Genomic DNA, 57671 nt, shown 5'->3' on the forward strand with positions numbered 1-57671 from the left:
TCATCGCCTCCCACCCTGTACCAGAGCCATGACCACCATTCGCGATGTGGCCCAACGCGCCGGTGTCTCCCAGAGCACCGTCTCCCACGTCATCAACAACACCCGCTACGTCCGACCAGAAGTGGCTCGACGAGTGCGTCAGGCCATGGCCGAGCTCCACTATACCCCCAACCGTCTGGCCCGCAGCCTGCGCCGCAAGGTCAGCCACACCATCGGCCTGATTACCCCGGACAACGCCAATCCCTTCTTCGCCCAGGTAGCCCAGGCCGTGGAGGAGGTCTGCTTCCAACAGGAATACACGGTACTGCTGGGCAACGCCGCCGGCGACCCCGACCGGGAACTCCGCTACATCCAGGTCATGCTGGAAAAACAGGTGGACGGCCTCATTGTGGCTGCCTCGGGCCTGCGCAGCGAGCACCTCCAGCCCGCCCGGCTGGGGCACACCCCGGTGGTCCTGGTGGACCGGGAGCTGCCCGACCTGGAGGCAGACCGGGTCCTGGCCGACCACCGGCAAGGGGGGCGCCTGGCCACCGAATACCTGCTGGGCCTGGGCCACCGCCGCATTGCCTGTATCGCTGGCCCTCCGGATCTTTCCACCGGCAGCGAACGGCTGGCCGGTTATCGGGATGCCCTGGCGGCAGCCCAGATTCCGCCAGATGACACTCTGGTGATACAGGGGGCGTTTAACCTGGACAGCGGTTACCAGGCCATGCGCCAACTGCTGGCCCTGGACAATCCGCCTACCGCCGTCTTTGCGGCCAACGACCAAATGGCCATTGGCGCCCTGCGGGCCCTATGGGAGGCGGAGATTCCGGTACCCGAGGGGTGCTCGGTGGTCGGCTACGACGACATCCCGCTGGCGGCCTACACCCGGCCGCCTCTAACCACCGTACATCAACCGGTCACAGAGCTGGGACGCCTGGCCGCGCAGATCCTGCTGGCTCGCCTGACGGACCCGGAACAGCCCGCCCGGCGCCACCTGCTCCCGGTCACCCTGGTGGAACGGGCCTCGTGCGCGCCCCTGTCCCGCTCCGTCTCTTCCCTGCCAGGAGAACGCCTATGAAGAAAATGGGAATCCTGAACGCCGAAATAGCGGCTGTGGTGGCCCGCATGGGCCACACCGACACCCTCTGCATCGCGGACGCGGGCCTGCCCATCCCCCCGGGCCCCCAGCGCATCGACCTGGCCGTACGTCCGGGCCTGCCTGGCTTTTTAGACGTACTGGCCGCGGTGTTGGAGGAGTTGACCGTGGAGCGGGTTATAGTGGCCAGCGAGATGGTATCGACCAGCCCCGAGCTCTATCGACAATTGGTGGCACAGTTGGGGGACGTGCCCGTGGAGACGGTCCTCCACACCGAGTTCAAACAGCGCACGGCCAGCTGCAAGGCAGTGGTGCGTACCGGCGAGTTTACCCCCTACGCCAACGTGATCCTGGTTTCTGGCGTCACATTTTGAACGGATTTGAGAGCAGGAGAGGTTCGAGTCATGACCGAAGCAACCGCCACCACCCCAACCGGCACCTGGCACCTGCGCGGCTATCTCCAGCGCTTTGGCATTCTCATCTCCTTCCTGCTGCTCTGCCTGGCCTTGAGCCTGCTCTCCGACCGCTTCCTCACCGTCTCGAACCTCACCAACGTGCTGCGCCAGATCACGGTCAACGGCATCATTGCCGTCGGCATGACCTACGTCATCCTGATTGGCGACATCGACCTCTCCGTGGGTTCGGTGCTGGCCCTCACCAGCGTGGTCACCGCGGACCTGTTGCAGATGGGCGTGCCGGTTCCCATGGCGATCCTGCTGGGCATCGGGTTGGGTATGCTCCTGGGCACGGTCAACGGCCTGATCACCGTGGGTTTTCAGGTGCCCTCCTTCATCACCACCCTGGGCATGCTCACCGCGGCCCGGGGCATGGCCCTGACGTACACCCAGGGCCGCCCCATCACCGGCCTGCCCGACAGCTTCCGCTTCCTGGGACGGGGTGAGCCCTTCGGGATGCCCATGCCCATCATCCTGGCCGTCCTGGTCTTCGCCCTGGCATGGGTGATCCTTCGGCGGACGCGTTACGGTGAACAGCTCTATGCCATTGGCAACAATCCAGTGGCAGCCCGACTGGTGGGTATCCCGGTCAACCGGTTCCGCACCCTGGTTTTCACGGTCAGCGGCGGCCTGAGTGCCCTGGCCGGCATGATCCTCATCGCCCGGCTCGATTCAGCCCAGCCCACGGCGGGGGTGGCCTTTGAGCTGGACGCCATCGCGGCGGTGGTGCTGGGTGGCACCCGCTTCACCGGTGGCGTCGGCGGCATGGGCGGGACCCTGCTGGGCGCGCTGATCATCGGCGTGTTGGATAATGGCCTCAACTTGCTCAACATTTCCTCCCTGTACGAACAGTTGGTGAAAGGAGCTGTGATCGCCCTGGCCCTGTTGATTCATCGGCAGAAGGAGTAGTTGGTAGTCAGTAGTCGGGAGTCAGTAGTCGGGAGTGAAGTGATTCTGTTGTCTGCCCATTCTTTCATCAGGAGGTTGACCATGAACCGTTACGTATGGATTGTCACAGCCCTGGTACTGGCATTGATGCTCGCCGGCTGCCAGCCGGTGGCCACAACGCCCACCGCAGGGGAGCCGGCCCCCACCGGGGAAGCGGGTACCGCCGAAGCCATCACCCTGGGCCTGGCCCTCTCTACCCTCAACAACCCCTTCTTTGTGGACTTGCGGGATGGCGCCCAGGCAGCTGCCGACGAGCTGGGCGTGGAGCTGATCGTGGTGGACGCCCAGGATGACCCTGCTAACCAAGCAGCATCCGTGGAAGACCTCATTCAGCGGGGTGTCAGCGCCCTCCTCATCAACCCCACCGACGCGGACGCCATTGTGCCCAGCGTAGAGGCAGCCAACGCCGCCGGCATCCCGGTCTTCACTGTAGACCGCAGCGCAGCAGGCGGGGAGATCGTCAGCCACATTGCCTCGGACAACGTGGCCGGTGGCCGCATGGCTGCGGAGTTCCTCTGCAACGCGCTGGGCGGCGAGGGGAAAGTCGTGGAGCTGGAGGGCATCCCCGGCACCTCTGCGGCCCGGGATCGGGGCCAGGGCTTCAACGAGTACATGAGCGAAAGTTGTCCCGGCGTGGAGATTGTGGCCCGCCAGACGGCCAACTTCAACCGGGCCGAGGGCCTGACCGTGTTCGAGAACATCCTCCAGGCCCAGCCGGAGATCGACGGCGTCTTCGCCCACAACGATGAGATGGTCCTGGGCGCCATCCAGGCGGCGGAGGCTGCCGGCCGCGCCGGAGATATCGTCTTCGTGGGCTTCGACGCCATCGACGATGCCATCCAGGCCGTGAAGGACGGCACCCTGGCCGCCACCGTGGCCCAACAGCCCAGGGAGATGGGGCGCCTGGCCGTGGAATCCGCGGTGAAGTACCTCCACGGCGAGGAAGTGCCGGCGTTCATTCCTGTGGATCTGGCCCTGGTCACGGCCGAAACAGTGCAGTAGCCCAGTCAAACCGGGATCCGGGTGAGCATCTGCCTGGCAGGCTGCCACCCGGATCCCGCCCGGTGAGTCTACAGGCCTGCTATCCAAAACTGGACGAATCCTGATGTCCGATTCCACGCAACCTTCCCGCCCTCTCCTGCGCATGGTGGAGATTACCAAGACCTTTCCCGGTGTACGCGCGCTGGACCGGGTGACCTTCGAAGTCTATCCGGGCGAGGTCCACGGTTTGGTAGGCGAAAATGGCGCGGGCAAATCCACCCTGATGAAGATCCTGAGTGGTGCCCTCCAGCCAGACTCGGGGACCATCGAACTGCAGGGCCGACCAGTCAGCGTCCCCACCCCCCGGGCTGCCCAGCTCCTGGGCATCGGCCTCATCCACCAGGAACTGGCCGTCCTGCCGGAGCTGAGCGTAGCCGAGAATGTCTTCCTGGGGCGGGAACCCACAGGCCGGCTGGGACTCATCGACTGGCCCCGCCTCTACCGGCAGACCCGGGAGCTGCTGGAGCGCATGGGCGTCGACCTGGATCCCCGTACCCGGGTGGGCGACCTGCCCATCGCCCAGCAGCAGATGGTGGAGATCGCTAAGGCCCTTTCCCTGGACGCAGAGATCCTGGTGATGGATGAGCCCACTTCCGCCCTCACGGAGCGGGAGACGGAGATCCTCTTTCGGCTGATCCAGGGGCTGCGCAGCCAGGGCGTGACCATCATCTACATCTCCCACCGAATGGAGGAGATCTTCGCCATCTGCGACCGGGTCACGGTCTTGCGGGACGGCCAGCACATTGCCAGCCGTGCCATCCAGGAACTGACCCCGGAAGAGATCGTGCGGCTGATGGTGGGTCGATCCATCACCGAGATGTATCCGCCGCCGGGCCAGGGGAGTGGCCCCGTCCGCCTGGAGGTGCGGGAGGTACGCAGGGCCCCCAGGCTCCGGGGCGTAACGCTCACCCTGCGCAGCGGGGAGATCGTGGGGTTGGCCGGCCTGGTGGGCTCTGGCCGCTCGGACCTGGCCCGGGCCATCTTCGGCGCGGATCCCATCGACGGGGGTGAGATCCGGGTGAATGGTACAGCCGTCGCCCTCCGCGGGCCGGCTGAAGCCATGGCCCTGGGCATGGGCTTCATCCCGGAGGACCGCAAGACCCAGGGGCTGTTCCTGAACATGGACGTGCGCCAGAACACGGTCATCGCCCGGCTGAAGGAGCTGAGCCGTCTGCTGGGCTTCATCGACTTCCGGCGGGCCCGGGCCGAGGCCCAGCACTTCGTGGAAGAGCTCAACATCCGCACCCCCAACCTGGAGCAGCAGGTGCGCAATCTGAGCGGTGGCAACCAGCAGAAGGTGATCATTGCCCGTTGGATGGCCCGCAGGCCGGCAATCCTGATCCTGGACGAGCCGACCCGGGGCATCGACGTGGGCGCCAAGGCCGAGATCCACAACCTGATGCGCCGCCTGGCCGATCAGGGGATGGCCATCCTGATGATCTCGTCGGAGCTGCCCGAAGTGCTGGGGGTGAGCGACCGCATTTTGGTGATGCGAGAAGGGCGCATCGTGGCCGAGTTCAGCCGGGAGGAAGCCACCCAGGACCGGGTGATGCTCTACGCCACCGGTTCTCTGGAAAGCATGTCCCAAGAAGGGGCCGTCCAGCAATGAACGATTTGCGACCTTTCCTGCGCCGTAATAGTGTCCTCCTCATTTTCTTAGGCCTGGTACTCTTCTTCGGCCTGACGGTGGAGAACTTTCTCACCGTGCCCAATTTACTCAACGTAGTCCGTCAGACCTCCATCGTGGCGATCGTGAGCGTGGGCATGACCTTTGCCATTCTCACAGCGGGCATTGACCTGTCGGTGGGGTCCCTGGTCGCACTGACCGGGGCGATGGCTGCGCTGGCTTCCGCCCGATGGGGATTGCCCCTGCCGGCTGTTTTTCTGGTTGCCCTGGCCAGCGGCGGGCTGGCCGGCGCCCTCAACGGATTGCTGGTCGCCTATGGCGGGCTGCCGCCCTTTGTGGCTACCCTGGCCATGTTGGCTGCCGGACGGGGTGCCACCCTGGTCATCACCGATGCGCGCCCCATTGCGGGCCTCTCCGGCCCATTTCGGACGGTCGGGACAGGTAGCATGTTGGGAGTGCCCAACCCGGTGTGGATCCTGGCAGCGGTTGCCTTTCTGGCCTGGCTGGTGCTGGGCCATACCCGTTTTGGCCGGCATGTCTACGCGCTGGGCGGCCATGAAGAGACCACTCGCCTGGCCGGCATCGAGGTCAACAGGTTGAAAGTGGCCGTGTACAGCATCAGCGGCGCGCTGGCCGGGCTGGCGGGGCTGATCCTCACGGCCCGGCTGAACTCGGCCCAGCCCACGGCGGGCGTGGCCCTGGAGCTGGAGGCCATCGCCGCGGTGGTGCTGGGGGGCACCAGCCTGGCCGGTGGATCAGGGAGCGTGCTTGGTTCTATCGTGGGGGCACTCATCATGGGCGTGCTCAGCAATGGACTGAACCTGGCCGGCGTACCCAGCTATTACCAGCAGGTCATCCAGGGCAGCGTCATCGTCGCCGCAGTGGTGCTGGACAGCCTCACCCGGCGCCGGGAGCGGGCTGTTTCTACGGAAATACTCCGTCCCTGATGGGGTGATTGAACATGGAGATTTTACGCGCGTTGTGGCTCTTCACCCTGGCCGGGCTGGCGGAGATCGGCGGCGGCTGGCTGGTCTGGCAGTGGCTGCGGGAGGGCCGTAGCCTGCCCTGGGGCCTGGCCGGCGGCCTGATCCTCTTCCTGTATGGCGTCATCCCCACCTGGCAACAAGAACCCGCCTTCGGCCGGGTCTACGCGGCCTACGGCGGGGTCTTTATCATCCTTTCCCTGCTCTGGGGACGGGTGGTGGACGGCTGGCGGCCGGATCGCTACGACGTGGCCGGGGCACTGCTGGCCCTGGTCGGCGTGGCCTTCATCATGTGGGGGCGACGCTGGTTCGGCTGAACTCGCCCCAGGACCGACGTAACCTGGTGTCCATATCCCGCGCCGTCCATTCCCGCCGGAGCAGGGATCAGCAAATCTCTGCCGGGATGAACTATCGTATCAGTTCCCTGGGCGGCGGGCAGGCTTCGGCCGCAGCCTGGGTCATGGCCGCAGGCGCAGGCTGGAGGGCGCCGCCAAAATAGCGCCGCTGGAAGGCCAGGGCCACGTTCACCAGCCCGATCATCACCGGCACCTCGATCAGGGGGCCGATGACCGCAGCAAAGGCCGCGCCCGAGTGGATGCCGAAGACAGCCACGGCCACGGCAATGGCCAGCTCAAAGTTGTTGCTGGCCGCGGTGAAAGCCAGGGTCGTGGTCTTGCTGTAATCCGCACCCAGACGTTGGCCCATCCAGAAGCTGACCAGGAACATGAGCACAAAGTACAGGGTGAGCGGAATGGCGATACGCACCACGTCCAGGGGGATCTGCACGATCAGGTTGCCCTTGAGGCTGAACATGACTACGATGGTAAAGAGCAGGGCGATCAGGGTCAACGGGCTGACCCGGGGCACAAATCGGGTCTCGTACCATTCCCGCCCTTTGGCCCGCAACAGGAAGTAGCGGGTGGCGAAGCCGGCGATCATGGGGATGCCCAGGTAAATGAAGACGCTGCGGGCGATCTCGCCGATGGTGATGTGCACCACCGCGCCCTGGAGGCCCATCCACTGGGGCAGCACGGTGATGAAGATCCAGGCGTAGAGGCTGTAGAAGAGCACCTGGAAGACGCTGTTGAACGCCACCAGCCCGGCCGCGTATTCGGTATCGCCCTGGGCCAGCTCGTTCCAGACGATGACCATGGCGATGCAACGGGCCAGGCCGATCAGGATCAGGCCCACCATGTACTCAGGATAACCCCGGAGGAAGATCACGGCCAGCAAGAACATGAGCACCGGCCCCACCAGCCAGTTTTGGACCAGGGAAAGCCCCAGCACTTTGCGGTTGCGGAAGACCTGCCCCAGCTCCTCATACTTGACTTTGGCGAAGGGCGGGTACATCATCAGGATCAGACCGATGGCGATGGGGATGTTGGTGGTGCCCACGGACACCTGCTCGTTCAGCCGGGCGACCGCCTCAGGAAAGAGATAGCCCAGGCCCACCCCCAGGGCCATGGCCAGAAAAATCCAGAGGGTCAGAAAACGGTCCAGGGTCGAAAGTCGTTTCAAAGTCCCTTCCCTGGGTGCAGAGGGCGCAGACACGGTACGGGCAAGGGTTTGGTCCATGATTCACATCTCCCAAAACGCAAAGAAGATCGACTCAAAAAGATTCACGCTGTCGTTCTCCAGAAACTTCATCGGCAAATCGGTTCAACAGCGCAGGCACCTGCTCAGCGATGGCGTCCCGCACCTGGCGGAAGACCGCCAGCACCTCCTCCTCGTTGCCCGTGGCCCGGGCCGGATCGGGAAAGCCCAGGTGAACTCGCTTCCCCGGTCCCAGCCAGACGGGACACGCCTCGGCGGCGGCGTCGCAGACGGTCACCACCAGGTCGAAATCCACGTGGCGAAACTCGTCGACCGATTGGGGAGTCCCCTGGTGCTCGATACCCAGCTCCCGCAGCACAGCCAGGGCCTTGGGATGAACCTGCTCCGCCGGTTGGGTGCCGGCCGAGGCGGCCTGCCAGCGCTCGCCCAGACGGGCATTGACGATGGCCTCGGCCATCTGGGAACGGCAAGAGTTGCCGGTGCACAAAAAGAGGACCTGTCGTTTCATGGCGGCTCCCATGCTTTGCTAACGGCCTTCTGCTGCCCAAACGCCCTCCAGGAAGGCAGGTTCGGCCAGCCCGGCCCAGATTAGTTCAACACACATTGAATTATAGGCGGCCCATGCCGAACTGTCAAACCAATTGGGTCCGCCCCCACAAGATCCGCCGAAAACAGCCATCCAACGGAGCATGCACCATGTACCCCGTCCTGGAAAACATCCTGCGCGCCCAGCAGCGGGGCGAAGCCCTGGGCATCCCGTCCATCTGCTCCGCGCACCCTTTTGTGCTGGAGGCGACTTTCCGCCACGCCCTGACCACCGGCCGGACCGTGCTCATTGAATCTACCTGCAACCAGGTGAACCAGCACGGCGGATACACGGGCATGACGCCCGGTGACTTTGTGGCCTACGTGGCCGCCCTGGCCGATCGGCTCCACTTTCCCCGGGAACGCATCCTGTTGGGTGGCGATCACCTGGGGCCCAACCCCTGGCGGGCCCGCCCGGCGGACCAGGCCCTGAACCAGGCCCGGATCCTGGTCCAGGAATATGTACAGGCCGGCTACGGCAAGATCCACCTGGACGCGAGCATGGCCTGTAGCGGGGATCCAGCCGACGCCCCCCTGGACAAAGCCGTGGCGGCCGAGCGGGCCGCAGCCCTGGCCGAGGCAGCGGAAGCCGCGTTTCAACGGATGGGGAGTGGAACGCCCCCCTGCTACGTCATCGGCACGGAGGTGCCACCCCCGGGCGGCGCCCAGGGAGACGACACGCCCCTGGCCATCACCACGCCCCGGGAAGTGGCCGAGACCATCGAGCTGACCCAGGCAGCCTTCCGCCGGTGCAGGCTGGAAGCAGCCTGGGAACGGGTCATTGCGGTGGTGGTGCAGCCAGGCGTGGAGTTCGGCGACGAGCAGGTGCATCCATATGACCGGGCTGCGGCGGCCGGCCTGGCCCGGGCCATCGAGCCCTACGGGCGGCTGGTGTACGAGGCCCACTCCACCGACTACCAGACCCGCCAGGCCCTGCGGGATCTGGTGGCGGATCACTTTGCCATCCTGAAGGTGGGGCCGGCCCTCACTTTTGCCTTTCGGGAGGCGGTCTTTGCCCTGGCTGCGGTGGAGGAGGAATGGCTGGCCGGCCAGGCGGGGGTGGTCCTGTCCCGGCTGCGGGAGGAGCTGGAGGCAGCCATGATCCAGGATCCCACCCACTGGCGGGGCTATTATCGAGGGGATGAGCGGCATCAGCGGTTGGCTCGCCGCTACAGCTACAGCGACCGGGTCCGCTACTATTGGCCACGGCCGTCCGTCCAGGCGGCGCTGGAACGGCTGCTACACAACCTGGAGGCCGCCCCGCCGCCCCTGACCCTGCTCAGCCAATACCTGCCTGTGCAGTACTGGCGCGTCCGCGAAGGGCTCCTGGAGCCGACGCCCCGGTCCCTGATCGTGGACAAAATCATCCAGGTGTTGAATGACTACACCTGGGCCTGTGGGGGATGAGAGGGGATGATGTCGGGGTGGTATCGTCCGATTTGGGGGTGTCCTCACGGGAGCCCCGGAAGGGATAGGTGTTTCAGCTAATCTCCGGTCACCTGTTCGCTAAAGACGACCAGCCGCTCTTGATAGGTGCGCTGCTTTCGATCCCAGCGGCCGCGACAGGTAATCAGATTCAGACGACTGCGCAAGCTGAAACCAAAGATCTCTGCCAGGGGTGCTTTATCGTATGGATAGGTGGCCACCTGGACAACCTGGAAGCGATACTCAGCGCCGCCTGCATCGGTCACCAGGATCTCGTCCCCTGGGCGCAATTTCCCCAACGCCCAAAAGACAGCCGGCTTCCCATCTGCCCGGTCCAGGTGCCCGGCCATCACCGCGTTGCCGATTTCACCGGGAGCCACGCCGGGCTCATACCAGGCCACATTTTCGACCTGCGTGGGGGTGCCCATCCGGCCAGCGTCATCTTCCCCCACCGCCTCCACCGCTGTATCCACACCAATGGCCGGAATCCGGAGGCGAGCCGGTCGTAACACCGGAGCCGGGCGGTCAATTTCTTCGCCTTCCTGGGGGACGACCGCCACCGGTCGGGAAATGGCCAGGGCCCCCGGTTCCAGTGCAGCCAGGGCCGGCCCAGGTTCCAGCAGGGCTATCCCCACAAGAAGGATGAACAGACGTATGAAGGCAAAAATCGACATCATCTTTTTGTCCAGGATCATGGCATCAAGGTAACTTCACCGGGAGGGCAGGAGGTAGACCTGCACAACAGTCTTCCTCCCGCCCTCTATCCGAAAATGGCGCTGGCCTAACGCCACTGGGGCAAGCCTGGCTGGGAAAGACGGCCAGCGGAACGGACGCCGCCAAGGCCTGTGGTGGGCATGGCGGGCATTTTCATGTTGAGGATGGGTGTGATGGCTGCCACCACTTCGTCCATACTTTTGCCCTGGGCAAAGGCAGGGGACGGTTCCTTCCCCACCAGATCGGCCAGGACAGCGGCGTGTTGTCCTTCCACGTTGTGGATGGAGACAGCAGCCGTCAGCAAATCCGGATCCGCGATGGCCGTGGCCTGGCCCAGGTAGGCCGCGGCGCCCAATTCCTCCAGCATGTAAAAGTAATCCAGCACTTCCTGCTCATTCTGGAAAGCAGGCCAGTTGTAACGCTCCTGCGCGCGGACTGGGGTGCCGCCGAGTTTGTTGATGGTGCCGGTCAGCGCCACCACATGGGCAGCCTCCTGATCGCCGAAGTCGATGAAATACTCCCGGGCCCGTCCACTGAGGAGGCCGATGCTGTTCACATCCTTGTATGCCCGGCTTTCCAGGTGCTCCAGGGTCAACGCGTAGTTGAGAATATCCACGTCGGTCAGGCCCTCGTGGGCCGCCCGGGCTGTCCCGGCTGCCCGTTGGGTGTTGGCCAAAGCGCCAGCCACCACTGCGGCAGCGCTTAAACGCAGGAAGGAACGACGATCGAGGGTGTTGTTGGAACGGTGATTCCTAGGATTCATGGGTATGTCTCCTTGATGGTCTCAGGTATGAGATAGATCGAGATAGTCGAGTCGATGGGCGAAAGTTCGGACGTCGGCAAGTAAACGCAGCTCGAGAGGTTATCCATCCGCCCGAACCACGATCTGGCCACGCATGTGGGGATGGCGGGCGCAGAAATAGTCGTACGTCCCTGGTGTATCCAGGGTGATGGCGTAGGTTTGATCCCGACCAAAGGTGCCCGAATCGAAAAGGCCGGTGGGATTGCCGGGTATTCCCGCGGTGACGGTATGGGTGGTGCCATCCAGGTTACGCCAGACCACCGTGGTGCCCACCGGGACTTCCAGGCGGGCGGGAGAAAAGGCGAAGGTCTGGATATCCACGGTGACCGTCATGGATTCTGTGGGTGAGACCGTCTCCATCGATGTTTCTGCACCATCTTGGGCCATGGGTGCCATGCCATGGTTTTGGCCGGTTGACGCTGTGCCCGAATCGCCGAAGATCTCGGGGAACTGGGCAACGATGGCATCCGCCAGCGGATTGGCGATGGCCGGCATGTGGGCATAGGCAGCCCGGAGTGCCGGATAAAACGCGGATGGATCCGATGCGGCATCAATGACCTCCAGGGTGGTGGAGACATGGGCTCGGAGCAACTCTTCCACAGCCTCAAGTGGGAGATTCGGGTTGGCCGAGTTGAGGAATGCAGCGAACTCTGCCGTGTAACCGTTCAAGCTATCCCGGGCCTGTTGTTGTGCCTGGACATCGCCGGCGGAAAGGGCCAGGGCGTAATCCAGGAAGAAGCCGATGTGCTTGCGCCACAGGGCCAGGAATGCGTCGCCGGCTTCCTGGCCGTAGAGAGAGCCGATGGCAGCGGCCAGGGCCTGGGAGTTTTCATCCAGCGCGCCAGCGGATGCTTCGAAGCCGATGGTATCGGCGGCCAGGGAAGCGGCCGCGCTCTTGCCCACCAGGAAGGTGTGTTCGCCCAGGAGGGCCGTTAGCACAGCCCTCAAATCCGCCTCGGGCGAAGCAGCATCGCCTGGGAAGGCCTCCAGGAATTGGGCGGCAATGGCGCCGGCCAGGTAAGCTGCCGTCGTATCCATATGAGCGTAGGCCTCGCGTAGTTGCATATAGGCGTTCTGTTGGTCGCCGGTGGCCTGGGGTGTCACCGCGCCCTGGGCATCGATGACCGCGGTGAGGGTAGCCACGTGCATGCGGAGATTCTCCGCCACCACCCCGGGGTCAATCTCGGGGTTGGCCGAAGCGAGGAAGGCGGCAAAATCGTCGGCATAGCCATCCAGCGCCGCCAGGGCCTGGTCCCGCCTGGCCGAGTCCTGGGTGGCCACGCCGGTGGTGTAGTCCACGAAGAAGCCAATGTGGGTCCGCCACAGGGAGAGAAACGCGTCACCAGCCTCCTCGCCATAGACGGCCTCGATGGTGCCGGCGATGTCCACACTGTTGCCGTCCAGGGCCTGGGCGGCGGCTTCGAACTCGGCGGTCCGCCCCTGGAGGGCGGCGTTGGTGGCGCTGGCAGCCAGCAGGACGTGTTCACCCAGCAGGTTCCTCAGGGTGGCCCGTAGTTGAGGGGCTGTCATGATGGCCGTCGAGGCTTCCGTTGTTTCACCGGACATGGCATGGGCCACAGCCTCGAAGCGTTCTGGAAACTGGGCCACGATTGCATCGGTCAGGGCATCGGCGATGTGACGCATGTGGGCGTAAGCCTCGCGCAGATGGGCATAGGCCTGGGTGGCGTCGCCGGCAGCCTGGGCATCGATGACTGCGGTCAAGGTCTGCACATGGGGCCCCAGAAGTTGGGCCACTGCATCTACGGGCAGGTTAGGGTTGGCGGCATTCAAGAAGGCACCGAACTCGGTGGCGTAGTCGGTCAGAGCGGCCAGGGCCTGTTCCTTCTTGGCCATGTCCTGGCCGGCAACGGCGGTGGTGTAGTCCACGAAGAAGCCGATGTGCTTGCGCCACAGGGCCAGAAAAGCCTCCCCGGCTCCTTCGCCATACACCGAGGCGATGGCGGCTGCCAAGTCCTGGGAGTTGTTGTCCAGGGACTGGGCGGCGGCCTCAAATTCCGCCGTGCGCCCGCCGAGGGCGGCGTTGGTAGCCTGGGCTGCCACAAAGACATGTTCGGCCAGTAACCTGTTCAGGGCCGCTCGGAGATCGGCTTCCGCTGTGTCCGCCTTTCCTTCGAACAGCTCGGGGAACTGGGCTGCGATGGAGGCAGCCAGGTACTTGGCAGTGGACTCCATGTGGGCATAGGCTTCACGCTGATGGGCAAAGGCCATGGGATAGTCGGCCTCGGCTTGGGCATCGATGACCGCGGTGAGGGTGGCCACGTGCATGCGGAGATTCTCCGCCACCACCCCGGGGTCAATCTCAGGGTTGGCCGAAGCGAGGAAGGCGGCAAAATCGTCGGCATAGCCATCCAGCGCCGCCAGGGCCTGGTCCCGCTTGGCCGAGTCCTGGGTGGCCACGCCGGTGGTGTAGTCCACGAAGAAGCCAATGTGGGTCCGCCACAGGGAGAGAAACGCGTCACCAGCCTCCTCGCCATAGACGGCCTCGATGGTGCCGGCGATGTCCACACTGTTGCCGTCCAGGGCCTGGGCGGCGGCTTCGAACTCAGCGGTCCGCCCCTGGAGGGCGGCGTTGGTGGCGCTGGCAGCCAGCAGGACGTGTTCACCCAGCAGGTTCCTCAGGGTGGCCCGTAGTTGGCTGACAGCCTGTTTTTCCGGCAAAACCGGCGTGGGAGCCGCTTCCGGCTGGGCTTCTGGCGTCTGGGCGGTTGGTGCAGCCATTGGGGTGGCGGTGGCATCCATCTCGGCCGCCGGCATGGCCATCTGGCAGCCCGCCAACAGAAGAGGCAAGACAAGTAAAAGGATCAGTGACCGGAGACCTTGTCTTGAGAACAAAATTGATCTCACGGGCAAAATCGGGAGTAGGGTAGTTTTCATGGGACTCATGCTCCTTACCACGTTCATCGTGGTGGGTCCAAGCTTGGTTGGGTCAAGACAAAACGGGGAAAATGCCCTGGCTTCCTGAGGTTCCGTTCAGGAAAGGATTGGGCCGACAATCTGGTTCACCTGGTCGATGGTCAGGCTCGGGGTCGTGGGGGCAGGGACCGGCCGCTGCCCCAGGAGCAGGCGCACAATGGCTGCGTGGCGGGCCTCCACCTGGACGATACTCCCCGCGGCGGCCAGATAGTCTTTGTTCTGGATCGCTGCTGCGGCGCCCTGATACGCGCCGACGCCCGTTTCTTCGGCGACCCGGGCAAAATCCAGAATTGCTTCTCGGCTGTTGAACTGGGGGAAGTTGTAGGCAGGTAGGGCTTGCACAGGGGAAACCCCCAGGCCGTTGAGGACATTTCGCAGGGCGTCCACGTGGGCTGCCTCATGGCTGCCAAAACTTTGGAAATAGCGCTGCTCCTTACCGGTCAGGATGTTGGTAGCCAGCATATCTTGATACATGCGGGCTTCCAGATGTTCTAAGGTCAGGGCAAATTGCAGGATATCGACGTCGGATAGGCCCTGGGCGAAGGCCCGCCCCAAGGCCGCGGGTGTGGCCAGCGCGACGGCAGCCGCCATGCTTCCCCGCACCAATGTGCGACGGCTCCAGGCAAAATCCACCAGCTCCAGGACAGCTTCGTGCATGGACATGGACATTCCTCCTTCATCCGGTTGAATGTTGAATTTAGAGACGGTGAGCATCTTTCAGGAGAAGTCGATGCCTTCCCCTTCTACCCGGTCTGACGCACAATCCTCGGAGCTGGATCTAAGGAATTTCGCTTTTGGCCCGTTTTTCCCGAACGCCCTCCCCTTTGAAGGGTGGTCCCATCTTGGCAGATTCGATCCACAGCTTTTACAGATGCCCCAGATTTTTCGCCCCGATTGACCCCAGGCGGATGCAGGGGCAGTCCGTTCCCGTAGGGGTGGGCCTCCGTGTCCGCCCGCTGTCGCCGCTCGCGAAAGGGCACCGGTTCCTGTAGGGGCGGCTCCCAGCCGCCCGATGCCGCCACACCCCAGGCGGGTGAAGGGAGGGCGACGAAGGTGCCGGAACCCCCGCAGATCCGGCCACCCACGGCGGGCCAGAGACCCGCCCTACGTCCCCGTCGTTCCCAACCACGCGGGCGACGACCCTTGCCGTAGCTGCGGTCTCCGGCCGCCCGCTGTCGCCGCTCGCGAAAGGGCACAGGTTCCTGTAGGGGCGGCTCCCAGCCGCCCGATGCCGCCACACCCCGGCGGGTGAAGGGAGGGCGACGGTAGGCGCAGCCGGAAGTGGGCCTGACGGACGGGGTTTCCCCAAAAAAAGGGGAGCCTCGTTCAGACGAGGCTCCCCGGATACAGGCGGATCGGGTTGGGTCTAGCTGATTAAGGCCAAAGGAGGTTAGCCCACTTCGCCAAATAGCACGATGGGGCCGGTCGGTGTGGGGCTGCCGCCTGCCGGTTCGATGCTGAGGCCGACGGCGGTCAGGTCTGGCGGGAAATTTTCTAAAGGAATCACCACCGTCTGCACCCCTTCTTCTTCCATCGGGATCAGGCCGGCCGGCACCGGATCGCCTTGGGCAGGGATAAGCCAAAACTCATACGTTTGCTGGGGCGAAAGAGGTGGTAGGCGGTGCAGAACGAGCAGACCAGAGGTATCGCTGATGTAAAACGCGCCCTTTGCCTCCGGCGCCTCTGGCGTACCCGTCAGGGTTACCAGGCGGTCTGCCCCGGCAAAGAGGGCAATTTGTCGGCGACTTTCTCCTAATTCTTGCTCTAGACGCTGATTGACCAGGGTTAGCTGGTTGACCTGTTCCTGGAGTTGAGCGATCTCCTGTCGGGCCTGCTCCAGATCCTGGACGAGACGTCTGGTCCAATTCCAGGAAAGGGCCGCGTAGACCACCGCAACCAACAGCGCCAGGACCGTGGTAGCAGCCAGGGTCGGCCAGAAGAGGCCGGAAAGTCGACCCTGCCAGCGCTCCAGCCAGGTGGCTTTCTGGCGGATGGGCTTCTCGCCTGGGGAGGTTTGGCGAAGTGGATTGGCTTGAGCCCGTGGCAGAACGGCAGCCGCCCCGGATTTCGACGCTGGACTGCCCTCTTGCCTGCTGGCCTGAGCCCCTTTGACATCGGCCATCACCCGGGCCATCAATGCCTCTTTGGCCCTGGCGGGTGGCTCGACCTCCTCGGGAGCCAGGGCCAGCAGATCCACGGTGGCTTCCAGTTCAGCCAGCCGGGCCTCCAGTTCTGGATGGTCTTCCAGATACCGTTGGACGGCCAGCATCTCATCTGGCTCCAGCACGGCCAACACATAGGCAGGCAACAGCTCCAGGACCATCTCATGGGTCAGGGACGAGCTGGGATGATTCGGTTCCATGGCCGAAGGGATTTCGTTCACGAAAAATCGGTCTCCCGGTAACCCGCCGCGCGCAGATGGCGCTCCAACTTTTCCAGACCGATACGAATCCGCGTTTTGACTGTTCCCAGGGGAACCCCCATGACTTCGGCAATCTCCCTTTGGCTCTTGCCATCAAAATAAGCCATTTCCAAACATTGGCGCTGTTCTTCAGGAATGGCCGATAACGCTTTCTGGACGGATTCCCGATCCCACATCTGTCTGACCTGGATCTCCACCCGTTGATCGGTTGGCGCGGCCATCTGTTCCAGGCGGTCCCCTTCAGGCCCGGCCTTTTGAGGCCGCACCTTGACCCGTCGCAGGTGATCCAGGGCCTTGTTGCGGCCAATCCGACATATCCACGCGCCAGCTGGGCCGTCGCCTTGAAACTGCTCCGCCTTCCGCCACACCTGCCAGAAGGTTTCTTGCAGCAACTCTTCTGCCACAGCCGCGTCCTGCACAATGCGCAAGATCAGGCTGTAAACCGTCCGGGCATGCCGATCATATAAAATTTCAAACGCCCGGGCATCCCTGACCACGATCCGGGCTAACAGCGCTTCGTCCGATGGATTTGTCGAATCCTGGACAGATGGGTGCACCATGACGTCTGACAATGTCTTGTATAAGGTGTTTGACGCAGGAACGGCTAAAACCGATCTCACCAATTGCAGGCGTTTGTTCTTCCTGCGTCAAACCATTCAGAGTTCCGCCGGCTTCTCCGGATGCCTGCCGCCCCACTGCATCCCTATGTTTGGCGACCTGGCACAGAGGGGGAAGGGCTTTCCCATGGCAGTCGCATGGGGTCAGTGTAGCAAAATCCGTACCGATTTGTCGAACTGATTCTTTGACTACTCCCGGGCCCAGAATTCCCGCAGGACATGGGCGGCCAATTTGGGCTGGCGGCTGCGGGTGAAGATCCCCTTGTGGTTGACGCCATCCACCCGCATGATGCTCTGCACCGCGGCAAAGTCGGCAAAGTTCCAGACCTGCATGCCGGCCACGAAGTCCCGCTCCGCGGCCACCTCCAGGTACATGCGGATCAGTTCGGCCTGGTACTCTTCGGTCCACATGAGGGGCGGATGGCCATGGTGGCCGGCCAGGGTATCGGCGCCGAACTCGGTGAGAATGATGGGCCGCCGCCACTGGGTCCAAACTTCGTCCAACTCCTGGGCCAGGCTGTCCCGGGCCTTGTCCAACTCGCCGCCGTACCTGTACCACCCCCAGTAGCGGTTCATGGCAATCACGTCGCACTGCTCCATCCAGGAGCGGGGGCCGCCCATGATGGTGGCGATGGTCACCGGCCGGGTGGGGTCCAGCGCCCGGGCCCGGGCCAACAAGGTCTCCAGGAACTCCTTGCCCGCCCCTTCAGCCGGATCGGGCGTGTTCTGCTCCAGGGCGGCCAGGCCAAAGCGGGCGGGCATGGGCTCGTTGGCCACACACCACATCACCACCGACGGGTGGTTCTTGTCCCGGGCAATCAGCTCCTGGAGCTGTTGCAGGCAGACCTGCAGCCGCACGGGGATGTTCTCGGCATCGCCAAACTGGAGGCTGACGGCCGGCGTTTCGTCGATGATCAGGAAGCCTTCCCGGTCGGCCAGCTGCATCTCCTCCTCGCTGTAGGGATAGTGGGAGGTACGATAGCTGTTGGCGCCCACCCAGCGCATCAGGTGGTAGTCCTTCACCAGCAGCGGCAGGTTCAACCCTTTGCCGCTGGCGTAGAAATCCTCATGGCGGCCGAAACCGTTGAGCGTCACCGGCTGACCGTTCAACAGGATCTGCCCGTCCTGCACCGCGATGGTGCGGATGCCCACGGGCAGGGAATAACGATCCGCCACGCGCCCATCCGCCCCCTCCGCGGCCACGTCCACCGTCAACTGGTACAGGTAAGGATCCCGGTCGGACCAGAAGCGGGCCTGGGGAACCTCCAGCGTCGCCTGGGCCACGCCTTCCACAAAGGACAGGCTCGCCTGGATCTCCCTTTCTGCGCCCCCGGCTTCTCCCCGAAGGCGCAGAGTCCCCTGGGCCGGGTCGGGCCGATTCAGCTGGACCGTCACCTGGACCTGGCCGTCCGTGCCCTGGATGTGGGTCGTCACGGTAATATCCTGGATGTGGATGGAAGGCACCGTGTAGAGCCACACCGGGCGATGGAGGCCGGCAAAGGGATAGAAGTCGAAGGTGGTCCGGGGAGTCCCGGCAAAGAGGCCCATCATGGACGGCATGTTGCCCGAGGGCACCCGGGTTGGCATCAGGCGGTTCTCCACCGCGATGGCCACCACCGCCTCTTCGCCCCAGCGCAGGTGGTCGGTGATGTCGAAGGCGAAGGGCAGATGGCCCCCTTCGTGGGTACCCACCTGGACGCCGTTGACGTAGACGGTGGCGTGATAGCAGGCGGAGCCCACCCGCAGGAAGACCCGCTGGCCCTGCCAGGCCGGCGGCACGTGGACCCGCCGCACATACCAGGCCAGATCCAGGTAGCCGAAAAGGTCGCTGTACTGTTCGTTCCAACTGCCCGGCACTGCGATGGGCCGGGATTGGGGCAGTCCCAGGGGCCACCCTTGGGCCTCGCCCACCTCCTCAGGATCGGTCTGGAAATCCCAGATGCCGGAGAGATCCATCTTGTTGCGGATTTGATTTTGGATGGGATACAACATGGACAGACTCCTGTCTATCATTTCTCTGATGAAAAATCCGCATGAGCCGTAGGTCACGCATCCCTGCGTGGCATGGGTTCCCATCACGTTGGGTGCGGATGCCCGGCCAGGAGACCGGACCTACCAATCCGTGTCCATCCGTGTTCCCTTTTTTTCAGGGCAGGATGCTCCCTCCGCCAATGGCCAGCCATTGCGATGCGGAGTCGGCATCTGAGAATGTCGACCCAGACTGGCTCGGTTCTCTGAGCCCCAGGCCCATTCTACCACAGCCGATGGTCGAAAGGCATCGACCGATCACCCACTGGCCTTTTGGCTGTCAACGGGTGGAAACGGAGAAAAAAAACGGTACGAGGCCCTTCAAAAAGGGCCTCGTACCGCCCGTCCTATGGGACTACCCCAGCCGGCCGTTATTGGGCCTGGACGTCCATGCTCTGGGCCTGGAGATAGAGCAAAATGGCCTCGATCTCTGAATCCGAGAGGTGGAAGTTGGGCATGGCCGTGTTGGGGCGGACGGCCTTGGGGTTGCGCAGCCAGAGGCGCAGGGTCACCAGGGCCGGGTCGTCCTCCCGGTGGTGAAGCACCACCGGATCCAGGGCAGGCGCCTTCAGCGCGCCCACCCCGCCGATGCGGTGGCAATCCCGGCAGCCGTATTCCTCCACCAGCCGGGCGCCCACCTCCGGCGTCATCGCCACCTGTTTGGTGAAGTTGAGCCAGAAGCGTGGCGGATGGAGGGCCAACCAGACGATCAGGGCGAGGACCACCAGCCCTGCGGGAACCACATAGGAGCGCATGGGATTTCCTCCCAGAGGGCGGGATGCGTAACCCAGGCCCGGTGCAGGCGGGTTACGCATCCCACCGAGACGTCTCACACCTTCTGCACCCGCACCCGGGTGTCGTAGAAGCTGGCACTGCCGCCAATGGGATCGGTGAGACACACATCGTTCAGCACCGGATCCACGCGCATGGAGGGATTCGGTACCGTGCCGCTGGCCCGTCGCGGGTCACCCGGAATCACCTCTCCGTCTATCTCCACATCATTGGAGCCATAGGCCCAATGGCCATAACTCCAGGAGATGGCTATCGTGCCCGGCCGCATCCCTTCCACTGTCCGGACCTTTGCTTTGACCTCGTAGGTGCGGCCGTCACCCAGGTCAAAACGGGCGTCCGGCAAGCTGGCCGAGACAATACGGACCATATCGCCGTCTTTCAGGCCTCGGGCCTCGGCATCCCGCCGGTTCATGTAGACGTAATTTTCGGGCAGGACGGCGTACTGAATCCAGTACGCGCCGTGGGTACGGCTCTGTCCGCCTACGATTTCCTTGTAAGTAATCAGAGTCAGGTCGTAGTCGGGACCATCATCCACCACGTTGCCGGCCGCATCCTTGACGGGTTCCACCACAGGCAGTCCACTGAAGCGTTCGCCGGTCATCGAATGGTATCCCTTGGCCACCTTCTCCACGTACAGGTTCCATTGGCCCTTCCACTGGTGGGCCAGCTTATTCCCCTGGTACGCCTTGGTCGCGGGTTCGTAGCGTCCTCCCCGATTCAGCAGGTAGACCACGCTGGGCCACAGCTCTTCCGGGATAGCCTGCTTCCACTTTTCCTCGTCGAAAACAGACTTAGGCAAGTGTCGCCGGGCCTCTCGGAAGATGCGCATCTCTTCCTCGTCTGCGGCCGGCAACTTTTCGGAGCCATCCTCCTGGTCGCCGAAGGCCAGGTTGGCGCACATGGCCAGGTAGTAGTCCTCCAGTCGGTTAAAGTCATAACCCGGCCCCAGGGCATCTTTACCGAAGCCGGCCAGGCCCAGCTTCTTGCCCACGGCGATGAGAAAAGCCTCCATGCTGATAGGCATCTCCTCCCCATCCACCACCACTGTCTCCGTCAGAGGTGCGATGAGGGGTTGGCGCACCTTGCTTACCTTGGTGACGATGGCAGGGGTGATGTGCGGGGTACCCCAACGTTCCAGGTAGGTGAGATCCGGCAGGATGTAGTCGGCATACATGCTAGTCTCACCGATGACCACATCACAGGAGATGACCAACGGAATCTTTGTCGGATCCCGCAACATCTCGATCTGGGCATGGCCGGCAGGAGAGGCCAGGATCGGCGTTCCCTTGATGATAAAGAGGGCCTTGATTGGATACGGATAACCGGCTGCAGCGCTGGGAATGATGTTCTGGTACAGCTCATAGGTGAAGGGGTACCAGGGCCGTTTGGCCGGATATCCCTCAAACAGAGTAGTTTGTTCGTAGGCAGTTCCCTCCCGGTTTACATGGATTCCAAATTTGGTCAGTCCCCCAGGTGCGTTCACAATCACCGCCTTGGGAAAGGGTGCCCCTGGCTTGGAGCCGTCCTCGTGCCAGTGGCCACCGCCGGTGGTCAGCCCCCCCTTCCAGTCGGCGTTGCCGATGAGCACATTGAGGGTGATGATGGCCTGGCCGTTGTAGTAACCGTTGGTGTGCTGGACTGGACCTCGATAGAATTCGGCTGCGGCCCGCTTGCCATGACTGGTGAACTCCTGGGCCAGCTCCACAATATTTTTAAGCGGTACGCCACTCCACTCTGCGTACTCCTCCAGGGTCATCTCCTGAGCGCGCTCCTTGAGAAGCTGCATGACCGACTTCACCGGGATGCCGTTGACCACGCTATCGACAAAGAGATCGGCCTGCATGGCTTCGGTGGAAAGAGTGGGCGTCCCGTCCACCATCACCACCCGGGCGCCGCCCTCCGGGGACTCCAGGCCGGCGTCCTCGGGCTTGAGGAAGACCATCTCGTCCGTGCGCACCAGATGGGTGGCGTCCGTGAAGTTCGTCTCGTCGATGGCGTTGGCCGCCTCTTTGTTGGGGGCCCGCAGATAAGCTTCGTCATAGCGGCCATTTTCGATAATCCAGCGGATCATACCCATGGCCAGGGCGCCATCGGCTCCCGGCTTGATGGGGATCCAGCGCCAGGCCTTGGCGGCCGTCTTGCTCAGCCGTGGGTCGACGACTGCGTACTTGAAGTTGCGCCGTACCAGGCTGTCCGTCACCATTTCGGTCATAGGCGTGGGGCCGAAATTGGCCTCGAAGGCACCCGTGCCGAAGAAGATGACGAACTCGCTGTGCTGGAAGTCCGGCTTCATGTGGGTCTTGCCGGACATCATCTCGTACGCGATGTGGTGGCTCTGCTCACAGATGGTGGTGTGCAAGTAGAAGTTCACCGAGCCGAAGCCATCGTAGGTGAAGCGTTTGCCCAGTTCCTTGCGGCCGTGTTCCATACGGCCTCCCATAAAGACGAACTGGTTGTTCACCGGCCCCAGGTCCGGATGGTCCGGGTCGATGAGCAGGTCCAGATGATCCGCGTGCTTCTGCTTAAATGCCTCGACGGTCATGTCACCGGCGGCTACGGCAGCGGCGTCCGCCGCCAGCACTTTGGACAGATCTGGGTCCCGCAGTTTATAGATATCTTTCAAGCCTTCCACCGGGCCTTCGCCAAAGAGGTCACCGCCGTTCACCACCTCGTCAATAAACTGTTCCCACTCGATGGCCTGCCACTTGTTTTCGCCCCGTTTGCCGGCCCGTTTCAACACCTTGCGTACCCGGTAGGGATCATAGGCCACCTGTACGCCGACCTGACCCTTGGGGCAGATCTTGGCATCGACGCGGGCGGCATCCGCCAACGGAGCCGCCTCGGGCAGGTGAGGCAGCAAGTTCATGGGACTATAGGGATTGCCGTCCACCTTGACCAGTAGACCATCTTGTATTTTGGCTTTGATGTTGCAGGCCGTATGGCAATTCAGACAAACACTGTACAGGATATTTTCCGGCTTGTTCAGCGGATAAGCGGAGCCCAATGCCTGCTGAGCCTGGGCCACAGCCGGGACAATGCGCCCGGTCAGGCCGTCCACCACCCAGGGGGCATGGCCGGCCACCAGGGCAAGCCCGCCCAGCAGGGCCGTGGTCTTGAGGAAGGCCCGCCGCGAGAGGGTGGGAGTTGTTTCCATTTTCAGGCCTGTGTCCGATGAAACTGTATCCGAAAGGGTTTCAAGGCGTTGAGCCTGGGTAGGCGAGAGTCGCTCTTTCATCTTACGCCACCTCCGATGTTGGAATGAGATGCAGCAGATGGCCGCCGATCAGGAAAATGAGCAGGGCCAGGGAGACGGTGCCTCCAAAGACCAGCCATTCTTCCAAAGTGGGAAAGTAGTGGAAAGATAGGCCCGGTCCGGTATAGGCGTGGGCCAGCCCTTCCAACTCTTCCTGGGCTAGGGCGGGCACCACCAAGTTGATCTTACTGGCCAGGCCCATGCTGCCGATGAGCAGGCCGGCCAGGGCTGTCACCCATGGCTGCTGGCGGCCCCAAAGCAACAACAGAGCGGGCACAAACACGCCCAATCCCAGATGAAGGCCCCAGAAGACCCACCAGAAGTCACCCGCCAGGATGGTCCGCAGGACCTCCGCCTTGGCCGGAATGGAGGCATAAAGGCCAGTGCTGAATTCCGCCCATTCGACCAACACCAGAATGGCCAACAGCCAGAGGAGGATAAGGCGGACCCGTCGGACCAGATCCCCGGTCAGCAGGCCACTGATGTAGCTGGCAGCGGCCACGAAGCCGACGCCGAACAGCGCTCCTTCCACCAGGAAGAGCACAGGCGTTAACCCTGATTCCCACATGGGCCGGGCGCCCACTACCCCAAAGAGCGCTCCCTCTGCGCCGGCAAAGGCCAGGGCAAACAGAAAGACAAGCAGGGCGTATCGCTGCATCCAGAAAGGCACTTCCCCCTTACGGGTACTCCACAAACCCACCACCAACAAGACGCCATAAAGGGTGTAGAACCAGGCCATCCACCCCATGACCGAGGTCCAGGAGGTCTGTAACAATAACTTCCAGGCCCGGAAGGGATGGCCCAAATCCAGCCAGACGTTCAGCATTCCGGCCATGAAGGTGACCAGGGCCACCAGCAGGGCCAGCCGGGCCACCGGATAATAGGCCTGCTGGCGGGCCATCAGCAGAACGGCGGCCACGGCCACAGCACCCGCCGACGCCCCGACCAGGGCAATATAAGCCGCCACCCACAGTCCCCAAGGAACATAGGAGCCATAACTGGCCATTTGATGGCCCATGGTGAACCGCGCATAGAAGCCATACAGTCCGGCCACCAACCCAAGGATGGCCAGCCCCCAAAGGAGCCATGACAGACGTTTTTGCATCGGACAACCTCCCCTTCAAGCAAGATTGGCATCCATCTCAAACCAGATAATAAACCCTCGGCTCCGTCCCCATCTCTTCCTTCAGGCGCACCACATTGGGGCGGGCGATGAGCTCGGCCACTACGCTCTCCGGATCGTTGGCATCGCCGAAGTAGTTGGCCACGCCGATACAGGTGGTGACACAGGCCGGCAACTCACCTTCTTCCAGCCGATGCAGGCAGAAGTGACATTTGCGCACGTTGCCCACGGGCGAGGCCTCCTCGCCGGGCTGGCGGGCCCACCCCTGGCCATACTCGAAGTTCTGCAACAGCTCGTAGGCCATCTGCTCCGGCGTCCCTTCGGTGTAGGTGCGCCCCGTGTCGAAGGTCCGGGCCGAATAGGGACAGGCGGTGACGCAGTAGCGGCAGCCGATGCACTGCTCGTAGTCGATGGTGACGATGCCGTCCGGCCGTTTCCACGTGGCGTTGACCGGGCAGACCGGGACACAGGGCGGGTTATCGCACTGCATGCAAGGCCGGGGCGTGAAGCGCCGGGTGACGTGGGGGTAGGTCCCGATCTCCTCTTCCAGCACCGGCCGATAGACCACGCCCGGCGGCAGCTTGTTCTCCGCCACACAGCTGATGGTGCAGGCGTGGCAACCCACACACTTGCGCAGGTCGATGACCATCACCCAACGCCGTTCAGACTCCGGCTTCTGCAGGGCCCGCCGGATATCCTCCTGCATCCGCATCAAGATGTTTTCCTGTTCAAGCAGTTCTGTTTCGAGCACTTCAGCCATGAGCACCTACCTCCTCGCTTGGCAAGAAACAAGAAAAAAAGGAAATGCCGGATCCCTCCGACATCTCCTTTGCAAATCGGCAGGCGACGACGTTTCCCTCGTCACCCTATCGGTCCGCCCCCCATGGCCCGGACGGCTGTAGGTGGACGGACTCGGAGATGGGACTCGATTCACGCCGGGCGGCAAGGCCAGGCCACGCCGCTGGCAACTGGTACAGTCTGGCGTAAATACCACGGCAGAAATTCCGGGTGCCCTCTGGGCGCATTCCCTCTGATGGAACCTATCGGCGAATTTCTGCCTGGATTCAATTAGATTGTACCGGTGGGAGAAAGGTGCGGGTAGCGGGGAAAGCTTGACAGCCCGTCGGGGAATGACAGACAGTTTTGGGGCGCCTGTCAGGGAGTTCCCCGACAGGCCGACAGCCCACGGGAAAGGGCAGCCGAAAGGTTCACTGGTCCAACAGGCCCAGCTCCAGGGCCAGCCGGACCAGGCCCGCCCGGGTGTTGACCCCCAACTTCTGCATCAGGCGGGATTTGTACGTCTCCACCGTCTTCACGCTCAGGTGCAAAAGGTCGGCGATTTCGCTGTTACGATGGCCCAAGGCCACCAGCCGGAAGACCTCGGCCTCCCGCTCGCTCAAACTTCGGTAGCGGCGCTCATTCTCGTCCCGAGGGGGCGCCACAGCTTCCTCCCGCTCCTGGGGAGCACCCAACAGGGCCTGGGTGTGCTGGGGATGGAGGTAGACGCCGCCGCGATGGACGGCCCGGATGGCCGAGAGGAGTTCCTCGCCGGCGGCCTGCTTCAAGACATAGCCAGCCCCACCGGACGCCAACACCTGGCGCAGGTAGCCCACATCGTCGTGCATGGTGAGCACCAGCACCCGGGTCTGGGGTGCCTGCTGCCGCAACAGCGCCAGCGCCTCCAGGCCGTTGCACTGGGGCATGTTGATGTCCAGCAGCACCACGTCCGGACGCAGGGCCGCGGCTTGACGGACGCAGGCCGCGCCATCGGCCGCCTCGCCGATGACCTCCATGTCCGGCTGGGCGTCCAGCAAGGCCCGCAGGCCTGCCCGTAACACCGAATGATCGTCTGCCAATAAAATGCGGATGGGTTTCGTCCCTTTGCCCATACATCTACCATACATCAACGGCTGGCCGCCTGGCAAGCTTTTGTGCGCCCGATTTGCCGCCCGCCCAGAGCCGGGATATGATGGAGATATGGCCGAACACGAGTCCCACCAGTCCAACGACAGTCCTTTGCTGGAAACGGTCTCCCTTTTCCAGGGGCTGGCCCCTGCCGAGCGCCAGGAAGTCTATCAGGCGGCCCACCACCGCGCGGTGGAGAAGGGCGAACTCTTCTTCGTGCAGGGGGAAGAGGCCCACACCCTCTACGTGCTGACCCAGGGGCGGGTGCGCCTGAACCAGCTCTCGCCCGAGGGCGAACAGGTACTGCTCCGGGTGATCGTGCCCGGTCAGCTTTTCGGTGGGGTGGCCGTATTGAGCGGCACCGCCTATCCCGCCGCGGCGGAAGCTGTGGTCCCATCCGAAGCGTTGGGCTGGGACGGCGAAACCATGGCCCGGCTGATGGAGCGCTATCCCGCCATTGCCCGCAACGCCCTGCGGCTGCTGGCAGAGCGCATCCAGGAATTGCAGGAGCGCTACCGGGAGCTGGCCACCGAACGGGTGGAGCGGCGGGTGGCCAGCGCGGTGCTGCGCCTGGCCCGCCAGACGGGCCGCAAGGTGGAAGGGGGCATCCTGATCGACTTCCCCCTCTCCCGGGAGGACCTGGCCGCCATGACCGGCACCACCCTCTACACCGTCAGCCGCATCCTCAAACGGTGGGAAAAAGAAGGGCTGGTGGAAGCCGGCCGCCAGCGTCTCCTCATCCGCTCTCCCCATGGCCTGGTGGCCCTGGCCGAGGATCTGCCGCCTGCCCTGGAGGCTCCCTCTTGACAGCCCCAACCGCCCCATCCGAAGAAGCAGCGCGAACGTCTCTCAGGACCTGACAAGCTCCCTCCGCCCCAACCCATCTCCCCAGCTGGGGAGATGGGGGCGATACCGTGACGAACCTTTTCCCCGTGGATTTGCGCTCGCGCAAAGACAGATCTCCCCTCCTCCACTATCTTGAACCGCGGAGGAGGTAAATATGGACCTGTCCGCCATGGCCGACATGACCGTGGATGAGGTGCTCCAGCGGTGGCCCCAGACGATCCCGATCTTCCTGGGCCGCTCCATGGCCTGCGTCGGCTGCCCCCTGGCGGCCTTTGAGACGCTGGCCGATGTAGCCCAGGCCTACAACCTGGAGTTGACGCCCTTCCTGGCCCAGTTGCAGGCAGCCTCTTCCCAGGCAGGGGGTGCAGCCCACGCCTCTCAGGGCGGCCCCGATGCTCCAGGATAATGGGGCGCGAAGATCCTGGGCCACCGCTGGCGCCTGCCGCGGCGGTCGGCCATGGCGATTCAGGCAGGTGAATGTCAGCACTTGTGCGAGCAGGTGAAAACAGTTTGGTTATCAGTCGTCAAGGTATCGGTCGTTAAGGTATCGGTCGTTAAGGAGCGGAACCATGACCCATGTCATCACCAGCCTGTGCGTTCGTGATGGAGCCTGTGTGGAAGTCTGCCCGGTGGAGTGCATTGTCCCCGGGCCCAAGGACGATCCGGATTGGCCCTTCTTCTACATCGACCCGGACACCTGCATCGACTGCGGCGCCTGTGTGCCCGAATGTCCGGTGGAGGCCATCTTCCCGGAGGAGGATGTCCCCCCCGAATTTGAAGACGACATCGAACTGAACGCGGCCTTCTTCACAGACGGCCCCGGCTACTGGGACTTCGATCTGGAGGAGGAACGGGTCCGGGCGGAGTAGCGGAGGCGGCCCCACCGGGCCTCAGGAGGAGGCGTCCAGCCGGTCTGTGGCTGGCGTCGCCGTCAGGGAGATGGGGCGGACATCAGGCGGGCAGGCGGGTGTGCGCTCCTGGATGCGAGCCGGGTCGAAGAAGGTCTGGAAAAGGCGGTTGATCTCCGCCAGGGCCTCCCGGCTGATGGAGTAGTAGATCCAGCGCGCGTCCTGCTCGTCCCGCTCCATCTCCACCAGACCGGCCCGCCGCAGCACGCCCAAGTGGTGGGAGATGAGGTTCGCCGGCATGTTCAGGGCATCCCCCAGTTCGCAGTTGCACTGGACGCCCTGCATGAGCAGATTGATGATGGCCAGCCGGCGGGGCTCCGCGAGGACTTTCAGCCAGCGGGCCAGCTGGTCCAGGGGAACAGGCGCCGCGGTCTCCGCAACGCTCTCTGTGGCGGTGTCTGTAGCGGTGTCTGTAGCGGTGTCTGTAGCGCTTTCAGTGCTCGTTACCGCGGCAGCTCGCGGTGCGGTTTTTTCTGGGATCTTTTCATTCGTTAACATAGGTGGATTATACCCCATTGGCCCGGGGCGTCAAAGGCGTCCGGCAGGCAGGGGCAGGGCCACGTAGATGGCCGTGCCGTCCGGGCTGCTTTCGATCTCCAGGGTTCCTCCCACCAGCTCAGCCCGTTCTGTCATGCCATGGATGCCCACGCTGCGGCCCTCCCGTTGGGCCGCCACCGGGTCGAAGCCATGGCCGTCATCCTCCACAATGGCCTGCACATGGTCGCTGCGCTGCTGGATCAGGACGCTGAGGGTGCTACAGCCGCTGTGTCGGGCCGCGTTGGTCATGGCCTCCTGAAGGATGCGGTACAGAATGATTTCGTGGGTGGGCGGCAAGCGATGGCCCAGGGCGACGTGGAGGTCCACCTGAATGTCCGGGTACAGCTGTTGAAACTCGCCCACATAGCGCTCCAGGGCCGCCTCCAGCCCCAGGTCGTCCAGCACGCTGGGGCGAAGCTGGCGACTCAACAGCCGCACTTCCTCCAGGGTCTGGGCCGCCATCTGTCGCAAGGCCTCCGTCCGCTGGCGGATCTGGGCCGGATCGTCCAGCTGGGCGATCACCTTCATCCCCACCATCAACGAAGAGAGTGCCTGGCCGACCCCATCGTGGAGCTCCCGGGAGATGCGCTTCCGCTCCTCCTCCTGGGCGGTGATCAGCTGTTCCAGCAGACGGCTGCGGGCTGCGTCCTTCTCCACAATAGCCTGGCGGCTGACCTCCAGGTCCTGCACCATCTGGTTGAACGCATCGGCCAGAGCGCCGATCTCATCGTCGGCCCAGTGGGGCGCCCGGGCCTGCAGGTTGCCCCGGCCCACCTCCTGGGTGCTTTCCACCAGCTGCAGGATGGGCTGGGTCAGTAGCCAGGTCAGAAAGAGCGCGGCCAGAATGCCGGCCACCGCCACGGCCAGGGTGGTCAACAACATCTGGCCGGTGACGGTGTTGACCACGCTGTGGAGCCGGGTCTCGGTCAGGCCCAGGTGGAGCACGCCGGCCCGCCCCTCGAAGATCGGGGCAGCGAAGTCATGGATGATCCCCTGGCTGCTGTCAAAACGGGTCACCAGGATGCCGTCCGCCGGATTCTGGGGGTCGGGCAGGGAGAGCAGGGCCACGGGAAAACCGTCGCTGCCAAAGGTGTGTGCCAGGACCTGTCCCTCCCGGTCGCGCACAAAGCCGTACAGGGCATCCGGGTGGTTGGCCACCGTCTCCTTCAACAGCTGGTGCAGCCCGTAGAGGTCGTTCAGCAGGAGGGGATCCACGCTGCGGGCGGCCAGATCGCTGGCCACCGAGCGGCCCCGGCTGTCCAGCTCCGCAAAGAAGACCCGTTCCATCACCGAGCGTACCTGCCAGGTTACCCCCAACCCCAGGGCCACGGTGAGGGCCAGCACAATCCCCATGATCTTGGTGCGAATGCTCACCCCGCCCAGGACGGTCCAGGCCCGGCCCAGCCAGGTGCTCATCTCGGGCAAAGGCAGTCTGGTCTGGCGCAGGGAGACCAGGGGCCTACTCTTCTCCAAGGCGCACCTCCCGATAAATGGCCCGCACGGCATCGTAGGCAACATCCTCGATAGGAACGAAGCGGTCGATGTTCAGGGCCTGTAGAATGGCCCGGCCCTCTGGATCCTGGTGCATGGTCAGGAGGAGTTCCTGGAGCAGGGCCTTCTGCCGGGGCAACATCCCCGGGGGCACTACCACGGGCGGGATGGCGAAGGGCTCCGAGCGCTGGAGCACCCGGATCCGGGCTGCCAGCTCTGGTTGGCGGCGCAACGCGTAGTCCAGGACCAGGCTGTCCACGGCCGCGGCGTCGGCGATGCCTTCGGCCACGGCCTCAATGGCCCGGTCGTGGCTGTAGGTGAAGAAGGTCCGCCGGAAAAATGTCTCGGGCCTCTCGCCCATCTGCTGCAGCCGGAAGGTCGGGTAGACACGTCCGCTGAAGCTCATGGGATCGGGGAAGGCGAAGGTGGCTCCCCGCAGGTCCGCCAGGGTTTGGGCCGGGCTGGTCGCGGGCACGATGAGGACAGAATGGTAGACGGTCTGCCCCTGGATGACCGGCGCGGCCAGCAGCTCCATGCCGAAGTGGTCGTGGCCTTCTACATAGGCGCTGGTGCAGACCAGCCCCAGGTCCACCTCCTGCTCGGCCAGCAACTGGTTCACCTCGGCGTACGTCTTGCGCTGGATCAACTGAGCCGGGCGCCCCAGGCGCTGCCCCAGATAGCGCACCAATGCCCCGTAGCTCTCCGCGTTGCCCTGGGGGGAAATGATGGCCGCCACCGCGACGCGCAGGGGGGTGACCTCGGCCGTGGCCATGGGCAAGGGCCGCCGAACCTCCAGATCCAGATAGGGCAGGGGCTCAGCCCGGGCCGCGCGACAGCCCGCCAGCCCCAGCATGAGCAAAGGAACCAGCCAGCGTAGAAGCCAGCCAGGCGGACGAACAGTTTGAGCGCTCATCGGTCTTCTCCAGAGGTGGACATCAAGGGCACCGCTCCTGCCTTCTGGGCCCTCCCTTTGTGGCTTAATCTTATCACATTCAGGACGGCGCCGCATCGGTGGTGCGCATCCGCAGATGCGCACTCCTCGAAAGGACAACCACGACGCGGCGTCGGCATCCGCAGATGCCGGGCTGAATCTGCGCCTTTTTTCAGGACAGGATGCTCACGCCGACCACGGGCAGCCATCATGAAATGGCGAATCTGTGTTCATCGGTGCAATCTGTGGTTTTTACAGCAGATTCCTCGATTCCTCGAATGGGATTGCAGAATCCCTGAACCTCGTGCTATGCTACTACAGTCTGGCGTAAATACCACAGCAGAAATTCCGGGTGCCCTCTGGGCGCACTCCCTCTGGTGGAAACCATCGGCGAATTTCTGCCGGGATTGACTACCCATGTTCACCCGCCAGCCTTACATGGAAGCCAGGCCGACGTGATGTCATCTACTCCCCAGGAGTTGTCCATGGACACCTTGCGTCAGCTCTACCCGGAATGCCGCAGCGTTCCCTTTACTGGTGCGTACCTGGCCCACGACCTGCGCAGCCGATCGGCCTCCTCCGAACGCCCATTCTTCTACGCCAATTTCGTGGTCAGCCTGGACGGCCGCATCGCCATCCCAGACGAAGACGGCAAGGGGCTCGCGGTTCCCAAGGCCATCGCCAATGACCGGGACTGGCAGCTCTTCCAGGAGCTGGCTGCCCAGGCGGACCTCATCATCACCACAGGGCGCTACCTGCGAGACCGGGCCCAGGGCCGCGGCCAGGAGATCCTCCAGGTGGACGATCCCCGTTATGCCTACCTGCGCACCTGGCGAGCCGAACAGGGGCTGAAGCCCCACCCGGATCTGGCCATCATCAGCAACAGCCTGCGCTTTCCCATCCCCGACGTCCTGACCGCCGGTGGCCGCCGGGTCCTGATCTTTACCGGGGCCGATCCGGATCCGGAACGGGTGAAGGAGCTCGAAGCCCAGGCCGGCCAGGTGATCGTGGCCGGCGGCGAACGGGTGGAGGGGCAGGTACTGGCCCAGCAGTTGAAGGACCAGGGCTACCGAACCATTTATTCCTCAGCCGGCCCCAAAATCCTACATATGTTGCTGGATGGCGGGGTGCTCGATCGATTATACTTGACCTTTGCCAGCCGACTTCTGGCCGGCGACCCCTTCGCCGCCGTGGTGGATGGCCCCCGGTTTCCAAAGGCGATAGACGCACGCCTCCACACCCTCTATCTGGATACAGAAGGGTTGGAGGGCCTGGGTCAACTCTTCGCCTGTTACGAAATTCTCTGACAGAACGGCTTCACGCGCTCCAGGAGTCAAGCCAACCCGATGGTCCAGGCCGATCCCAAAATCCTGGTAATCAACGCCAATCCATCTTCCCTCTCTACCATCCAGGCGGGGATCCAGACCCTCTACCCCCGAGCACGGGTAGAACCGGTCCTGGATGGTCAGGCCGTTCTCCAGGCCGCCGCGGATCTTCGACCGGATGTGGCCATCATCGACGATCAGCCCGGGGGAGCGGACCTGCTGGCATCGATCCGATTGCTCAGGGACCACAGCCCTCGCCTCCCCATTGTCGTCCTGATCCGGCTGGAGCAGGAAGCGCTGGCCGACGCCACCCTGGCAGCCGGCGCCGACGATTATCTGCTCAAAACGCCCCTGGTCTATCGCCGCCTGCCAAAGGTAGTTGCCGTCAACCTGGAACGGCAGACCCAGCGACAACAGCTGGCCAGCAGCCAGGAGCGCTATCAGCAGCTCTTTGCCAGCGTCCCCGTGGGCCTCTTCCGCTGTGGCGAGGGGGCCAGGATGGTGGCCGTCAACCCGGCGCTGGCGGAGATCCTGGGCGCGCCGGGGCCATCCCAGCTCCTGGGCCACTGTCTGGTGGACTTCTTCGTGGACTCCGCCCTGGCAGCCCAGTGGCAGGACCAGCTGGCCCAGCCGGGGGCCGAAGGCCGTTTCGAAGGGGAGTTCCGCCGCCTGGACGGCCAGACCCTCTGGGTGCGCATTCAGGCCCGCAAGATCGCCGACCCGGTCAACGGGAACCATTACTGCGAAGGCAGCCTGGAGGACATCAGCAAGCAACGCCAGGCCCAGCAGGCGCTGCGCGCGTCGGAAGAAAAGCTGCGTCTCATCTTTGAGCACGCGTTCGACGGCATCAGCATCTACGAAGAGCTGCCCGAGAGCGGTTCCCGCCGCCTGCTGGAATGCAACGAACGCTACGCGGAGATGGCGGGCCGAAGCAAGGAGGAGCTGCTGGCCCTGGGCAACACCTCCCTGCTCCATCGCAAGGTGAGCCGCCGCTTCAGCCGGGCTGAGAACTTGATCATCCGCCAGCATCAACTCCGCTATCGGGGCCTCTTCTCCTGGATTCGCCCCGACGGCAAGGAAAACGTCATCGAGTACTCTGCCGCGCCCATCAACCTGGATGGCCGCCCCCTGACCATCGGCATCGACCGGGACATCACCGAACGCATCCGGGCCCAGGAAGAGATCCAGCGCCGGGCCGCTCACCTGGAAGCCCTCAATGGGGTCATCGCGGCAGGAGCCATGGCCCGGGCGCCGCGGGAGCTGATGGAGCAGACCGCGCGCCAGCTGTCCAGGGCCCTGCAGGCCGACCGGGTCCTCCTGTGGGTGGGCAACGAGATGGTCGCCGAAGGGATCGAGCTGGAAGCCGCGCAGGCATGGCAGGCCCGGCTCGCGCCGGTGCTCTCCACCGGAGTCCAGCGCATTGCCGGCGAGGTTGGGGAGGACGAGCGAAGCAGCCGGCGGGACACGCTGCTCGCGCCCATCACCCACGAGGGCCGCGTTTTGGGCGGCATCCTGGCCCGGGCGGTGGATGTGGATGCCTGGCCCCACGATGCCGAGACCCTGGCCCAGGCGGTGGGTAAGGAGGTAGGCGCCGCCCTGGAGCGCCTCTACTTGTTGGATCAGGTCCAGACCCAGGCCCGGCGACTCCAGATGCTCATGGACGCCTCGCCGGATGGCCTCCTTTTCCTGGATCCGGAATGGCGGGTGGTGGTGGCCAACAGCGCGGCAGAACAGGCCCTGCAGCGGTTGGGGCAGATGCCGTCCCAGACACCCCTGACCCACCTGGGGCCCATCCCGTTGGAAGTACTGCTAACCGCTTCCTCCCCAGGCGAAATCCAGGAGATCCACCAGCCCGAGGGCACCATCTACGAAGTCAGTGCCCGTCCCGTCCACACCCAACAGCAAGAGCAGGGGTGGCTACTCCAGATCCGAGATGTAACCCGGGAACGAGAACGCCAGCAGCAGAGCGAACAGCAGGGGCGGCTGGCCGCGGTGGGGCAGCTGGCGGCCGGGATTGCCCACGACTTCAACAACATTCTGGCGGTCATCCTGCTCCTGGCCCAGTTGCTGGAAGCCGAGTTGTCCATGCCTGAAAAGAGCCGGCGCCGGCTGGAGAACATCATCCGCCAGGCTCAGCACGCGTCCAACCTGATCCATCAGATCCTGGACTTCAGCCGCCGGTCGGTCCTGAAGCGTACCACCGATGATTTCAGTGCGGTGGTGGCAGAGACGGCGGAGTTGCTGCGGCGAACCCTGGCCAGCAACATCCAGGTGGTGGACAGCTACCAGGCGGCGGATTTCACCATGGAAGCCGATTTTACCCGGCTCAAACAGGTGTTGATGAACCTGGCGGTGAACGCACGAGATGCCATGGCATCGGGTGGCACCCTCACCTTTACACTGGAACGGCTGTGTGTCCAACCGAACGAACAGCCCCCGGTGGCCGGCCTATCAGCCGGGGAGTGGATCCGGCTGACGGTGACCGACACGGGCGAGGGCATGTCTGCGGAGGTATTGCCCCACATCTTTGAGCCTTTCTTCACCACCAAGGAGGTAGGCCAGGGGACCGGCCTGGGGCTTTCCCAGGTGTATGGGATTGTCAAGCAGCACGGCGGCGAGATCGCCGTGGAAAGTCGCCCGGGGCAGGGAGCCCGGTTCGACATCTACCTGCCGGCCCTGCCGGCCCCGAAGATGGGGGAGACCATCTCCGAGCCGACGGAGACTGTCCAGGGGCGGAGTCATACCCTGCTGCTGGTGGAAGATGAGGAGCTGCTGCGGGAGGCCCTGGCTGAGGTATTTCAGTCGTACGGGTACCAGGTGCTGACTGCGTCCGGCGGTGCGGAAGCCCTGGAAAAGTACGAACAGGTCAACGGCCAGGTGGACCTGGTCATCAGCGACATGGCTATGTTGGGCATGAATGGCATCGAACTGCACCGGGCCCTGCAGCAACGGGCGCCCGCCATCCGCACCATCATCATCAGCGGTCACCCATCCCAGCGGCAACAGGTGGACTGGCGGCAGTTGGGCATCCGGGCATGGCTCCAGAAGCCGGTGAGCGTTGGCGAGCTGATGGAGCAGGTCCACAAGGTGCTGGAAACGGTCAGCCCTTCAGGCCGGTAGTGGCCAAACCGCGCACCAGGAAGCGCTGGGCGTAGAGGAAAAGGGCAATGACCGGGACGGTGACCATGACCGACGCGGCCATGAGTTCAGCCCATTGGGTGCCAAACTCCTGATTGAAGGCAGCAAGGCCTAGTTGAAGGGTCTTCATCTGATCTTCCTTCACCACCACCAGGGGCCACAAGAAATCGTTCCATGTCCAAAGAAACGAAAAGAGCCCCATGGTTCCAATCACCGGCTTGGAATTGGGTACCAGGATGCGCCAGAAGAAGCCGGCGTGGGAACAGCCGTCGATGAGGGCAGCATCTTCAATTTCGCGCGGGAAGCTCTGGAAAAACTGCCTGAAAATGAATACCCCGTATACTGAAATCAGTCCGGGGAAAATCAGCCCGGGATAGCTGTTGAGCAGGCCGATCCCCCCTTGCCCAAACAGATCGTTGCCACCGGCCAGGGGAAAGCGACGGATCAGCAAGAAGATAGGCAGCACCAGAACTTCAAAGGGAACCATCATGGTGATAAGGAGGGCAAAAAACAGCGCATGACGGCCGGGAAATTCCAGCCGGGCAAAAACATAGCCGGCCATCGCGCCCAGAAGGATCTGGCCAGCCACGTCGGCAACAGTCACGAAGGTTGTATTCCGAAAAAGACGGCCCATATCGATGGCATGATAAGCATCGGCGTAGTTTGCCCAGTCGAACTGGCTTGGGATCCAGCGTGGGGTGATGCCGAAAATTTCCGCATCCACTTTGACCGAAGTCAACACCATCCAGACGAATGGCAGAATCATGACAAGTGCGCCAAGAGTCAACAGCAAATAGACGAACAGCAACGTTAAGCGGAATTCCTGCCGTCTGTTTGTCAGCAATGGGGCCATCTTAGTTCTCCTCGCGCAAGAGGCGGAAATTCAAAATCGTAATCAACAAAATTGTCGCCAACAGAACCATGGAAATTGCACCTGCCCTGCCCAGGCGCAGATATCCAAAAGCGTTCATATAGACTTCCCAAACCAAGGTGTTTGTCGTCAGGAGAGGCCCACCCTGGGTCAAGATAAAAATCAGCCCAAAACTACGGAAAATACCGATCGAGTAAGTCACCACGACAAAGAGGATGATGGGGCGTAGAAGCGGTACAGTAATAAATGCGAATATCTGCCAATTCTTAGCTCCATCGATGCGTGCAGCTTCATAAAGTTCGGTGGGGATGTCCTGAAGACCGGCCAGGAAAATCACCATATTGGCACCCAGAGCCGCCCATAGCGTGACGATAATCAGTGAAGGCAATGCCAATTTCGGATCATAGAGCCACTGCTGGGGAGGGATCCCCACCAGCCCCAGGAAGTAGTTAAGTAGGCCTACCTGAGGATTAAAAATCCATTTCCAAATCAATGACGAAACCACCACCGAGGTCACCACAGGCAGGTAGTAAATAGTCCGGAAGATGATACGCCCGCGAATAGGTTGATCCAGGAGCACTGCGACGACCAGGGCCAATGCCGTGCCCAGAGGGACACTCCCGACCGTAAAGAGAATGGTATTACGAATGGCCTTCAGGGTGACCTCAGTGGTAAAGACCCATCGGTAGTTGGCCAGGCCGGTAAACTTCATGGGCGAAAACAGGTCGTAGTTGGTGAAGCTGAGGACAATATTGTACAGGACCGGATAGAACTTGATGGCGATGAAGATCAGCATGGGCACTAGCAAAAAGGTATAGGCAGTAAACCATTCACTCCCTATCCAGCGCTCCACCCGCCGTTGCCATCCGGGCTGGGGACGTACAGCTGTGGGAGAATCACTCATTATCGTCGACATGGTTCTTTTCGCCTCATTCCTGGCTATAGGTCTATGCAACACCTGGTTTGGGGAATTGGAAGAAGGCCGACTTCTGACCGAAGTCGACCTTCTGGGACGTGATGGTCCGGCTGAGCACTGCTATGCATCTTCGGCCAGGATGGCGTCGATCTCCGCACAAGTGGCGACCATCGTCTCCTCAGGCGAAAGCTCACCCCGCAGGCACTTTTCCAGGTTGGTCGCCAAAGGCCGGAATAACTCAATGAGCCGCCAATGTTTGGGATACGGCACCGCGTACTCGGTGGCAGTCAATAATACCTTCATCCGATCGGTCATGAATTCCGCATCTGCCAGGGAACGACGGGGCGGTGTGACTCCTGCACTGGCACAATATTTCTCCAACATAGGTGCGCTGGTCAGATGCTGGAAAAACGCCCATGCCATGTCGGGTGTTTTGGTCAGGCTCGAGATGAAGAATTTATTTACCCACACGTGGCAAGCCTGTACTTTGTGGCGTAAGGGCAAAGTCACCACCAGATGCTCTAACTGGTCGGGGGCGTAGAGATTGACATCTCGTTCCAGGAAGGAAGAATCGTAAGTCGAAGAGGCCATCCCTACCGCAATCGGCGCCAGATCGCCCTGGGCTTCAAAGCCGGGATAGGGCTGCACCTGATCTTCGACGACCAGGGTATACACATATTCCAGTGCTTCGATGGCCGGAGGCTCATCCAGAGTACAATGGGTGAGATCATCGCTTAAAAACTGCCCACCAGCCATCTCCATGAACTGCATATAAGCCTGCAAGTCGTTCTGCCAACCGCCGGGGCCAGAAAAATGGTATCCTTCCCGGGTAATTTTCCCGTTCTCCCGGATGGTTAACGCATTGGCAAACTCCCGCAACTCCTCCCAGTTGGTCGGCGGTGCCGCGATCCCGGCCTCCTCCATATGGTCCTGACGGTACCAGAAGGAACGGATGTCAATCCGGTACGGAACCGCCACAATACTACCGTCTATGGTGACATCGTCCTGCAATGCCGGGAAGAAATCATCCCAGTTCCACTCATCGCCGGCCAGGGCAATGTAATCGTCCAACGGCAGCGCCCATCCCCGTTTGGCCATTTGCGGCGCCCAAACTGCCCCTCCCTGGAAAACATCCGGAGTGACACCGCTGGCAAAGGCTGTAGTCATCTGTTCATTATAACGTCCCCAATCTGTGTAATTGACATTGACCGTGACATTTTTCTCCCTGGTGAAGGCTGGAATGATCTCATCTTCCAGGACAGCTTTGGTTGGCTCTGCATAATCGACCATCATCAGGCTCAGTTCAACCGTTTCTCCCGTTGCAGACGGTTCTCCCTGTGCGCCTTCAGTGGTCGGAGCAGGTGCAGGTGCACAAGCAACCAACAGGGTCCCAAGGGAGAGCGTCCCGCTCAGACGCAGAAAATTTCGTCGATCCAATTTGGCTGGCATGGGGTTCCTCCTAGATTGATTCGTGAGAGTGTAAACAATAAGTAGGGCACTTTTTCATCTACAAGCGCCAGATGGTAAGCTATGGTTCTGCGGGTGACAGGGATTCCCACTCACTGTAACAAAAGATTGCCCACCCTTGCCACCCCCCAGGCTGCCAGAACACTGCCAAAGACTGCCATGTCCCATAACGAACGCCACCAACCTGCACCAGCGGAACCCGGTCCACCACCCGAGTTCGTCGAGCAGGTGAAGCAGGCCCTGGATCACCTGTACGATATCGACTTCCTGGAACGCCATCCCCTGACCTTTACTACAGGGGCCGGCGAGGAGTCGCCGCCCGCGCTGCGAGGACAGCGGCTGCGGTGGGAGCTTTCTGCTGCCATCGAAGCCCTGAACCCCGGCGCGCATGTCCCCTTCGCCGCGCCACCGGCCCGCATCTACAACCTGCTCAGCCTTCGCTATGTGGAACGCCGCAGCGTGCTCCAGGCCGCCCAGGAGCTCAACCTCTCCGAACGCCAGGCCCACCGGGATCTGCGCCAGGGAGAAGAGCGGGTGGCCGCGCAACTGTGGGCACGCCGCCCAGAGCTGTCGCGCCAGGAACCCCGCGCCCTTCAGCTCTCGTCTTTCGAGGCAGAGATGGCCCGCTTTGAGCCCCACCCCCGCCCCACGGACCTGGGGCAACTCCTGCGCCATGCCCGGCAGGTGGTCGCTCCCCTGGCCGCCCAGCGTGGCATCGACCTCCAAATCCACCTTTCCACCCAGCAGGCCGTGGTTTCCCTGGACCCGGCCATCGCCGAACAGGTGTTGGTCAACACCCTCAGCCATGCCATCCAACAGGCCGCAGGCGGTTACCTCACTGTCCGTTTGCATGACCGGTCGGATACGGTCCGGATCTCCCTGGAATTTGCCGTCTCGTCTGCCAGCCAGCCCCGTACCGCCCTCGATCTGGTCACTCTGCAAATCGCCGACCGACTGGGCTGGCAGCTGAGCCAGGAAACACCTGAACCCGAGCTGCGGACCATCTGCCTGCAAATCCCCACCCGGGGCCCCACCGTCCTGGTCATCGACGACAACGAGGGGCTGGTCAGCCTGCTGGAACGGTATCTCACCGACCAGGCGTGCCGGGTGGTGGCCGCCACCAATGGCCAGGAGGGCCTCCAACTCCTGGAAAACCTGGTGCCCGACGCTATCATCCTGGACATCATGATGCCCGAAATGCACGGCTGGGAATTCCTGCAGCGGGTCCGGGCCAGGCCAGCCCTGGCCCGGGTGCCCGTCATCATCTGCTCAGTCATCCACAACCCCCAGCTGGCCTACTCCCTGGGCGCCTCCTTCTTCCTGCCCAAACCCGTCCGCCGCCGGGACATCTTGGAGGCCTTACAGCAGGTGGGGGTGATGTGACCGGGCAGCGCTAAAACAGATGGCATCCAGCAACATGAGGAATATCCATGGAAACCATTCCCGACCATCGCCACATCGCCAACGGCTACGAAATTCCCTCCGAGACTTATTGCGACCAGCCCTACATCGTCCAGACCGACGATGGCGCCTGGCTCTGCGTGATGACCACTGGCAGCGGCCACGAAGGCCACCCCGGCCAACATGTGGTCACCCTGCGCAGCACCGACCAGGGCCGCACCTGGAGCCAGCCGGTCCCCCTGGAGCCGGCCGATGGCCCGGAAGCCTCCTATGCCGTGCTCCTCAAGGTGCCCGGCGGACGCATCTACGCCTTCTACAACCACAACACCGACAACATCCGCCAGGTCAAGGCCGAGGAAGTGGCCGCGGACTGGGCCCCCGACGGCTGGTGTCGGCGAGTGGACTCCCTGGGCTACTTCGTCTTCAAGTATAGCGACGACGGCGGACGCACCTGGTCCCCCCAGCGCTATCCCATTCCCGTGCGGGAAATGGCCATCGACCGGGAAAATGTCTACGGCGGCGCCATCCGCTTCTTCTGGAACGTGGGCCGCCCCTTCATCCACGACGGTGCTGCCTACGTCTCCCTTCACAAGGTCGGGGGATTCGGACGGGGCTTCTTCACCCGCTCGGAAGGGGTGCTGCTGAAGAGCGAAAACATCCTCACCGAAAGGGACCCCGAACGCATCACCTGGGAGACCCTGCCCGACGGCGACCACGGCCTGCGGGCGCCTGCCGGCGGCGGCCCCATCGCCGAAGAGCAGAGCTATTCGGTCCTCAGCGATGGCACCTTCTTCTGCGTCTATCGCACCATCGACGGCCACCCAGCCTATGCCTACAGCCGGGACCAAGGCCACACCTGGACAGAACCCCAGTACCTCCGCTACGCCAACGGGCGTCTGGTCAAGCATCCCCGGGCGGCCAACTTCGCCTGGCGCTGCCAGAACGGCCACTTCCTCTACTGGTTTCACAACCACGGCGGCACCTGGTACGAAGACCGCAACCCCGTCTGGCTCTGCGGCGGGGTGGAAGTGGACGGCCCCGACGGCAAGGAGATCCGCTGGAGCCAGCCAGAAATCGCCCTCTACGACGACGATCCCTTCATCCGCATGAGCTACCCGGACCTGGTGGAGGAAGACGGCCGCTATTTCGTGACCGAAACCCAGAAGGACATCGCCCGGGTCCACGAGCTGGATCCCACCCTACTGGCAGACTTGTGGGGCCAGTTCAAGCGGGCGACCGTGGCCCGGGATGGTCTGCTCTTGGAGCAAGGCTCTCCCATGCCTGACCGGGTGGAGGCACCTCCACTGCCCGTCTTCGTGCGCCGCAGCGCCAGCCGGGCCGACCACGGCACCGAAGATCTGCGGGCCGGCTTCACGGTGGAGCTGTGGATACAGCTGGACTCCCTGGCAGCGGGGCAGATCCTGCTGGACAACCGCACCCGCAACGGCAAGGGGTTCTGCCTCCAGACCACGGCCCGGGGCACGGTGGAGATGGTCCTCAACGACGGCCGCACCGAAAATCGCTGGGATTGTGACCCGGGTCTGCTCTCGCCGGGCAGCCGCCATCACCTGGTGGCCATTGTGGACGGCGGACCGAAGATCGTCTCCTTCGTGGTGGATGGCGTGCTGTGCGATGGCGGGAAGTTCCGCCAGTTTGGCTGGGGGCGCTTCAGCCCCCACCTGCGGGAACTCAACGGTGAGGTGCATCTGCGCATCGGCCCGAAGCTCCAGGGCCGCATCCATCTCGTCCGCCTATACGGCCGCTACCTGCGCACCTCCGAAGCCATCGGCAACTATCGGGCGGGCCTTTAAAACAGGATTGATGCCGATTGTCTAATCAAGAGGCATCGCAGGTCACGTATGGAAACCGGACCCACGCAATCATGAACGCCACTTCACAAGACGATCGGTATTACGAGCAGGATTTACGAGACGGTGGGGGAAGGCCAGGGAATCCGCTCGGGATCCCGGGGTTCCATCGCATGGAGCAGGGCCTGCAGGCAGCTCAGCACCTCCGCCGGCCTGGCCCCGTCGGGATGGTGAAGCAGCAGCCGGCTGCCGCGGCGATTCAGCACATCTTCGGCAAAGCTGGTGGCGGTCAGGACGATCACCGGCAGATCAGCCCAGCGGTGCTCCTGGCGCATGGCCTGGAGCACCTGGAAACCGTCGCAACCCGGCATGATCAGGTCGAGCAGCAGGAGGTCTGGGACCCGCTCCCGGAGTGCCTGTAACCCCTGTTCGCCGCCGTAACAACTGCGCACCGTCCAGCCTCCGCCCCCGGCCTCTAGCATGCGTTCCACCAGTTGGCAGAAATTGCGGTCGTCGTCCACGACCAGGATGTCATGCACAGCGCCGACCTGGTGGATGGCATCCAGAAGCCGTCGTGCGGTGATGGGCTTGTTGAGGCAGGCCGTTACCTGTAAATCTGCCGCCACCCAGGCCTGGCTGGGCAACGAACACTGGATCAGGGGCACCGGCAGCGCGAACAGGGAACGATCCTCCCTCTCCTCGCCTGGGAGGACGTTCCAGATCACCGCCTGGGGCCGGTGCAGGGCCAGACTGGCCTCCAGCGCCTCGGGCCGGGCTACATGGATCACTTCATAGTCTGTCAGGTGGCGGTCGAGCAGGATGGCCACGCCCGGATCGGGGTCAAGTACCAGCAGGGTCGGCAACCCGGAGGCAGGCTGGGCGGGTAGCGGGCGGCTCAGATAGAGCCGGGAGAGGGAAACAGCTTCTTCGGGGATGGGCAGGGTAAAGGTGAAGGTGGAGCCCTTTCCCAATTCACTCTCCACCCAGATGCGGCCGTCATGGGCTTCCACAAAATGCTTGCAGATGGCCAGGCCCAGCCCCGTGCCGCCGTGGGTTCGATGCAGCGAACGATCCACCTGGTAGAACTCATCAAACAGGTGGGGGAGCTCCTCTGGTGGGATCCCCGGCCCGGTATCTTGGACGCGGATCTGCACTTCCCCCCGAACCCGGCGCACTTCCACCCGCACCGAGCCCTGTTCGGTAAAACGGGCGGCATTGTTGAGGAGGTTCAACAGGGTCTGGCGAATGCGGATCCGATCCAGGAGCAGGGGCGGCAGGTTCGGCGGAACGAGGGTCTCCAGGCGCACCGGCCGCCCCCGGAACAGATCCTGGGCCATCTCCACCGTCTCCCGGACGAGCCCGCCCAGATCCGTTACCTCTTTGTCCAGGACGAAGCCGGCAAGCTCGAAGCGGGAAAGGTCCAATACGTCGTCAATCATCTCCAGGAGGTGACGGGCGCTCCGGTAGATCTGGTACACGTCCCGGCGCAGGGCCATGGGCCACTCCATGGGGCCGTAGATCTCGGGCGAAAGGTGCATGATCTCGCTGAAGCCCAGGATGAGGTTGAGGGGGGTGCGCAGCTCGTGGCTCACGTTGGCGGCGAACTGCTCCTTCATCCGCCGGGCCTCTTCTGCCTGTTGGCGGGCCACCACCAACTCCTGTTGGGCCCGACGCAACAGTCGATTGCTCAACTCCACCGCGTGGAGGGTACGGCTCAGTTCTCCCCGGTGGATGCGCACATCCTCCAGCAGGCGGTTGGCCCGCTCCTGGAGCTGCCAGGCCCAGGCCAGCACGGTGTAAAGAGTGTACACCGCCAGCCAGGAGAGCCCCAGGGTGACCGCGGTGGTCAGGGCCAGGCCTCGCCAGCCATAGGCACGCAGGCCCTGCTGTTCCAAAAACCACGCCAGCCCCAGCACCAGGACAGCCGGAATCACTACACCCCAGGGCATCAAAAAAGCGCCCACCACCACGAGGGGCAACAGCAGAAACGGCAGCCAGGGGAGGCCGTTCAGCCACATCGCCCCCAGGAGCAGGCCGGTCAGGCCAGCTATCAGCAGATACCGGGCCCATTGGACATGGCGCCGGTTCAGCCAGTAAACGCCTGCGCCCAGCCCCGCCAACCCTGCCAGCAGGCCCTCCAACGCCAGGGGAAACGGATTCATGGGCAGCACCAGCCAGGCCAGGACTCCCCCCACGGCTGCCGTAAACAGCCCCAGACGCCCGGTCAACTGGGTGTGGAGTTCGGCCAGGTTGGCCAGGTCGAAGCCTTCGTCGAAAAAGTAGGCCATGCCACGGAACATGATTGGACTCCTGGACTGGATTTTCCCAACAATTGACACCACCGCGCGCTGTATGTTAGCATTGTTGGCGGTACAATTGAAGTGCGTTCCTGGCCATGCACCCTGACAACCGCATGGTTCAGAGCCGCATTCCTAAAGACGTTGACAGAGGCCATGCTTCGTCCGTGACGCCGTTCAGAGAGTTGCCGGGTGGTGCGAGGCAACCGGCAGCGGCGAAGTAGCACCTCTCGAGTCCCCGGCAGGAAATGGCCGGGCGGTTCACGCCGTTATCGTGGAATGAGGCGAGCAGCAGAGGCTGCCGCGAATTCAGGTGGCACCACGGAGTTCCCTTCGTCCTGAGCTTCAGGCGAAGGGAATTTTTCATTGGGACGAAAACCGTGAAGCAGGAAGGAGCAGAATGATGCTGGACATCCGCTGGATGCGAGAAAACCGGGAGGCGCTGGCCGAGGCCATGCGCAAACTCAACGCGACCGACGCCCCCTGGGAGGAAGCCCTGGCTCTGGACGAACGCCGCCGGGAATTGCTGACCCAGGTAGAAGCCTTGCGGGCCGAGCGCAATGCCGGCTCCAAGGAGGTCGGGCGGCTGTTCCGAGAAAAGAAAATCGAGGAGGCCAACGCCCTCAAGGAGCGCATGGCCCAGATCGGCGCGGAAATCGAACGCCTGGATGCGGAGCTGCGCCAGGTGGAGGCCGATTTCGAGCAAGCCATGCTCCGCATTCCCAATCCCCCCGAGCCGGACGTCCCCGTCGCGCCTGACGAATCGGGGAATGTGGTGGTCAAGGAACACGGCACCAAGCCCACTTTCGACTTCACCCCGCTGCCCCACTGGGAGCTGGGCGAGCGGCTGGACATCCTGGATATCGAGCGGGGCGTGAAGCTGGCCGGCAGCCGCTTCTACGTCCTGAAGGGAGCCGGCGCCCAGCTCCAACGGGCGTTGATTAACTGGTTCCTGGATGTGCATGTCAACGAGCACGGCTACCAGGAAGTCTACCCCCCCTTCATGGTGCGGGAGTACTGCATGGTGGGGACCGGCAACCTGCCCAAGTTCGGCGACGTGCTCTACCGGGATGCGGAGGAGGATTACTGGCTGATCCCCACCGCGGAGGTGCCGGTGACCAACCTGCACCGGGATGAAATCCTGGAGCCCGGCCAGCTTCCCCTCTACTACGTGGCCCACACGCCCTGCTTCCGCCGGGAAAAGGTCTCGGCCGGGAAAGACGTGCGGGGCATCAAGCGGGTCCACCAGTTTGAAAAGGTGGAGATGGTGAAGTTCGTGGAGCCGGCCACCGGCCGGGAGGAGCTGGAATCCCTGACCCGCAACGCCGAAACCCTGCTGGAACGCCTGGGGCTGCCCTACCGCCGGGTCCTGATCGCCACCGGGGATCTCTCCTTCGTGGCCTGCATTAAATACGACCTGGAGGTATGGTCGGCAGGCTGCCAGGAATGGCTGGAGGTGAGCTCCTGCTCCTGGTTCCGGGACTTCCAGGCTCGCCGCGCCAACATTCGCTACCGACCAGCCGAGGGCGCCCGCCCCGAGTTTGTCCACACCCTGAACGGCTCCGGCCTGGCCCTGCCCCGGGTCATCATCGCTATCCTGGAGAACTACCAACAGCCCGACGGCACCGTTATTGTGCCGGAAGTGTTGCGGCCGTACATGGGCGGGCGGGAACGCATCGGCTGAGCCGCGGGTTCAGACACGCCGCAGGTCCGGCCTCCCGGCTGGACAGTCGTTCCATGCACCCTTGTCACGCAAGGATGCGTGACCTACGAGCCGCAGGTCCGGTCCCCCGGCCGGACAGTCGTTCCATGCACCCTTGTCACGCAGGGATGCGTGACCTACACGCCGGTCCGGCCTCCCGGCTGGACAGTCGTTCCATGCACCCTTGTCACGCAAGGATGCATGACCTACGGACGACAGAGCGTAGAGACGCACGGCCGTGCGTCTCTACGCATGTAGAGGACCTTACAGATGAACGCCAAAGCCTGGAGTAGGGTAGGCCCATGATATAAACCCTTCCCACCTGTCGGCGGGCTCCACATGCGGGTCACCGGCTCTCTGTCCTCATCATCAAAGGAGCAAAACCATGCGCGATGCGGTCCTACGGGCCCAAAAGGATAAATGGATGGCGCCCCTGGCGCAATACTACTTCCGCCAGGTCCATCCCAATGTCCTTTCGGGAATTGCCCTGACTGTCGGTCTGGTGGCTGCCTGGCTGGCCATGGAAGAACGCTACGCCCTGGGTCTGCTCATGTGGTTCCTGAACCGCATCCTGGATGGGCTGGACGGCCTGGTGGCCCGCACCCATGCCAAACAGAGCGATTTCGGCGGCTACCTGGACCTCTTGCTGGACTTCATCGTGTACCTGGCCGTTCCCCTGGGCTTTGTGGCTGCCAACCCCAGCCTGCCGGTGCTGTGGAGCGCGCTGGCCTTGCTGGCTTCTTACGTCCTGAACCTCCTCTCCTGGACCACCCTCTCGGCTCTATTGGAAAAACGCGAGCGCCGCAAGAGCCCACGCCTGACCAGCGTGGAAATGCCTGCCGGCCTGATTGAAGGCGCGGAGACGATCCTGTTCTACAGCTTCTTCTTCCTCATGCCCCAGGCCATCACCTACCTGTTCGGGCTAATGGCCCTGCTGGTACTGGTGACGGCGGGGCAACGGATAGTGTGGGCCTATCGACACCTGTGATCACCTGCCCCACAGTGAAGATCATCGCCATGGCCGCCAACCACGAGGAGCCCCAGATGCACGCGGTACCTGACACCAATCCAGAGGGAACCGACACCACCGTGGAGCCCACGCCTCCAAGGCTGGCCCTGATACGCTGGCAAAAAGGGATCGCCCTGGCCGCCTGGGCGATCCTGGTGGGCGGCTACTATTGGTACACGACCGCCAACCAGCTGGATCCCCTCACCGCGGCCGGGCGTCTGGTCGAGTTCACCCGGGAAAGCACCTATGGGCCCCTGATCTACATTGGCCTGTATGCCCTGCGCCCGCTCATCTTCTTTTCTGCTGCGGTGCTCACCGTGGTCGGCGGCTTCCTGTTCGGCCCGGTCTGGGGCGTGATCTACACCGTCATTGCCGGCAACCTCTCGGCCATGGTGGCCTACTGGGTGGGCCGTTACTTCGGCAGCGGCCTCCTGCCGGCCCAGGAGACCCAGGGGATCATCCAGCGCTATGCCCGACGCCTGCGCCAGAACAGCTTCGAAACGGTCCTGGTCATGCGCTTCCTCTTCCTGCCCTACGACCTGGTCAACTACCTGGCGGGCTTCCTGCACATCGACTGGAAAGCATTCCTGCTGGCCACTGTGTTGGGCAACATCCCCGGCACGATTTCGGTGGTGCTGTTGGGCGCATCCATCGAAGGGGACTTCAGCCAGGGCCTGCCCGGTTTGAATCCCTGGACCCTGCTGGCCTCCGCTGTACTCTTTGGGGTAAGTCTGGCCCTGTCCCGCTACTTCAAACGGCGGGAAACATCCAGTCGTGAATAGTCCGGGGAGAAAGCGTCCCGAAGGGAGTAATCGCCATGTCCACATCTCCAGGCAGCCAGATGGTGCCCCCGGTAGAACGGGAAAAGCGCCAGGCGGACTCCGCCCCATCGGTCGAGGTTCATCCCATGGACGAACACAACCGCCGGCTGGTGGCCAACGTCCATCCGCCGGCGTGGCAAAACCCCGTGCCCCAGGGTCGCTACAACCTGGTGATCATTGGGGGCGGCTCCGCGGGGCTGGTGGCCGCGGCCGGGGCAGCCGGCCTGGGCGCCCGGGTGGCCCTGGTGGAACGGCATCTGCTGGGCGGCGACTGCCTGAACGTGGGCTGTGTGCCATCCAAGGTGCTGATCCGCTCGGCCCGGGCAGTGGGTGACATCGCCCGGGCAGGGGCCCTGGGCATCCAGGTGCCGCCCGTGTCGGTGGACTTCGCCGCGGTGATGGAACGGGTGCGGCAGGTGCGGGCAGCGATCAGCGATCACGACTCGGTGTGGCGTTTCCAGCGCCTGGGGGTGGATGTCTACCTGGGCGAGGGCCGCTTCAGCGGCCCGGATACGGTGACGGTGGATGGCCAGACCCTGCGCTTCCAAAAGGCCCTCATTGCCACCGGCTCCCGGCCCATGGTCCTCCCCATCCCCGGCCTGGCGGAGGTGGGCTATCTGACCAACGAGACCCTCTTCGAGCTGACCAGCCTGCCTCGACGGCTGGCCGTCATCGGCGCGGGCCCCATCGGCGCGGAGCTGGCCCAGGCCTTCCGCCGTTTTGGCAGCCAGGTGATCCTCTTCGACATCCTGCCCCAGGTGCTCGGCCGGGAAGATCCAGACGCCGCGGCCATCATCCAGAATGTCTTCGTGGCCGAGGGGATCCAACTGGCCCTGGGCGCCCAGATCCAGCAGGTGCGCCCCGACAGCCAGGGTAAAATCATCGACTACGAGCTGGACGGACGACAGGCCTCGGTGACGGTGGATGAGATCCTGGTGGCAGTCGGCCGCACCCCCAACCTCGAGGGCCTGAACCTGGAAGCCGCCGGCATCGAATACCACAAGAAAGGGGTCCAGGTCTCGGACACCCTCCAGACTACCAACCCCAACGTCTACGCCGCGGGGGACATCGCCCTCCCCTACCAGTTCACCCACACGGCGGACGCCGCCGCCCGCCTGGTCCTCCAGAACGCCCTCTTCCCCGGCCCCAAACAAAAGGTGAGCGCCCTGGTGGTTCCCTGGTGCACCTACACCGACCCAGAGGTGGCCCACGTCGGTCTATACGAAAAACAGGCCCAGGAGCAGGGCATCCCCGTGGAAACCTACGTCCAGCCCCTGGGTGAGACGGACCGGGGCCGGGCAGATGGCGAAACGGAAGGTTTTGTCAAGGTGCATGTGCGCAAAGGCAGCGACCGGATCCTGGGCGCCACCATCGTGGCCCGCCATGCCGGGGAGATGATCAACGAGATCACCCTGGCCATGGTCACTGGCGCCGGCCTCAAGACCCTGACCCGGGTGATCCACCCCTACCCCACCCAGGCCGAGGCCATCCGCAAGGTGGCGGACGCCTACAACCGGACCCGCCTGACGCCGGTGCTCCAGCGGATCCTGCGGGCGTGGTTTGCCTGGCGGCGATGAAGCGGGGCGAGGTAGCGGGGCTGCCCCCCAGCCGGGGCATGCTCCTCACCCCCCTCCAGGCCTGTTTTATTTGACAGATTGTCCAGCGCCATGTATACTGGGACCATCGGTTGTGAGGGCCAGGCAGTCGTGCCTGGCAGCAGTCGGTCGCATGAGGCTGTGCGACCTGGACGGGCTGGTGATAGCCCGGCACCCTGACAACAGAGCAAAAGGCCATATACCCGTTGTGGAGGGATGGCCGAGTGGACGAAGGCGGTTGTCTTGAAAACAACTGTGGCGTCATGCCACCGGGGGTTCGAATCCCTCTCCCTCCGCCTGAAGTCACAAGCCGAAGGTCACACTTGGGGAGGTCGCATAGTCCGGTCGAGTGCGCCCGCCTGCTAAGTGGGTAGGGGTAGCAATATCCCTCGAGGGTTCAAATCCCTCCCTCCCCGCCTTGACTGATGAAAGCTGGCCAACTTCGTTGCTGGCCGCTTGATTGGGTCCCAGTAGCTCAGTGGATAGAGCGCTTCCCTGCGGAGGAAGAGGTCAGAGGTTCAAATCCTCTCTGGGATGCCAGCGTGTCAAACAGACAGCCCTGCCGGTGTAGAGGATACTGGCAGGGCTGTCTGTATTGGGCCGTTTTTGAGTCTGGTTTTCGAACCTGGCGGACCTGATTTCCGGGCGCCGGCAAAGGGGCTCAGCGGGCTGTGTCGGCCCCGTCCCCCACCAGGGAGTCCGCCGGATCCGCCGCATAGGCCAGGGCGACGGCTTCCCGGGTAATGTGCCGGTAGATGGCCGTTAACCGGTCATAGGCCTCGGGGCCAGCCTGGGCGAACGGAGGCGGCCCCAGGCGCCGGAGCAGAATCAGCTCAATGGTCGGCGGGGCAATGTGATGATGGATGGCCTCCCGAGATTGGGAAGTTCCCCAGAAGTCGTCTATCTGGAGCTCCAGGGGGGGTGCCTCCTGGGCATCCGGCTCGCCTTCCCGGAGGTGGTGAAAACCGGCAGCGGACACGACCACCGAGCCCGCAGGCCGGGTCCCGCCCGGAGATTCCTGGCTGCGGCTGCGCTGATTGCGCAACGCCCGCAGGAGCTGCTGCTCGTCCCACCCCCGCAGCCGAAAAAGCAGCCAGGGATCGTCCGCCACCATTTCGCCCAACATGCGATAAACCGCGACCAGGTGGGGGCAGGGTTCATCCCCCGGACAGCAGCTACAATGGTGGTCCAGTTCCTGGATGCTGGCGGGCAGGAGGGAGATGCCGGCCGCGGCCAGGGCCTCCTCGATATCCGGCACCATTTCCCCCGCCAACAGTCGGGCCGCGAAGATGGCCTGGGTGCTGAGGGTGTCCACCACCCGCTGCCACTGCTCCTGGGTGAAGCCGGCCACGCGAATGGTCACATCACAAGGGCCGTGGCTCCGGTCGTGGACCTGGGCGCTCACCTGGCCCGGGGTAACCTCCAGGCGCCGAACCCGGGGAGCCGTGCCGGCAGGGCGCCGAGGTTCCACCAGATCCAGCTCCTGCAGGAGCGTGGACCAGCGCCGGGACCACCAGTGGCCATCCTGTGTTCCGTTCATCCGTACACCTGCTCCATCCATCTATGGCTCTACTGCACAAAGGTCAAATGAGGACGCTGCCCCACGCCGATGAACGCGGATTCAAGAGGTTCTCTCCTGCGCTTCTTTGCGTCTTTGCGTTTCAAAATGCCCTTTTTGCAGGGGAGTCATCTATTCGTCCTCGATGGCATCGCTGCGCAACAGCAGCAGATCCCGCAACTGTTCGGTATCCAGCTCGGTCAGCCACTCCTCACCGCTGCCCACGATGGACTCGGCCAGGGCTTGCTTGCTCTCGATCAGGTCGTGGATGCGCTCTTCCAGGGTGCCGGCCACCACGAACTTGTGTACCTGGACGTTGCGCTCCTGGCCGATGCGGAAGGCCCGATCAGTGGCCTGGTTCTCCACCGCGGGGTTCCACCAGCGGTCGTAGTGGAAGACATGGTTGGCCCGGGTCAGGTTCAAGCCGCTGCCGCCGGCCCGCAGGCTGAGCACAAAGATACTCGGCCCGTCCTCGCTCTGGAAGGCCTGGACCATTTTGTCCCGCTGATTGGCCGGCGTGGCCCCGTGCAGGAAGAGGACATCCGTGTTCAGGGTTTCACTCAGGTGACGCTGGAGGAGGTAGCCCATCTCCACAAACTGGGTGAAGATCAGGGCCTGGTCGTTCACCGATAGGGCTTCCTCCAACATTTCGGTCAGACGGTTCAGCTTGCCGCTGCGGCCAGCCAGCGGTCCATCTTGCTTGAGATAATGGGCCGGGTGATTGGTGATCTGCTTGAGCTTGGTCAGCAGCGCCAGCACCAGCCCGCGGCGCTGGATGCCGTCGGCCCGGTTCAGTTCGTCCAGCGCATCCTGCACCACCTGCTCGTAGAGACGGGCCTGCTCCCGGGTGAGGGTACAGTAGACCACCATTTCGTTCTTCTCCGGCAGGTCGGTGATGATGGAGGGATCGGCCTTCAGGCGGCGCAGCAGGAAAGGCTGGACCAGCCGCCGCAGCTCCGCGGTACGCTGTTCGTCGTTGTACCGTTCGATGGGGACGATGTAGCGCTGGCGGAAGTGCTCGTGGCTGCCCAGGTAGCCCGGGTTCAAGAACTCCATGATGCTCCACAGCTCCGACAGGCGGTTCTCCACCGGTGTCCCCGTCAGGGCAATCCGGTTCTCTCCCCGCAGCCGCCGCACGGCCTGGGTTTGTTTGGCGCCGGGCGTCTTGATGTTCTGGGCCTCGTCCAGGATCAGATCGCTCCACGCTACCGGCTCCAGGATCTCCACGTCTCGCCGGACGGTGCCGTAGGTGGTCACCACCAGGTCGTAGTGGCGAATGGCCTGGCCGAATTCCTGGCCGCTCAGGCGGCCATTGCCATGGTGGATGAGGGCCCGCAGCCCGGGGGCAAAGCGCTCGATCTCCCGCCGCCAGTTGGCCACCACGCTGGTGGGGCAGATGAGCAGCGCCGGAGCCATCCGCTCCGTCTTGCCGGCCTGTTGTGCCTGGGCCCGCACATGCAGCAGCAGGGCGATGGCCTGGACCGTCTTACCCAGGCCCATGTCATCCGCCAGGCAGGCGCCCAGCCCCAACTGGCGGAGGTAGGCAAGCCAGCCCACCCCCCGGCGCTGGTACGGCCGCAGCTCCCCAGCGAAACCAGGCGGCTCTGCGATCTCGGTAAACGGCTGCTGCTCCCGCAGGTGGTCCAGGGCTCGCTGGAGCCAGCCTTCCACCTCCACCGTATCCAGGGGCAGTTGCTCGAACGCGTCCCCTGCGGTCCCCAGGCCATGCACCAGGGCGGCAGGCCATTCCGCCCCCTCCTCGGCCACCCCCCCGTCCCGATCCTGGTAGGTCTGGGTGACCCGGATAGCCTCCAGCAGGGACATGGTGCCGGCGCTATCCCGCCGGGCCAGGAGTTGCTTGGCCGCCGCCACCTGGGCCGGATCCAGCTCTACCCAGCGGTTGCCCACCCGCAGCAGGGGCGTGCGCATGGCGGCCAGTTGCTCGAATTCGGCGGCTGTCAGCGCTTCGCCGCCCAGGGTCAATTCCCAGGAATAGCGGATCAGGGCGTTGAAACTGAGTCGACCGGGCCTTATCTCCTGGGTGGATGCGGCCGGGTCCGGTTCCGCCGGCGGCTCTGGGGCGGCCAGCCGCAGCTTCAGGCCCAGGCGCATGTGGCGATGTTCGTGCCACCAGGAGGGAACCACCAGGCCAAAGCCGCTGCTCTCCAACAGGGGGCCGATTTCCCGCAGGAACTGGTAGGCCTCATCGGTGGAGAGGAGGCAGAGCTCCGGCCGGGGCGAACGCAGGCTGCGTTCGATGGGCGGGAAGAGTTTGCTGGCAATGCCCAGGCCGGCCAGCAGGCGCTCCTGGGGTTGGTCAATACGCCGGCCGCCGATCTGGAGGGGCGCGCCCAGGTGTTGCCAGACCTCGCGCGCCGGGATCATGAGGCTGGGATTATCCCGGGCCTGGAGATAGTAATGGAGCGGCCAACTGGCGTCCTGCAGTGACTCGTTGCCTGTCCCTTCGCCCAGTTGGGGCTCTTCCAGCACAAAGCAGATGCGGAAGTTGGCATCGCTGGTGACATAGAGCTGTTCGATCCAGCTGTGCCACTCCTGGTAGAGCTGATAGGCCGGCTGGGGAGGCAGGGGCACCGTGGCCTGGGGGGCCACCAGGGCGTTGAGCCAGAGCAGCGCCGGCACCCCATTGGCAGGCTGGGCCAGGGGTGCGGCCCAGTGGCGTGCTGCCACGTCCACCAGGGTGGCGAGAAAATGCTCCAGCAGGGCAGCCGGATCGGGCGCAGCGCCGGGCAGATCCAGGTTGTAGGCCCGGCAGACAGGCGGCATGGCCTGAATGAGCTGGCGGTAACGCTGGCGGATGCGAGAATCCAGCAGGGCCGGCTGCCAGGTTGCCTGGAGTCGGCCGTAGGCATCGGTGCTCATGCCGGGCAGGTAGTGTTGTCCGGCCAGGATCTCCAGGGCGAACTTGGCCGCGTTGCTCCAGTAGAGCAGGTCCTGCCCACTCCGCACCCGATGCAGGGAAGAGGCATCCGAGGGGAAGACGCCAGATCGATTGTCCAGGTGGCAGAGGAAGGTCAACGCATGCCACGGCGCCAGGGCCAGCCCCGTGACCTGCCAGGGCACCAGGGTGGCGGCTCCGTGGTTTCGTCCGTTGCCGCTCTGGGTAGCCTGAAAGAGCCCCCGCCGGGCCAGGGGCCGCCCGTCCAGGCTGGGGAGCCAGACCGTGGCATTGGCCGGTTGCAGCGCAGAGGCGATGACCGGTGCGAAATCCTCCGCCAACCGGGCCCGCAATTGCCCAATGGGCACCTGGGCAGGATGGGACGGAATCTTGGGTTGGCGCTGACGGCCGTTGTTCCCCCGTGGGGCCGACAGCTCGTCGCCCATGGGAGAGGCGGGACGGTCGTTTGCGGTCGAGTAGTCCAGATTCTCAGCCCAGATGAACAATTGTCCATCAGGAAGTGGGCCGTTAGCACGTAACCAGGCAGCATGCAGCGTTAAAGGCATAACGAATATTGTACCGCGGCCCCAGGTGTGGGGCAAATTCTGTCAGCTCATCTCGGGGTACAAGTTACAAGCGACAGCGGGCGGGCACGGAGGTCCGCCCCGACGGGAACCGGTACCCCGCCATGCGGGACAGCGCAGGCGGCGCCGTTCCTTCACCCGCCGGAATGTGGCGACAACAGGCGCCATCTGCCCGAACGGGTGTGTAGAGCGGATCTCCGGCCCGCCGTGGGTGGGAAAGGATGTGTGGGGATTGGCCGAGACGGGCAGCGCCAGGCGGGTGCCAACCGATGATGGCGGAGGAAAAAGCTCCGTTGGGAGCCCCCTCTTTGTGATGCCCTTGTGATGCCCTCGCCCTCATGGGGCCACAGGCAGGGTGAAGTAGAAGATGGAGCCCACGTTTTCGGTGCTCTCGAACCAGAGTTGGCCGCCCTGCAGATCCACCAGGGACTTGGCGATGTGGAGGCCCAGCCCGAAGCCGCTCTCGCCGCTCAGGTAGGCGTTCCCGGCCCGGAAGAAGCTCTCGAAGAGGCGGTGCTTTTCATCGGCCGGCACGCCGATGCCCGTGTCCGCGATGGAGACCTGCACGAACCCTGGCTGGGCGGCCCACTCTACCACCAGGACAATTTTGTCGCCCTCGTGGGAATACTTGCTGGCGTTGTGGAGCAGGTTGTAGAGGATCTGGACCGTGCGGGCTTCGTCGCAGAGGACAGCCGGCAGGCCAGGCTCCACCCGGATCACCAGTTCCTGTCCCCGGGCATTCAGATGGGCCTGAAGCTCGCCGGCTACCAGCGAGATGAGCCGTCCCAGATCGGTGGGCTGGGGCTGGAGGGTGAGGCGGGCCGAGATGAGGTTGGAGACGTCGGCCAGGTTGTCGGTAATGGAGAGCAGGCGATGGGCAGCCCGATGGACGGTCTCCAGGTATTCCTGCTGCATCTGGGCCAGCGGCCCAAATTCCCCCGCCAGGAAGAGGTCCAGGTAGCCGATGATGGAGGCCAGGGGGGTGCGCAGCTCGTGGAGGGTGAGGGCCATAAACTTGCTCTTCCACTCCTCGAGGGCCTGGAACTCTTCCCGGGAATTCACACCCGGGATCTCTCGGCCAGGCGTCCGGCCGTTCAGTTCCTGGTTTTCGGCCTGGTAGTGCAACAGGGCCCGGCGCAGCCGCTCCTCAATGCTCACATCCTGGAGGATGTGCAGCACCCCCCGTTCGTCCTGGCCGTCCCGCCGGTGCACCAGGTTGTTGACGCGCAGGTAGAAGTGCCCGCCCCGAGGATGGGCTCGCTCCACCACCATGGAGACGGGGCCGGTCTGATGGCCATGGAGCAGCGCCCGGATGGCATCCCGCTGTTCTCGGGAAAGCTCCGGTGTGATGGCAAACAGGGAGAGCCCCTGCAGGGACTCGGCCCTGTCCATGGGAAAGAGTTCCAACATGCCTCCAACTTCCACCACTTTCAGGCGGGCATCGGTCAGCGCATAGGCGACCTTTTGGAAGTGGAGGATGGTCTGCATGATGCTGGTGTCCATAGCGCTGCAACGGGCCAAACCGGAGACGAGGAAACGACAGAAGGTGGCAGCGCCGGGGCTCCGGGCAGAACATGTTGCCAGGCCGTTGGTACGCGCCCGAAGTACCGAAAAGAATTGCACCGCAGCCCGGAGGGCACTATAATGGCGCCAAAAGACGATGCCGTCCTGGAGAAATTATACCACTTTTTCCAGAGATGCGCAGCAAACCATCGGCCATCCTGGCCAGCCCAGCAAAACGAGGAATGGATTTATGTTGAAGACGCATACTTGTGGCGAGTTGACCCTGGACCATGTGGGCCAGCAGGTTACCCTGGCTGGCTGGGTCAACCGCCGGCGAGATCACGGAGGGCTCATCTTCATCGACCTCCGGGATCGCTTTGGGATCACCCAGGTCACGGTGGACTCGGAGAGCGCAGCCGCTGCCCACCAGGCGGCCAGCCAGGTCCGCAACGAATACGTGATCCAGGTCACCGGGGTGGTGCGACAACGGCCCCCGGGCTTCGAAAACCCCAACCTGGCCACCGGCGCCATCGAGCTGATGGCAGACCAGGTGACCATTCTCAACCCATCCAAGACGCCGCCCTTTTACATCAGCGGCAACGCCGACGATGTGGACGAGACCTTGCGCCTGAAATACCGCTACCTGGACCTGCGGCGGCCGCGCATGACCCAGAACCTGGTCCTGCGCCACCGCATGGTCCGCTTCATTCGGGAATTTTTCTCCCAGCGGGATTTCCTGGAGGTGGAGACGCCTATCCTGCTCAAGAGCACGCCGGAAGGCGCCCGGGACTTCATCGTCCCCAGCCGCCTCCACCCCCACGAGTTCTACGCCCTGCCCCAAAGCCCCCAGCAGCTCAAACAGCTCCTGATGGTGGCGGGCATCGAGCGCTACTTCCAGATCGCCCGTTGCTTTCGGGATGAGGATCTGCGGGCCGACCGCCAGCCGGAGTTCACCCAGCTGGACCTGGAGATGAGCTTCGTGGATGCGGCGGACGTGCGCCAGCTCATCGAGGAGATGCTGATCGCGCTGGCAAGGGAGGTGAGTGACAAGCGCATCCTCCAGGTGCCCTTCCCTGTGCTGAGCTATGCCGAGGCCATGGACAAATATGGCATCGACCGCCCGGACCTGCGCTTTGGCCAGCCCCTCTTCGACGTGAGTGAGCTGGTGCGCCAGAGCCAGTTCGGCGTCTTCCAGAACGCGGTGAAGGCGGGCGGCCAGGTGAAAGGCGTGGTCTATCCCGGCGGCGCGGGGCTGAGCCGGCGGGAGATCGACGAATTGACCGACTTTGTGAAACAGTACGGCGCCAAGGGGTTGGCCTGGATCGGGGTCACCGGCCAGCCGGGGGACAACGGCATCTACCCGGCGGAGGCCCTGCGCAGCCAGATCGCCAAATTCCTCAGCCCGGAAGAACTGGGCGGCATCGTCCAGGCCAGCGGCGCCCAGCCCGGCGACCTGATCCTGCTGGTGGCCGACCAGCCCAAAGTGGTGGCCCAGAGCCTGAGCAACCTGCGCCTGGAAATCGGCCGCCGGGCCAACCTCATTCCCCGGGATGTCCTGGCCTTCTGCTGGGTGACCGACTTCCCGCTGCTGGAGTATGACGAGGAGCTGGGACGCTGGCAGGCCGTCCACCATCCCTTCACCAGCGCCCGGGATGAGGATTGGGAGAAGCTGGAGAGCGACCCGGGCAGCGTGCTGGCTAAAGCCTACGACGTGATCCTGAACGGCTGGGAGATCGGCGGCGGCAGCATCCGGATCCACCGCTCTGACCTCCAGGACC

At 63.6% G+C, this 57671-nt stretch carries 44 protein-coding genes, 3 tRNA genes, 1 riboswitch and 1 other annotated feature (1 of these 49 cut by a window edge); of the genes, 23 read left to right on the top strand and 24 right to left on the bottom strand.

Going from position 1 to position 57671, the window contains the following annotated elements:
- The first annotated feature begins 28 nt into the window (after positions 1–28).
- The 7 genes from FKZ61_RS02195 to FKZ61_RS02225 all read left to right on the top strand — a co-directional run bounded on the left by FKZ61_RS02195 (position 29) and on the right by FKZ61_RS02225 (position 6452).
- Entirely contained in the window at positions 29–1063 is a 1035-nt protein-coding gene (locus FKZ61_RS02195) for a LacI family DNA-binding transcriptional regulator (protein ID WP_141608428.1), read from the top strand.
- A complete protein-coding gene (gene rbsD, locus FKZ61_RS02200) occupies positions 1060–1455 on the top strand; it encodes a D-ribose pyranase (RefSeq protein ID WP_141608429.1) in 396 nt (131 codons plus the stop codon). The genes FKZ61_RS02195 and rbsD overlap by 4 nt, the downstream gene beginning before the upstream one ends.
- 30 nt (positions 1456–1485) lie before the next feature.
- Positions 1486–2445 (top strand): ABC transporter permease, encoded by a 960-nt coding sequence (locus tag FKZ61_RS02205; protein ID WP_141608430.1) that lies wholly within the window; start codon positions 1486–1488, stop codon positions 2443–2445.
- Between the two features lie 81 nt (positions 2446–2526).
- Complete coding sequence (gene rbsB, locus FKZ61_RS02210) at positions 2527–3486, top strand: ribose ABC transporter substrate-binding protein RbsB (RefSeq protein WP_141608431.1); 960 nt, start codon at positions 2527–2529, stop codon at positions 3484–3486.
- Between the two features lie 103 nt (positions 3487–3589).
- Complete coding sequence (locus FKZ61_RS02215; protein WP_141608432.1) at positions 3590–5134, top strand: sugar ABC transporter ATP-binding protein; 1545 nt, start codon at positions 3590–3592, stop codon at positions 5132–5134.
- Positions 5131–6099, top strand: coding sequence for an ABC transporter permease (locus FKZ61_RS02220; RefSeq protein ID WP_141608433.1), 969 nt, complete (start codon positions 5131–5133; stop codon positions 6097–6099). Before FKZ61_RS02215 ends, FKZ61_RS02220 begins: the two co-directional genes overlap by 4 nt.
- Positions 6100–6113: 14 nt before the next feature.
- The gene (locus FKZ61_RS02225) at positions 6114–6452 is read left to right on the top strand and encodes a YnfA family protein (protein ID WP_141608434.1); all 339 of its coding nucleotides are present in this window, start codon (positions 6114–6116) and stop codon (positions 6450–6452) included.
- A gap of 91 nt (positions 6453–6543) precedes the next feature.
- Here FKZ61_RS02225 and arsB read toward each other — a convergent pair whose 3' ends face one another.
- A complete protein-coding gene (arsB, locus tag FKZ61_RS02230) occupies positions 6544–7710 on the bottom strand; it encodes an ACR3 family arsenite efflux transporter (RefSeq protein ID WP_407659841.1) in 1167 nt (388 codons plus the stop codon).
- A 34-nt stretch (positions 7711–7744) separates the two neighbouring features.
- Complete coding sequence (locus tag FKZ61_RS02235) at positions 7745–8197, bottom strand: arsenate reductase ArsC (protein ID WP_141608436.1); 453 nt, start codon at positions 8195–8197, stop codon at positions 7745–7747.
- 188 nt (positions 8198–8385) lie between these two features.
- On the opposite strand from FKZ61_RS02235, the gene FKZ61_RS02240 reads away from it, so the two are divergent.
- Positions 8386–9681, top strand: coding sequence for a D-tagatose-bisphosphate aldolase, class II, non-catalytic subunit (locus FKZ61_RS02240; RefSeq protein ID WP_141608437.1), 1296 nt, complete (start codon positions 8386–8388; stop codon positions 9679–9681).
- A gap of 77 nt (positions 9682–9758) precedes the next feature.
- Here FKZ61_RS02240 and FKZ61_RS02245 read toward each other — a convergent pair whose 3' ends face one another.
- The 12 genes from FKZ61_RS02245 to FKZ61_RS02300 form a co-directional block, all read right to left on the bottom strand.
- On the bottom strand, positions 9759–10376 hold the full coding sequence (locus FKZ61_RS02245; protein ID WP_170199103.1) for a class F sortase: 618 nt from the start codon (positions 10374–10376) through the stop codon (positions 9759–9761).
- Between the two features lie 104 nt (positions 10377–10480).
- Positions 10481–11176 (bottom strand): ferritin-like domain-containing protein, encoded by a 696-nt coding sequence (locus tag FKZ61_RS02250; RefSeq protein ID WP_141608439.1) that lies wholly within the window; start codon positions 11174–11176, stop codon positions 10481–10483.
- A gap of 99 nt (positions 11177–11275) precedes the next feature.
- Positions 11276–13954, bottom strand: a complete 2679-nt coding sequence (locus FKZ61_RS02255; protein ID WP_229964101.1) for a cupredoxin domain-containing protein — start codon at positions 13952–13954, stop codon at positions 11276–11278.
- A 252-nt stretch (positions 13955–14206) separates the two neighbouring features.
- Positions 14207–14812, bottom strand: a complete 606-nt coding sequence (locus tag FKZ61_RS02260; protein WP_170199105.1) for a ferritin-like domain-containing protein — start codon at positions 14810–14812, stop codon at positions 14207–14209.
- Positions 14813–15539: 727 nt separating this feature from the next.
- A complete protein-coding gene (locus tag FKZ61_RS02265; RefSeq protein WP_229964102.1) occupies positions 15540–16532 on the bottom strand; it encodes an anti-sigma factor in 993 nt (330 codons plus the stop codon).
- A complete protein-coding gene (locus tag FKZ61_RS02270; RefSeq protein ID WP_141608443.1) occupies positions 16529–17131 on the bottom strand; it encodes an RNA polymerase sigma factor in 603 nt (200 codons plus the stop codon). The genes FKZ61_RS02265 and FKZ61_RS02270 overlap by 4 nt, the downstream gene beginning before the upstream one ends.
- Before the next feature lie 246 nt (positions 17132–17377).
- Positions 17378–19180: a beta-glucuronidase gene (gene uidA, locus FKZ61_RS02275; protein ID WP_170199106.1), complete on the bottom strand. Its 1803-nt coding sequence runs from the start codon at positions 19178–19180 to the stop codon at positions 17378–17380.
- Positions 19181–19587: 407 nt separating this feature from the next.
- Positions 19588–19971: a c-type cytochrome gene (locus FKZ61_RS02280; RefSeq protein WP_170199107.1), complete on the bottom strand. Its 384-nt coding sequence runs from the start codon at positions 19969–19971 to the stop codon at positions 19588–19590.
- 74 nt (positions 19972–20045) lie between these two features.
- Positions 20046–23162 carry a molybdopterin-dependent oxidoreductase gene (locus tag FKZ61_RS02285; protein WP_141608446.1) on the bottom strand — a complete coding sequence of 1039 codons (3117 nt, stop codon included), beginning with the start codon at positions 23160–23162 and terminating at the stop codon, positions 20046–20048.
- A gap of 82 nt (positions 23163–23244) precedes the next feature.
- Positions 23245–24366, bottom strand: a complete 1122-nt coding sequence (gene nrfD / locus FKZ61_RS02290; RefSeq protein ID WP_141608447.1) for an NrfD/PsrC family molybdoenzyme membrane anchor subunit — start codon at positions 24364–24366, stop codon at positions 23245–23247.
- A 37-nt stretch (positions 24367–24403) separates the two neighbouring features.
- The gene (locus FKZ61_RS02295; protein WP_141608448.1) at positions 24404–25144 is read right to left on the bottom strand and encodes a 4Fe-4S dicluster domain-containing protein; all 741 of its coding nucleotides are present in this window, start codon (positions 25142–25144) and stop codon (positions 24404–24406) included.
- Between the two features lie 48 nt (positions 25145–25192).
- Positions 25193–25314: riboswitch (molybdenum cofactor riboswitch) on the bottom strand.
- A gap of 278 nt (positions 25315–25592) precedes the next feature.
- Complete coding sequence (locus tag FKZ61_RS02300) at positions 25593–26273, bottom strand: response regulator transcription factor (RefSeq protein ID WP_141608449.1); 681 nt, start codon at positions 26271–26273, stop codon at positions 25593–25595.
- Positions 26274–26361: 88 nt separating this feature from the next.
- On the opposite strand from FKZ61_RS02300, the gene FKZ61_RS02305 reads away from it, so the two are divergent.
- The 3 genes from FKZ61_RS02305 (at position 26362) to FKZ61_RS02315 (ending at position 28004) form a co-directional block, all read left to right on the top strand.
- Complete coding sequence (locus tag FKZ61_RS02305) at positions 26362–27096, top strand: Crp/Fnr family transcriptional regulator (protein ID WP_170199109.1); 735 nt, start codon at positions 26362–26364, stop codon at positions 27094–27096.
- A gap of 193 nt (positions 27097–27289) precedes the next feature.
- Entirely contained in the window at positions 27290–27541 is a 252-nt protein-coding gene (locus tag FKZ61_RS02310; RefSeq protein WP_141608451.1) for a DUF1858 domain-containing protein, read from the top strand.
- Positions 27542–27704: 163 nt separating this feature from the next.
- Complete coding sequence (locus FKZ61_RS02315) at positions 27705–28004, top strand: 4Fe-4S dicluster domain-containing protein (protein ID WP_141608452.1); 300 nt, start codon at positions 27705–27707, stop codon at positions 28002–28004.
- 21 nt (positions 28005–28025) lie between these two features.
- Here FKZ61_RS02315 and FKZ61_RS02320 read toward each other — a convergent pair whose 3' ends face one another.
- The 3 genes from FKZ61_RS02320 to FKZ61_RS02330 are packed head-to-tail and all read right to left on the bottom strand — an operon-like array spanning position 28026 to position 30984.
- The gene (locus FKZ61_RS02320) at positions 28026–28541 is read right to left on the bottom strand and encodes an ArsR/SmtB family transcription factor (RefSeq protein ID WP_141608453.1); all 516 of its coding nucleotides are present in this window, start codon (positions 28539–28541) and stop codon (positions 28026–28028) included.
- 30 nt (positions 28542–28571) lie between these two features.
- Positions 28572–30053 (bottom strand): HAMP domain-containing sensor histidine kinase, encoded by a 1482-nt coding sequence (locus FKZ61_RS02325; protein ID WP_170199111.1) that lies wholly within the window; start codon positions 30051–30053, stop codon positions 28572–28574.
- Positions 30040–30984, bottom strand: a complete 945-nt coding sequence (locus FKZ61_RS02330) for a substrate-binding domain-containing protein (protein ID WP_141608455.1) — start codon at positions 30982–30984, stop codon at positions 30040–30042. Before FKZ61_RS02330 ends, FKZ61_RS02325 begins: the two co-directional genes overlap by 14 nt.
- Before the next feature lie 503 nt (positions 30985–31487).
- Between FKZ61_RS02330 and FKZ61_RS02335 the strand changes: the two genes are divergently transcribed.
- Complete coding sequence (locus FKZ61_RS02335) at positions 31488–32309, top strand: RibD family protein (protein ID WP_141608456.1); 822 nt, start codon at positions 31488–31490, stop codon at positions 32307–32309.
- A gap of 39 nt (positions 32310–32348) precedes the next feature.
- The gene (locus FKZ61_RS02340; RefSeq protein ID WP_141608457.1) at positions 32349–35447 is read left to right on the top strand and encodes a PAS domain S-box protein; all 3099 of its coding nucleotides are present in this window, start codon (positions 32349–32351) and stop codon (positions 35445–35447) included.
- Here FKZ61_RS02340 and FKZ61_RS02345 read toward each other — a convergent pair.
- The 3 genes from FKZ61_RS02345 to FKZ61_RS02355 form a co-directional block, all read right to left on the bottom strand.
- Positions 35428–36318, bottom strand: coding sequence for a carbohydrate ABC transporter permease (locus tag FKZ61_RS02345; RefSeq protein ID WP_141608458.1), 891 nt, complete (start codon positions 36316–36318; stop codon positions 35428–35430). The two genes, FKZ61_RS02340 and FKZ61_RS02345, sit on opposite strands and share 20 nt — an antisense overlap.
- Position 36319: 1 nt before the next feature.
- Entirely contained in the window at positions 36320–37252 is a 933-nt protein-coding gene (locus tag FKZ61_RS02350) for a carbohydrate ABC transporter permease (protein WP_141608459.1), read from the bottom strand.
- Positions 37253–37372: 120 nt separating this feature from the next.
- Entirely contained in the window at positions 37373–38701 is a 1329-nt protein-coding gene (locus FKZ61_RS02355) for an extracellular solute-binding protein (protein WP_141608460.1), read from the bottom strand.
- A gap of 177 nt (positions 38702–38878) precedes the next feature.
- On the opposite strand from FKZ61_RS02355, the gene FKZ61_RS02360 reads away from it, so the two are divergent.
- Together FKZ61_RS02360 and FKZ61_RS02365 are read left to right on the top strand one after the other, a co-directional pair.
- A complete protein-coding gene (locus FKZ61_RS02360) occupies positions 38879–40102 on the top strand; it encodes a response regulator (RefSeq protein WP_141608461.1) in 1224 nt (407 codons plus the stop codon).
- Positions 40103–40149: 47 nt separating this feature from the next.
- Positions 40150–41931, top strand: coding sequence for a LamG-like jellyroll fold domain-containing protein (locus tag FKZ61_RS02365; protein ID WP_141608462.1), 1782 nt, complete (start codon positions 40150–40152; stop codon positions 41929–41931).
- A 113-nt stretch (positions 41932–42044) separates the two neighbouring features.
- Here the strand turns inward: FKZ61_RS02365 and FKZ61_RS02370 are convergent, their stop codons facing one another.
- Complete coding sequence (locus FKZ61_RS02370) at positions 42045–44228, bottom strand: ATP-binding protein (RefSeq protein WP_141608463.1); 2184 nt, start codon at positions 44226–44228, stop codon at positions 42045–42047.
- 132 nt (positions 44229–44360) lie between these two features.
- Positions 44361–44569, top strand: a binding site (T-box leader).
- Positions 44570–44628: 59 nt separating this feature from the next.
- Between FKZ61_RS02370 and serS the strand changes: the two genes are divergently transcribed.
- The 7 genes from serS to FKZ61_RS02405 all read left to right on the top strand — a co-directional run bounded on the left by serS (position 44629) and on the right by FKZ61_RS02405 (position 49892).
- Positions 44629–45909, top strand: coding sequence for a serine--tRNA ligase (gene serS / locus FKZ61_RS02375; RefSeq protein WP_141608505.1), 1281 nt, complete (start codon positions 44629–44631; stop codon positions 45907–45909).
- Positions 45910–46312: 403 nt separating this feature from the next.
- Positions 46313–46915, top strand: coding sequence for a CDP-alcohol phosphatidyltransferase family protein (locus tag FKZ61_RS02380; RefSeq protein WP_141608464.1), 603 nt, complete (start codon positions 46313–46315; stop codon positions 46913–46915).
- Between the two features lie 56 nt (positions 46916–46971).
- A complete protein-coding gene (locus FKZ61_RS02385; RefSeq protein ID WP_229964103.1) occupies positions 46972–47718 on the top strand; it encodes a TVP38/TMEM64 family protein in 747 nt (248 codons plus the stop codon).
- A 59-nt stretch (positions 47719–47777) separates the two neighbouring features.
- Positions 47778–49334: a mercuric reductase gene (locus FKZ61_RS02390; RefSeq protein ID WP_141608506.1), complete on the top strand. Its 1557-nt coding sequence runs from the start codon at positions 47778–47780 to the stop codon at positions 49332–49334.
- 228 nt (positions 49335–49562) lie between these two features.
- Positions 49563–49648 (top strand) — tRNA-Ser (locus FKZ61_RS02395).
- Between the two features lie 29 nt (positions 49649–49677).
- Positions 49678–49768, top strand: a tRNA-Ser gene (locus FKZ61_RS02400).
- 48 nt (positions 49769–49816) lie between these two features.
- Positions 49817–49892, top strand: a tRNA-Arg gene (locus tag FKZ61_RS02405).
- 121 nt (positions 49893–50013) lie between these two features.
- On the opposite strand, the gene FKZ61_RS02410 is transcribed toward FKZ61_RS02405, so the two are convergent.
- From FKZ61_RS02410 to FKZ61_RS02420, 3 genes are all read right to left on the bottom strand, one after another.
- Positions 50014–50892 carry an SWIM zinc finger family protein gene (locus tag FKZ61_RS02410; protein ID WP_141608466.1) on the bottom strand — a complete coding sequence of 293 codons (879 nt, stop codon included), beginning with the start codon at positions 50890–50892 and terminating at the stop codon, positions 50014–50016.
- Positions 50893–51042: 150 nt separating this feature from the next.
- The gene (locus FKZ61_RS02415; protein WP_229964105.1) at positions 51043–54252 is read right to left on the bottom strand and encodes a DEAD/DEAH box helicase; all 3210 of its coding nucleotides are present in this window, start codon (positions 54250–54252) and stop codon (positions 51043–51045) included.
- Positions 54253–54726: 474 nt separating this feature from the next.
- Positions 54727–55878 (bottom strand): PAS domain-containing sensor histidine kinase, encoded by a 1152-nt coding sequence (locus tag FKZ61_RS02420; protein WP_141608468.1) that lies wholly within the window; start codon positions 55876–55878, stop codon positions 54727–54729.
- A 265-nt stretch (positions 55879–56143) separates the two neighbouring features.
- On the opposite strand from FKZ61_RS02420, the gene aspS reads away from it, so the two are divergent.
- Positions 56144–57671: the 5' portion of an aspartate--tRNA ligase gene (gene aspS, locus FKZ61_RS02425; protein ID WP_141608469.1), read on the top strand. 284 nt of this gene lie beyond the right edge of the window; only the first 1528 of its 1812 coding nucleotides appear in the window; it begins with the start codon at positions 56144–56146; its stop codon lies off the right edge, out of view.

It is taken from the genome of Litorilinea aerophila (assembly GCF_006569185.2).
GTDB classification, from domain to species: Bacteria; Chloroflexota; Anaerolineae; order Caldilineales; family Caldilineaceae; genus Litorilinea; species Litorilinea aerophila.

Bases quoted from the DNA above. Each gene is read 5' to 3' on its own strand.
- FKZ61_RS02195 (WP_141608428.1), top strand. From the start codon at position 29: ATGACCACCATTCGCGATGTGGCCCAACGCGCCGGTGTCTCCCAGAGC.
- rbsD (WP_141608429.1), top strand. From the start codon at position 1,060: ATGAAGAAAATGGGAATCCTGAACGCCGAAATAGCGGCTGTGGTGGCC.
- FKZ61_RS02205 (WP_141608430.1), top strand. From the start codon at position 1,486: ATGACCGAAGCAACCGCCACCACCCCAACCGGCACCTGGCACCTGCGC.
- rbsB (WP_141608431.1), top strand. From the start codon at position 2,527: ATGAACCGTTACGTATGGATTGTCACAGCCCTGGTACTGGCATTGATG.
- FKZ61_RS02215 (WP_141608432.1), top strand. From the start codon at position 3,590: ATGTCCGATTCCACGCAACCTTCCCGCCCTCTCCTGCGCATGGTGGAG.
- FKZ61_RS02220 (WP_141608433.1), top strand. From the start codon at position 5,131: ATGAACGATTTGCGACCTTTCCTGCGCCGTAATAGTGTCCTCCTCATT.
- FKZ61_RS02225 (WP_141608434.1), top strand. From the start codon at position 6,114: ATGGAGATTTTACGCGCGTTGTGGCTCTTCACCCTGGCCGGGCTGGCG.
- arsB (WP_407659841.1), bottom strand. From the start codon at position 7,710: ATGGACCAAACCCTTGCCCGTACCGTGTCTGCGCCCTCTGCACCCAGG.
- FKZ61_RS02235 (WP_141608436.1), bottom strand. From the start codon at position 8,197: ATGAAACGACAGGTCCTCTTTTTGTGCACCGGCAACTCTTGCCGTTCC.
- FKZ61_RS02240 (WP_141608437.1), top strand. From the start codon at position 8,386: ATGTACCCCGTCCTGGAAAACATCCTGCGCGCCCAGCAGCGGGGCGAA.
- FKZ61_RS02245 (WP_170199103.1), bottom strand. From the start codon at position 10,376: ATGATGTCGATTTTTGCCTTCATACGTCTGTTCATCCTTCTTGTGGGG.
- FKZ61_RS02250 (WP_141608439.1), bottom strand. From the start codon at position 11,176: ATGAATCCTAGGAATCACCGTTCCAACAACACCCTCGATCGTCGTTCC.
- FKZ61_RS02255 (WP_229964101.1), bottom strand. From the start codon at position 13,954: ATGGCTGCACCAACCGCCCAGACGCCAGAAGCCCAGCCGGAAGCGGCT.
- FKZ61_RS02260 (WP_170199105.1), bottom strand. From the start codon at position 14,812: ATGTCCATGCACGAAGCTGTCCTGGAGCTGGTGGATTTTGCCTGGAGC.
- FKZ61_RS02270 (WP_141608443.1), bottom strand. From the start codon at position 17,131: ATGGTGCACCCATCTGTCCAGGATTCGACAAATCCATCGGACGAAGCG.
- uidA (WP_170199106.1), bottom strand. From the start codon at position 19,180: ATGTTGTATCCCATCCAAAATCAAATCCGCAACAAGATGGATCTCTCC.
- FKZ61_RS02280 (WP_170199107.1), bottom strand. From the start codon at position 19,971: ATGCGCTCCTATGTGGTTCCCGCAGGGCTGGTGGTCCTCGCCCTGATC.
- FKZ61_RS02285 (WP_141608446.1), bottom strand. From the start codon at position 23,162: ATGGAAACAACTCCCACCCTCTCGCGGCGGGCCTTCCTCAAGACCACG.
- nrfD (WP_141608447.1), bottom strand. From the start codon at position 24,366: ATGCAAAAACGTCTGTCATGGCTCCTTTGGGGGCTGGCCATCCTTGGG.
- FKZ61_RS02295 (WP_141608448.1), bottom strand. From the start codon at position 25,144: ATGGCTGAAGTGCTCGAAACAGAACTGCTTGAACAGGAAAACATCTTG.
- FKZ61_RS02300 (WP_141608449.1), bottom strand. From the start codon at position 26,273: ATGGGCAAAGGGACGAAACCCATCCGCATTTTATTGGCAGACGATCAT.
- FKZ61_RS02305 (WP_170199109.1), top strand. From the start codon at position 26,362: ATGGCCGAACACGAGTCCCACCAGTCCAACGACAGTCCTTTGCTGGAA.
- FKZ61_RS02310 (WP_141608451.1), top strand. From the start codon at position 27,290: ATGGACCTGTCCGCCATGGCCGACATGACCGTGGATGAGGTGCTCCAG.
- FKZ61_RS02315 (WP_141608452.1), top strand. From the start codon at position 27,705: ATGACCCATGTCATCACCAGCCTGTGCGTTCGTGATGGAGCCTGTGTG.
- FKZ61_RS02320 (WP_141608453.1), bottom strand. From the start codon at position 28,541: ATGTTAACGAATGAAAAGATCCCAGAAAAAACCGCACCGCGAGCTGCC.
- FKZ61_RS02330 (WP_141608455.1), bottom strand. From the start codon at position 30,984: ATGAGCGCTCAAACTGTTCGTCCGCCTGGCTGGCTTCTACGCTGGCTG.
- FKZ61_RS02335 (WP_141608456.1), top strand. From the start codon at position 31,488: ATGGACACCTTGCGTCAGCTCTACCCGGAATGCCGCAGCGTTCCCTTT.
- FKZ61_RS02340 (WP_141608457.1), top strand. From the start codon at position 32,349: ATGGTCCAGGCCGATCCCAAAATCCTGGTAATCAACGCCAATCCATCT.
- FKZ61_RS02345 (WP_141608458.1), bottom strand. From the start codon at position 36,318: ATGGCCCCATTGCTGACAAACAGACGGCAGGAATTCCGCTTAACGTTG.
- FKZ61_RS02350 (WP_141608459.1), bottom strand. From the start codon at position 37,252: ATGTCGACGATAATGAGTGATTCTCCCACAGCTGTACGTCCCCAGCCC.
- FKZ61_RS02355 (WP_141608460.1), bottom strand. From the start codon at position 38,701: ATGCCAGCCAAATTGGATCGACGAAATTTTCTGCGTCTGAGCGGGACG.
- FKZ61_RS02360 (WP_141608461.1), top strand. From the start codon at position 38,879: ATGTCCCATAACGAACGCCACCAACCTGCACCAGCGGAACCCGGTCCA.
- FKZ61_RS02365 (WP_141608462.1), top strand. From the start codon at position 40,150: ATGGAAACCATTCCCGACCATCGCCACATCGCCAACGGCTACGAAATT.
- FKZ61_RS02370 (WP_141608463.1), bottom strand. From the start codon at position 44,228: ATGTTCCGTGGCATGGCCTACTTTTTCGACGAAGGCTTCGACCTGGCC.
- serS (WP_141608505.1), top strand. From the start codon at position 44,629: ATGCTGGACATCCGCTGGATGCGAGAAAACCGGGAGGCGCTGGCCGAG.
- FKZ61_RS02380 (WP_141608464.1), top strand. From the start codon at position 46,313: ATGCGCGATGCGGTCCTACGGGCCCAAAAGGATAAATGGATGGCGCCC.
- FKZ61_RS02385 (WP_229964103.1), top strand. From the start codon at position 46,972: ATGCACGCGGTACCTGACACCAATCCAGAGGGAACCGACACCACCGTG.
- FKZ61_RS02390 (WP_141608506.1), top strand. From the start codon at position 47,778: ATGGTGCCCCCGGTAGAACGGGAAAAGCGCCAGGCGGACTCCGCCCCA.
- FKZ61_RS02410 (WP_141608466.1), bottom strand. From the start codon at position 50,892: ATGAACGGAACACAGGATGGCCACTGGTGGTCCCGGCGCTGGTCCACG.
- FKZ61_RS02415 (WP_229964105.1), bottom strand. From the start codon at position 54,252: ATGGGCGACGAGCTGTCGGCCCCACGGGGGAACAACGGCCGTCAGCGC.
- FKZ61_RS02420 (WP_141608468.1), bottom strand. From the start codon at position 55,878: ATGCAGACCATCCTCCACTTCCAAAAGGTCGCCTATGCGCTGACCGAT.